General features: G+C 63.8%; 46 protein-coding genes and 1 pseudogene. 36 read left to right on the top strand and 11 right to left on the bottom strand.

Annotated elements, in window-relative coordinates; all coding sequences use genetic code 11:
- From smc to ACZO3G_RS08310, 24 genes are all read left to right on the top strand, one after another.
- Positions 1 to 2607, top strand: a 2607-nt coding sequence (gene smc / locus ACZO3G_RS08425) for a chromosome segregation protein SMC (protein WP_486847049.1), incomplete at its 5' end; no start/stop codon positions are given.
- A gap of 11 nt (positions 2608 to 2618) precedes the next feature.
- Positions 2619 to 3551: a signal recognition particle-docking protein FtsY gene (gene ftsY / locus ACZO3G_RS08420; RefSeq protein WP_101550897.1), complete on the top strand. Its 933-nt coding sequence runs from the start codon at positions 2619 to 2621 to the stop codon at positions 3549 to 3551.
- On the top strand, positions 3551 to 4141 hold the full coding sequence (gene rdgB / locus ACZO3G_RS08415) for an RdgB/HAM1 family non-canonical purine NTP pyrophosphatase (protein ID WP_101550895.1): 591 nt from the start codon (positions 3551 to 3553) through the stop codon (positions 4139 to 4141). The genes ftsY and rdgB overlap by 1 nt, the downstream gene beginning before the upstream one ends.
- An 18-nt stretch (positions 4142 to 4159) precedes the next feature.
- Positions 4160 to 4450: a YhbY family RNA-binding protein gene (locus ACZO3G_RS08410; RefSeq protein WP_101550893.1), complete on the top strand. Its 291-nt coding sequence runs from the start codon at positions 4160 to 4162 to the stop codon at positions 4448 to 4450.
- Positions 4450 to 5052 (top strand): nicotinate (nicotinamide) nucleotide adenylyltransferase, encoded by a 603-nt coding sequence (nadD, locus tag ACZO3G_RS08405; protein ID WP_242970836.1) that lies wholly within the window; start codon positions 4450 to 4452, stop codon positions 5050 to 5052. The genes ACZO3G_RS08410 and nadD overlap by 1 nt, the downstream gene beginning before the upstream one ends.
- A gap of 18 nt (positions 5053 to 5070) precedes the next feature.
- The gene (gene yqeK, locus ACZO3G_RS08400) at positions 5071 to 5637 is read left to right on the top strand and encodes a bis(5'-nucleosyl)-tetraphosphatase (symmetrical) YqeK (protein WP_101550890.1); all 567 of its coding nucleotides are present in this window, start codon (positions 5071 to 5073) and stop codon (positions 5635 to 5637) included.
- Positions 5638 to 5658: 21 nt separating this feature from the next.
- Complete coding sequence (gene rsfS / locus ACZO3G_RS08395) at positions 5659 to 6009, top strand: ribosome silencing factor (RefSeq protein WP_101550888.1); 351 nt, start codon at positions 5659 to 5661, stop codon at positions 6007 to 6009.
- Between the two features lie 59 nt (positions 6010 to 6068).
- The gene (gene leuS / locus ACZO3G_RS08390; RefSeq protein ID WP_276871427.1) at positions 6069 to 8474 is read left to right on the top strand and encodes a leucine--tRNA ligase; all 2406 of its coding nucleotides are present in this window, start codon (positions 6069 to 6071) and stop codon (positions 8472 to 8474) included.
- A 151-nt stretch (positions 8475 to 8625) separates the two neighbouring features.
- Positions 8626 to 8802, top strand: coding sequence for a 30S ribosomal protein S21 (gene rpsU / locus ACZO3G_RS08385; RefSeq protein ID WP_101550884.1), 177 nt, complete (start codon positions 8626 to 8628; stop codon positions 8800 to 8802).
- 176 nt (positions 8803 to 8978) lie between these two features.
- Entirely contained in the window at positions 8979 to 9476 is a 498-nt protein-coding gene (locus tag ACZO3G_RS08380) for a YqeG family HAD IIIA-type phosphatase (RefSeq protein ID WP_276871437.1), read from the top strand.
- On the top strand, positions 9476 to 10345 hold the full coding sequence (locus ACZO3G_RS08375; RefSeq protein WP_276871438.1) for a TIM barrel protein: 870 nt from the start codon (positions 9476 to 9478) through the stop codon (positions 10343 to 10345). Before ACZO3G_RS08380 ends, ACZO3G_RS08375 begins: the two co-directional genes overlap by 1 nt.
- Positions 10342 to 10773 (top strand): type II 3-dehydroquinate dehydratase, encoded by a 432-nt coding sequence (aroQ, locus tag ACZO3G_RS08370; RefSeq protein ID WP_276871441.1) that lies wholly within the window; start codon positions 10342 to 10344, stop codon positions 10771 to 10773. Before ACZO3G_RS08375 ends, aroQ (ACZO3G_RS08370) begins: the two co-directional genes overlap by 4 nt.
- Entirely contained in the window at positions 10770 to 11201 is a 432-nt protein-coding gene (aroQ, locus tag ACZO3G_RS08365) for a type II 3-dehydroquinate dehydratase (RefSeq protein ID WP_370867112.1), read from the top strand. The genes aroQ (ACZO3G_RS08370) and aroQ (ACZO3G_RS08365) overlap by 4 nt, the downstream gene beginning before the upstream one ends.
- Before the next feature lie 12 nt (positions 11202 to 11213).
- Complete coding sequence (locus ACZO3G_RS08360; protein ID WP_121585701.1) at positions 11214 to 12287, top strand: M24 family metallopeptidase; 1074 nt, start codon at positions 11214 to 11216, stop codon at positions 12285 to 12287.
- A 131-nt stretch (positions 12288 to 12418) separates the two neighbouring features.
- Positions 12419 to 12976 carry an elongation factor P gene (efp, locus tag ACZO3G_RS08355; protein WP_101550874.1) on the top strand — a complete coding sequence of 186 codons (558 nt, stop codon included), beginning with the start codon at positions 12419 to 12421 and terminating at the stop codon, positions 12974 to 12976.
- Between the two features lie 44 nt (positions 12977 to 13020).
- Positions 13021 to 13452, top strand: a complete 432-nt coding sequence (locus ACZO3G_RS08350; RefSeq protein ID WP_276871445.1) for a CD1247 N-terminal domain-containing protein — start codon at positions 13021 to 13023, stop codon at positions 13450 to 13452.
- A gap of 147 nt (positions 13453 to 13599) precedes the next feature.
- Positions 13600 to 14613 (top strand): FAD:protein FMN transferase, encoded by a 1014-nt coding sequence (locus tag ACZO3G_RS08345; protein WP_276871446.1) that lies wholly within the window; start codon positions 13600 to 13602, stop codon positions 14611 to 14613.
- Positions 14610 to 15116, top strand: coding sequence for a Gx transporter family protein (locus tag ACZO3G_RS08340; RefSeq protein WP_276871447.1), 507 nt, complete (start codon positions 14610 to 14612; stop codon positions 15114 to 15116). The genes ACZO3G_RS08345 and ACZO3G_RS08340 overlap by 4 nt, the downstream gene beginning before the upstream one ends.
- Before the next feature lie 76 nt (positions 15117 to 15192).
- Entirely contained in the window at positions 15193 to 16506 is a 1314-nt protein-coding gene (rsxC, locus tag ACZO3G_RS08335; RefSeq protein ID WP_276871449.1) for an electron transport complex subunit RsxC, read from the top strand.
- Positions 16507 to 16577: 71 nt separating this feature from the next.
- Positions 16578 to 17507 carry an RnfABCDGE type electron transport complex subunit D gene (locus tag ACZO3G_RS08330; protein ID WP_101553220.1) on the top strand — a complete coding sequence of 310 codons (930 nt, stop codon included), beginning with the start codon at positions 16578 to 16580 and terminating at the stop codon, positions 17505 to 17507.
- A gap of 12 nt (positions 17508 to 17519) precedes the next feature.
- On the top strand, positions 17520 to 18035 hold the full coding sequence (locus tag ACZO3G_RS08325) for an RnfABCDGE type electron transport complex subunit G (RefSeq protein ID WP_121585693.1): 516 nt from the start codon (positions 17520 to 17522) through the stop codon (positions 18033 to 18035).
- A complete protein-coding gene (gene rsxE, locus ACZO3G_RS08320) occupies positions 18036 to 18752 on the top strand; it encodes an electron transport complex subunit RsxE (protein WP_101550864.1) in 717 nt (238 codons plus the stop codon).
- A complete protein-coding gene (locus tag ACZO3G_RS08315) occupies positions 18749 to 19345 on the top strand; it encodes an electron transport complex protein RnfA (protein ID WP_101550862.1) in 597 nt (198 codons plus the stop codon). Before rsxE ends, ACZO3G_RS08315 begins: the two co-directional genes overlap by 4 nt.
- 14 nt (positions 19346 to 19359) lie before the next feature.
- Positions 19360 to 20169, top strand: coding sequence for an RnfABCDGE type electron transport complex subunit B (locus ACZO3G_RS08310; protein WP_243107387.1), 810 nt, complete (start codon positions 19360 to 19362; stop codon positions 20167 to 20169).
- Positions 20170 to 20224: 55 nt separating this feature from the next.
- Here the strand turns inward: ACZO3G_RS08310 and glpK are convergent, their stop codons facing one another.
- The 5 genes from glpK to ACZO3G_RS08285 form a co-directional block, all read right to left on the bottom strand.
- The gene (glpK, locus tag ACZO3G_RS08305) at positions 20225 to 21712 is read right to left on the bottom strand and encodes a glycerol kinase GlpK (RefSeq protein WP_276871453.1); all 1488 of its coding nucleotides are present in this window, start codon (positions 21710 to 21712) and stop codon (positions 20225 to 20227) included.
- 284 nt (positions 21713 to 21996) lie between these two features.
- Positions 21997 to 22566, bottom strand: a complete 570-nt coding sequence (locus tag ACZO3G_RS08300; RefSeq protein ID WP_242970833.1) for a glycerol-3-phosphate responsive antiterminator — start codon at positions 22564 to 22566, stop codon at positions 21997 to 21999.
- Positions 22567 to 22776: 210 nt separating this feature from the next.
- Positions 22777 to 23373 carry a nitroreductase family protein gene (locus tag ACZO3G_RS08295; RefSeq protein ID WP_277138408.1) on the bottom strand — a complete coding sequence of 199 codons (597 nt, stop codon included), beginning with the start codon at positions 23371 to 23373 and terminating at the stop codon, positions 22777 to 22779.
- 99 nt (positions 23374 to 23472) lie between these two features.
- Positions 23473 to 24519, bottom strand: coding sequence for an ROK family transcriptional regulator (locus tag ACZO3G_RS08290; RefSeq protein WP_101550853.1), 1047 nt, complete (start codon positions 24517 to 24519; stop codon positions 23473 to 23475).
- Positions 24516 to 25418, bottom strand: coding sequence for a PHP domain-containing protein (locus ACZO3G_RS08285; RefSeq protein WP_276872479.1), 903 nt, complete (start codon positions 25416 to 25418; stop codon positions 24516 to 24518). Before ACZO3G_RS08285 ends, ACZO3G_RS08290 begins: the two co-directional genes overlap by 4 nt.
- A gap of 134 nt (positions 25419 to 25552) precedes the next feature.
- Here ACZO3G_RS08285 and ACZO3G_RS08280 point away from each other — a divergent pair, with 134 nt between their 5' ends.
- Positions 25553 to 26185 carry a glycerol-3-phosphate acyltransferase gene (locus ACZO3G_RS08280; RefSeq protein WP_276872480.1) on the top strand — a complete coding sequence of 211 codons (633 nt, stop codon included), beginning with the start codon at positions 25553 to 25555 and terminating at the stop codon, positions 26183 to 26185.
- 75 nt (positions 26186 to 26260) lie between these two features.
- Positions 26261 to 26677, top strand: a complete 417-nt coding sequence (locus tag ACZO3G_RS08275; protein WP_101550849.1) for a putative ABC transporter permease — start codon at positions 26261 to 26263, stop codon at positions 26675 to 26677.
- Between the two features lie 37 nt (positions 26678 to 26714).
- On the opposite strand, the gene ACZO3G_RS08270 is transcribed toward ACZO3G_RS08275, so the two are convergent.
- The 5 genes from ACZO3G_RS08270 to ACZO3G_RS08250 form a co-directional block, all read right to left on the bottom strand.
- Positions 26715 to 27593: a glycosyltransferase family 8 protein gene (locus ACZO3G_RS08270; RefSeq protein ID WP_486847043.1), complete on the bottom strand. Its 879-nt coding sequence runs from the start codon at positions 27591 to 27593 to the stop codon at positions 26715 to 26717.
- Positions 27594 to 27680: 87 nt separating this feature from the next.
- Positions 27681 to 28859, bottom strand: a complete 1179-nt coding sequence (locus ACZO3G_RS08265) for a hypothetical protein (protein ID WP_276872481.1) — start codon at positions 28857 to 28859, stop codon at positions 27681 to 27683.
- On the bottom strand, positions 28852 to 29415 hold the full coding sequence (locus tag ACZO3G_RS08260; RefSeq protein ID WP_101550842.1) for a hypothetical protein: 564 nt from the start codon (positions 29413 to 29415) through the stop codon (positions 28852 to 28854). Before ACZO3G_RS08260 ends, ACZO3G_RS08265 begins: the two co-directional genes overlap by 8 nt.
- Entirely contained in the window at positions 29402 to 29875 is a 474-nt protein-coding gene (locus tag ACZO3G_RS08255) for an anti-sigma factor (RefSeq protein ID WP_101550840.1), read from the bottom strand. Before ACZO3G_RS08255 ends, ACZO3G_RS08260 begins: the two co-directional genes overlap by 14 nt.
- The gene (locus tag ACZO3G_RS08250) at positions 29872 to 30384 is read right to left on the bottom strand and encodes an RNA polymerase sigma factor (protein ID WP_101550838.1); all 513 of its coding nucleotides are present in this window, start codon (positions 30382 to 30384) and stop codon (positions 29872 to 29874) included. Before ACZO3G_RS08250 ends, ACZO3G_RS08255 begins: the two co-directional genes overlap by 4 nt.
- Positions 30385 to 30564: 180 nt before the next feature.
- Between ACZO3G_RS08250 and ACZO3G_RS08245 the strand changes: the two genes are divergently transcribed.
- The 9 genes from ACZO3G_RS08245 to ACZO3G_RS08205 all read left to right on the top strand — a co-directional run bounded on the left by ACZO3G_RS08245 (position 30565) and on the right by ACZO3G_RS08205 (position 38957).
- On the top strand, positions 30565 to 31344 hold the full coding sequence (locus tag ACZO3G_RS08245; RefSeq protein WP_276872482.1) for an HAD family hydrolase: 780 nt from the start codon (positions 30565 to 30567) through the stop codon (positions 31342 to 31344).
- Entirely contained in the window at positions 31341 to 32207 is an 867-nt protein-coding gene (locus ACZO3G_RS08240) for a radical SAM/SPASM domain-containing protein (protein ID WP_276872483.1), read from the top strand. The genes ACZO3G_RS08245 and ACZO3G_RS08240 overlap by 4 nt, the downstream gene beginning before the upstream one ends.
- Positions 32208 to 32221: 14 nt before the next feature.
- Positions 32222 to 33004: a biotin--[acetyl-CoA-carboxylase] ligase gene (locus ACZO3G_RS08235; protein ID WP_276872484.1), complete on the top strand. Its 783-nt coding sequence runs from the start codon at positions 32222 to 32224 to the stop codon at positions 33002 to 33004.
- Positions 33005 to 33206: 202 nt separating this feature from the next.
- Complete coding sequence (locus ACZO3G_RS08230; protein WP_276872485.1) at positions 33207 to 34100, top strand: amino acid ABC transporter substrate-binding protein; 894 nt, start codon at positions 33207 to 33209, stop codon at positions 34098 to 34100.
- A gap of 149 nt (positions 34101 to 34249) precedes the next feature.
- The gene (locus tag ACZO3G_RS08225; RefSeq protein ID WP_101550828.1) at positions 34250 to 34906 is read left to right on the top strand and encodes an amino acid ABC transporter permease; all 657 of its coding nucleotides are present in this window, start codon (positions 34250 to 34252) and stop codon (positions 34904 to 34906) included.
- Positions 34907 to 34919: 13 nt separating this feature from the next.
- Positions 34920 to 35663: an amino acid ABC transporter ATP-binding protein gene (locus tag ACZO3G_RS08220; RefSeq protein WP_101550826.1), complete on the top strand. Its 744-nt coding sequence runs from the start codon at positions 34920 to 34922 to the stop codon at positions 35661 to 35663.
- A 126-nt stretch (positions 35664 to 35789) separates the two neighbouring features.
- Positions 35790 to 36311: a DUF4358 domain-containing protein gene (locus ACZO3G_RS08215; RefSeq protein ID WP_276872487.1), complete on the top strand. Its 522-nt coding sequence runs from the start codon at positions 35790 to 35792 to the stop codon at positions 36309 to 36311.
- 90 nt (positions 36312 to 36401) lie between these two features.
- Positions 36402 to 37790 carry an MBOAT family O-acyltransferase gene (locus ACZO3G_RS08210; RefSeq protein ID WP_276872488.1) on the top strand — a complete coding sequence of 463 codons (1389 nt, stop codon included), beginning with the start codon at positions 36402 to 36404 and terminating at the stop codon, positions 37788 to 37790.
- Between the two features lie 12 nt (positions 37791 to 37802).
- The gene (locus ACZO3G_RS08205) at positions 37803 to 38957 is read left to right on the top strand and encodes a DHHW family protein (protein WP_276872489.1); all 1155 of its coding nucleotides are present in this window, start codon (positions 37803 to 37805) and stop codon (positions 38955 to 38957) included.
- A 39-nt stretch (positions 38958 to 38996) separates the two neighbouring features.
- Here ACZO3G_RS08205 and ACZO3G_RS08200 read toward each other — a convergent pair whose 3' ends face one another.
- The gene (locus tag ACZO3G_RS08200; protein ID WP_276872490.1) at positions 38997 to 40193 is read right to left on the bottom strand and encodes a prenyltransferase/squalene oxidase repeat-containing protein; all 1197 of its coding nucleotides are present in this window, start codon (positions 40191 to 40193) and stop codon (positions 38997 to 38999) included.
- A 172-nt stretch (positions 40194 to 40365) separates the two neighbouring features.
- Between ACZO3G_RS08200 and ACZO3G_RS08195 the strand changes: the two are divergent.
- Positions 40366 to 40516: pseudogene (locus ACZO3G_RS08195) on the top strand (HPr(Ser) kinase/phosphatase); the annotation flags it as partial.

Below are 40516 nucleotides of genomic sequence, written 5' to 3'. Positions count from 1 at the left end.
CGGGCGGAACTCGAGCAGTCGGACGCGTCGGACAGCGATCTCGACGAAAGGATACATACCTTTGAGGCGCAGATCGCAAAACGCCGGCAGGGCCTTGACGACCTGTGCCGCAGGCATGAGGAGGTCCAGCGGGAGCTGACGACGCTGGGAGAAGTGCAGGAGGACTGCCGCGGGAAGATCGACGCGCTCAAGGAGCGCCGCTTCGGCCTGACCCAGAGCATCAACGAGGTTAAGCTCTCCTCCGCGTCGAGCAGCTCGCTGATCGACGAGACGATCGCGCGGCTCGAATCCCTCAAGGAGGGCGCGGTCGTCAAGGACGAAAATATCGCGAAGATCCGGCGGGAGCTCTCCGACTGCGGGGAGCTGCTCGAGGGGATCGAGGAAAACCTGCTTTCGCTGCAAAATTCCCGCAGGGGCTGCCAGATGAAGCTGGAGGGCCGCCGGCAGAAGCTCGACGCGCTGCTCGAGCAGCGGCGCGCCCTCGAGGACAAGGCCCGCGCCCACACCCAGCGGGCCAAGCTGCTCTTCGACATGGAGAACAGCCTGGAGGGCTTTTCACAGAGCGTCAAATACATCATGGAGCAGGCGCGCAGGGGCGCGATCGGGGACGTTTACGGCCCCGTCTCCCGGCTCATCTCGGTGGAGGACGACTACGCGCTCGCGGTGGAGATCGCGCTCGGCGCGGCGATGCAGAACATCGTCGTCAAGGACGAGGCGGTCGCCAAGCGCGCCATCGGCATGCTCAAATCGAGCAAGTCGGGCCGGGCGACCTTCCTGCCCGTCTCCACGGTCAAGGGGAATCGGCTCAACGAAAACTGGCTGCCCGGAACGGACGGCTTTGTCGGTGTTGCCGCCGACCTGGTCCGGTGCGACGAGCGCTACCGGGGCGTGATCAACCAGCTTTTGGGCCGTATCGTGATCGTTCGGGACCTCGACTGCGCGGCCGCCGCCGCGAAAAAGGGCGGCTACCGCTTCCGCGTCGTCACCCTCGACGGGCAGGTCGTCAACGCGGGCGGCTCGATGACGGGCGGCTGGGCCGCGCGCAGCGCGGGCATCCTCAGCCGCTCGAAGGAGATCGAGGAGCTCAAGGGCAGGGCCGCGGCGTGCGAAAAGGAGATGGCGGGGCTCGACGGGCAGATCAAGTCGCTGCGCGAGGAGATCGCGGCCGTGCAGGCGTCGCTCGCGGGGATCGACGGGGAGCTCGCCACCGCGCAGGAGGATAAGATCCGCTATACCGCCGAGCAGAAGCAGCTGGCTTCCGCCCGCGACGAGGCGGTCCGTTCCCGCGAGCAGGCGGCGGAGGAATACGGCCGGCTGGCCGAACGGCTCGAGGAACTGAAGGAAAAGAACGTCACGAGCGCCGAGCTGACCGACGATTTGAACCGCCAGCTTGACGAGGTGGCGCAGCAGCTCGGCGTGCTCGCCTCCAAGCGGGACACCTGCGCGGCGCAGGCGTCGGAGGTGTCCGCGCGCCTGTCCCGGCAGGACGTGGAGATCATCTCGATCACCAAGGAGATCGACGGCCTGCGGCAGATGGCCGACCAGCTGCGCGACCAGAAGCTTCACCAGAAGGAGCATGTCGCCGGGCTCGAGCGGCAGCGGGCGGATTATCTGCGGGAGAACGCGGAAATCCGGGAGAAGATCGCGCAGGCCGAGCAGAGGCGGGAGGACTACGCGGCGCAGGCCGCCGCGCTGGGCGCGGAGATCGAGCAGAAGACGCAGGCGCGCAACGCCTGCGAGGCGAAGACCACCGCCCTGCGCGCCGACGAAAAGGAGATCACGGCGCGGCGGGAGACCGCCGGGCGGGAGCTTGCGCGGCTCGAGGAGAAGAAGGCGTCGCTCCAGGCGGAGTACGACGGCATCATCTCGCGGCTGTGGGACGAATATGAGATCACCCGCACGCAGGCCTCCGAGATCGCGCGGCCGGTGGAGGACGCCGGGAAGGCGCAGCGGCGACTCGGGGAGCTCAAGGGGAAGATCCGGGCGCTCGGCAACGTCAACGTTGGCGCGATCGAGGAATACAAAGAGGTGTCGGAGCGGTACCGCTTCCTCAAGACCCAGACGGACGACGCGGAGAAGTCCCGCGCCGAGCTCATGAAGCTGATCACCCAGCTCACGAGCGACATGCAGTCGATCTTCGCGGATAATTTCGGCAGGATCGCCGAAAATTTCTCCAGGATCTTCACCGAGCTCTTCGACGGCGGGCGGGCGGAGCTCACCCTCACCGACCCGGGCAGCGTGCTCGAATCGGGCATCGAAATCTACGTCCAGCCGCCCGGCAAGATCATCAAGAACCTCGCGGCCCTCTCGGGCGGCGAGCAGGCGTTTGTGGCGATCGCCATCTATTTCGCAATCCTCAAGGTGCGGCCGTCGCCCTTCTGCCTGCTCGACGAGATCGAGGCGGCGCTCGACGACGTGAACGTCGTCAAATACGCGCAGTATCTGCGCACGATGTGCGACAGGACCCAGTTCATCACGATCACCCACCGGCGCGGCACGATGGAGGAAGCGGACATGCTCTACGGCGTGACGATGCAGGAGGAGGGCGTGTCCAAGCTGCTTGAGCTGCACGTCAGCGAGATCGAAAGCAAACTGGGCATCAAGTAGGGGGGTACCAAATGGGATTTTTCGGAAGACTTGCGGAAGGGCTCAAAAAGACGCGGGAGTCGATGGCGCGCGCCGTCGACGAGCTGGTCAATTCCTTCACCAGGATCGACGAGGAGCTCTTTGAGGAGCTCGAGGAGACGCTCATCATGTCCGACGTGGGCGCGGTGACCGCCGCGGCCATCTGCGATGAACTGCGCGCGGAGGTCAAACGGCGGGGCGTCACCGACGCGTCGGAGGTCAAGGGCCTGCTCAAGGAGATCATCGCGGGGATGCTTGCGGGCGGGGAGGAGCTGAACCTCTCGACCAGGCCGTCGGTCATCCTCGTCATCGGCGTGAACGGGGTGGGCAAGACCACCACGATCGGCAAGCTCGCCGCCAACCTCAAGGCGGACGGCAAAAAGGTGCTGCTCGGCGCGGCGGACACCTTCCGCGCGGCGGCGATCGAACAGCTCGGCGTGTGGGCCGAACGCTCGGGGGTCGACATGATCCGGCAGTCGGAGGGCTCCGATCCGGCGGCCGTCGTCTTCGACGCGGTCACGGCGGGCAGGGCGCGCGGCGTGGACGTGGTCATCTGCGACACGGCGGGCCGCCTCCACAACAAGAAGAACCTCATGGACGAGCTGGGCAAAATCTCCCGCGTCATCCAGCGGGAAGCCCCCGGCTGCGACACCGAGGTGCTGCTCGTGCTCGACGCGACGACGGGGCAGAACGCCCTCAACCAGGCGCGCCAGTTCAAGGAGGCCGCGGGCATCACCGGCATCATCCTCACCAAGCTCGACGGCACGGCGCGCGGCGGCGTGGTCATCGGCATCAAGCAGGAATTACAGGTCCCGATCAAATATATCGGCGTGGGCGAGCAGATCGACGATCTGCGCCCCTTTAACGCGCAGGACTTTGTCGACGCCCTCTTCGGCGGGCGGGAGGAAACGGAGGAGGACGCGTGATGAAGGTGATCGCCGCGACGGGGAACATGGGCAAGCTCCGGGAATTTGCCCGCATCTTCGCGCCGCTGGGCATCGAGCCCGCCGCGCAGTCGGAGGTCTGCCCCGGCCTCTCGGTCGAGGAGACGGGGACGACCTTCGCGGAAAACGCCTTCCTCAAGGCGGACGCGGTCCATGAGCGCACCGGGCTGGCCGCCGTCGCGGACGACTCGGGGCTCTGCGTCGACGCGCTGGACGGCGCGCCGGGAGTCTACTCGGCGCGGTACGCGGGGGAGGAGACCCCCTATCCCGAAAAGATTTCCCGCCTGCTCGGGGAGCTGGAGGGGGTGCCGGAGGAGCGCCGCACGGCGCGTTTCGTGGCGCACATCTGCTACATCGGCGCGGACGGCGCCCGCATCGACGCGGAGGGGACCTGCGAAGGGAAGATCGGCTGGGAGCCGCGCGGGGACGGCGGCTTCGGGTACGACCCCATCTTCTACGTGGGGGACCGCAGCTTCGCGGAGCTCTCCGCAGAGGAGAAGGACGCGGTATCCCACCGCGGCAAGGCGCTGCGGGAATTGGCGCGCAAGCTGAACGAACATCAAAACGGATGAGATAGAGGAGAAAAGGATATGCTGACAAGCAAACAGCGGGCGAAGCTCCGCGGCATCGCGAGCACCGGGGAGACCATCCTCCAGGTGGGCAAGGGCGGCGTGGCGGAAGCGCTCGTCAAACAGGTGGACGACGCGCTGACGGCGCGCGAGCTCATCAAGCTGCGGGTGCTCGAGACGAGCCCCGCGCCGGTGCGCGAGGTCGCGCAGCAGCTCGCCGAGGCGACCGGCTCCGAGGTGGTGCAGGTCATCGGCATGAAGCTGGTGCTCTACCGCCGCAACCCTGAAAAGCCGGTCATCGACCTCGGCTGATGCGCACGGGGGTCTTCGGCGGGACCTTCAATCCCGTCCACAACGGCCACATCCACCTGGCGCGCACCTATTTTGACGCGCTCCGGCTCGACCGGATGCTGGTCATCCCCACCTGCCTGCCTCCCCACAAGCCGGGGGAGCAGCTCGCGGACGGGGCGGACCGGCTCGCGATGTGCCGCCTCGCCTTCGACGGCCTGCCCGGCTTCGAGGCGAGCGACATCGAGCTGCGGCGCGGGCAGAAAAGCTACACGGTGGACACCCTCGAGCAGCTTGCAAAGGAATACCCGGACGACGGCTTCTACCTCATCATGGGCAGCGACATGTTCCTGACGCTGACCGGGTGGCGGGAGTGGAGGCGCATCTGCGAGCTGGCGGTTATCTGCGCCGGGGCGCGGGACACCGCGCTGCGCGGCCGGCTCGCCGACTGCAAACGCTCGCTCGAGGCGCAGGGGGCGCGCTGCGAGCTGGTCGAGCTTAACCCCCTTCCGATCTCCTCGACGCTCGTGCGCGGGCGCGCGCGGGAGAAAAAACCGCTCGGCGGGCTGGTCCCGCCAAAGGTCGCCGCATACATCGACAGCCATGGGCTCTATCAGACATTATAGGAAAGCGGGGCGTTCCTGATGGAATATGATCTGAAGAAGCTGGACAAACTTGCGAAAAAGACCCTCTCGGCCAAGCGGTACTACCACACCCAGTGCGTGGTGCAGCAGGCGCAGAAGCTTGCGCGGCTCTACGGCTGCGACGAGCAGAAGGCGATGGTGGCCGGCTGGATGCACGATATCTGCAAGGAGATGCCCAGGGAGGAGCAGTTGCAATGGCTTACAAAGTGTGGTATCATTCTTGACAGCGTGCAGGAGAGCCAGCCCAAGACGTGGCACGGCATGGCGGCGTGCGGCTTCATTTCGGAGAAGCTCGGCATCACCGACCCCGGGATCCTGCACGCCATCCGTTTTCACACGACGGCGTGCGGGCATATGACCGAGCTGGACGAGGTGGTCTACCTGGCGGATTTGACGAGTGTCGACCGCGTCTATCCCGACATCCTGCCGATGCGGAAACTCGCGGAAACCGCCCTCAAGCCCGCGATGAAGGAAGCGATGCGCTACGCGGTCAACGACCTCGTGGAGCGGTCGCTCGGAATCAGCTTTGATACGTTCCAGGCATATAATGTCTATATGGCGTACTGATTTTTTACCGGAGGTGAAGCAATGACATCGATTGAAATGGCAAAGGAGGCCGCGAGGCTCCTGTCGGAAAAAAAGGGCACGGACATCACCGCGATCGAGATCCGGGATCTGACCACGATCGGGGATTATTTTGTCATCGCGTCTGGCGGGTCCAACGCGCAGGTCAAGGCGCTTTCGGACGCGGTCGAGGAGGGGCTCTCCAAGCAGGGCTTCGAGCCGCGCCGCATCGAGGGCTACCAGTCGGCTATGTGGGTCGTGCTCGATTACTACGACGTGATCGTCCATATCTTCTATGACAAAACCCGCGAGTTCTATTCGCTCGAGCGGCTGTGGGCGGACGCCCCGCGCGTCGACCTGGGGCTTGCGGAATAAAATAAAGGAAGCCAACATCATTTGCCGCGCGGGACACGGCAAACAGGGAGTGTACAGCATTGAAGTACGATTTTGCAGCAATTGAGAAAAAATGGCAGAAGAGCTGGGAGGCGCGCAACGTCTTCGCGGCGACCGACGACTACTCCAAGCCGAAGTATTACGCACTGGTCGAGTTCCCCTACCCGTCGGGGCAGGGGCTGCACGTCGGCCATCCGCGCTCCTACACCGCGCTGGACATCGTCGCGCGCAAGCGCCGCCTGGAGGGCTACAACGTTCTCTACCCGATGGGCTGGGACGCCTTCGGCCTGCCGACCGAAAACTACGCCATCAAGAACCACATCCACCCCGAAAAGGTGACCCACGACAACGTTCAGCGGTTCAAGTCCCAGCTCAAGAGCCTGGGGCTCAGCTTCGACTGGAACCGGGAGATCAACACCACCGATCCCGATTACTACCGGTGGACCCAGTGGATCTTCCTCCAGCTCTTCAAGAAGGGGCTCGCCTATAAGAAGGAGATGTCGGTCAACTGGTGCACCGGCTGCAAGGTCGTACTGGCGAACGAAGAGGTCGTCAACGGCGTCTGCGAGCGCTGCGGGAGCGAGGTGGTCCACAAGGTCAAGAGCCAGTGGATGCTCGGCATCACCCAGTACGCCCAGCGGCTGCTCGACGACCTCGACACGGTCGATTACATCGACCGCGTCAAGGTCTCCCAGCGCAATTGGATCGGCCGCTCGACCGGCGCGCAGGTGGATTTCGACACCACCGCGGGGGACAAGCTGACCGTCTTTACCACCCGCCCCGACACCCTGTTCGGCGCGACCTACATGGTCATTTCGCCCGAGCACCCCTACGTCGACCGGTGGGCGGACAAGATCTCCAACATGGACGCGGTGCGCGCCTACCAGGAGGAGTCGGCGAAGAAGTCCGACTTCGAGCGCACCGAGCTGGTCAAGGACAAGACGGGCGTCATGCTCGAGGGGGTCCGGGGGATCAACCCGGTCAACAACGCCGAGATCCCCATCTTCATCTCCGACTACGTCCTCATGTCCTACGGCACCGGCGCGATCATGGCCGTCCCGGCGCACGACACGCGCGACTGGGAATTCGCCAAGAAATTCGGCCTGCCCATCGTCGAGGTGGTCAAGGGCGGGAATGTAAATGAAGAAGCCTTTACAGACTGCGAGACGGGCGTGATGGTCAATTCCGGCATGCTCGACAGCCTCTCGGTCGAGGAGGCGAAGAAGAAGATCACCGCCTGGCTCGCCGAAAACGGAAAGGGCGAGCCGAAGGTGAACTTCAAGCTGCGCGACTGGGTCTTCTCCCGCCAGCGGTACTGGGGGGAGCCGATCCCGATCATCCACTGCGACCACTGCGGCTATATCCCGCTCGACGAGAGCGAGCTGCCGCTGCGCCTGCCCGAGGTGGACAGCTACGAGCCGACCGAAAACGGCGATTCGCCGCTCGCGGCCATGGACGACTGGGTGAACGTGCCCTGCCCCAAGTGCGGCGCGCCCGCCAGGCGGGAGACCGACACGATGCCCCAGTGGGCGGGCTCGTCCTGGTACTTTCTGCGCTACTGCGACCCGCACAACGACAAGACCCTCGCCTCCAGGGAGGCGCTCGAATACTGGATGCCGGTCGACTGGTACAACGGCGGCATGGAGCACACGACGCTCCACCTGCTCTACTCCCGCTTCTGGCACAAGTTCCTCTACGACATCGGCGTGGTCCCCACGCCCGAGCCGTACGCCAAGCGCACCAGCCACGGCATGATCCTTGGCGAAAACAACGAGAAGATGTCCAAGTCCCGCGGCAACGTCGTCAACCCCGACGACATCATCCGCGACTACGGCGCGGACACCCTGCGCCTCTATGAGATGTTCATCGGCGACTTCGAGAAGAGCGCGCCCTGGTCCCAGTCGTCGATCAAGGGCTGCAAGCGCTTTCTGGAGCGGGTGTTCGGGCTGCTGGACATCCTCGCGCCGGGCGGGGAGTATACCCCCGAGCTGGAAGGCGCCCTGCACAAGACGATCCGGAAGGTGTCCGAGGACATCGAGGCGATGAAGTACAACACCGCCATCGCTGCGATGATGAGCCTCCTCAACGACATCTGCGCGAAGGGCAGCGTCAACCACGCGGAGCTGCGGACCTTCATCCTGCTGCTCAACCCCTTCGCGCCGCACATGACCGAGGAGATGTGGGAGCGCGCCGGGTTCGGCGGGACGGTCACCGACCAGAAGTGGCCCGTCTTTGATCCCGAAAAATGCAGGGACGCGCAGGTCGAGATCGCCGCGCAGGTGTGCGGCAAGATCAAGGCGCGCGTCATGGTGGACGCGGACGCCCCGGACGCCGAGCTGCTCGCCGCCGTCAAGACCCTCCCCGAGGTCCAGGCGGCGCTGGAGGGCAAGACGATCGTCAAGGAGATCGTCGTCAAGGGCAAGCTCGTCAACATCGTCGCCCGGTAAAAGCCCGTATTCATGCGGTCCGGCGGCTTTGCGCCGAAAGGCGGGGCAAACTGCTTGACAAAACAGGCGTTTCCATAGTATAATAAATTTTGTTATCCACATCTTTGCGGGTATCAACTCCTGCCGGACGGCGTGGGGAGGGAATAGGTAAATGTCAGAAATCAGAGTCAAGGACAATGAGTCTTTGGACAGCGCGCTGCGGCGCTTCAAACGTTCTTGCGCCCGCTCCGGCGTTCTCGCCGAGGTCCGCAAGAGAGAGCACTACGAAAAGCCTTCTGTCAAGCGCAAGAAGAAATCTGAGGCGGCTCGTAAGCGTAAATTCAAATAATCATCCATAAACGGGCGGGGAATATCCCCGCCCGTTTTGCACATTTTTTTGCCGTCCGGCGGGCGCCGAGGTTGTAAATCGGGGCGCTTTGCGGTACAATATCCGGGTACGGGCGGCGTTTGCGCCCGCGCCCCGCCCCCGCGGCGGGGATTCTTCAGGAAACGGGGGGACCGGATATGGCGGTCTTTCAGCCCGACTACCGGTTCCGGCGCGCGTGGGACATCCCGCCGGAGTGGCTGCGGGACAAGGGGATCACGGTGCTGCTGCTCGACGTGGACAACACCCTGACCACCCACGACAACCCCGACGTGGCGGACGGCGTGCACGGCTGGCTCGCAAGGATGCGGGCGGCGGGCGTCCGCCTCTTCATCCTCTCCAACAACCACCCGGGCCGGGTGGAGCCGTTCGCCGAAAAGCTCGGCGTGGGCTGCATCGCGGACGCGGCCAAGCCCCTCGGGGGCGGCGTGCGCCGCGCGCGGGAACAACTCGGGGCGGGCGCGCGGGAGATCGCGATCGTCGGCGACCAGGTTTTTACCGATGTGCTCTGCGCCAACCTCGCGGGGGCGGTGTCGATTCTGGTGGAGCCGATCGAGCTGGAGCCTTTCCCGTTTTTTAAGCTGAAGCGCAGATTGGAAAAGCTCGTCCTGCGCGGCGGGCGGAAGGGAACGCACTGATGGCGAAGATCCGGTTCGGCCCGGCGGGGAACTCGCGGAGTTTCACCGAGATGGGCTATAAAAAGAATACCGACCTGCCCGAATACCTCGAAAAGATGGGGCTCGACGCGTTCGAGTACCAGTGCGGGCGGGGGGTCAAGATTTCCGAGGCAAACTGCCGCCAGCTCGGGGAGCTGTGCGCGGCGAAGGACATCCAGCTGAGCCTGCACGCGCCCTATTATATCTCGATGTCGAGCGTGGAGGAGGAAAAACGCCTTAAGAGCGTCGACTACGTCCTCCAGTCGGCCCGCGCGGTCGGCGCGATGGGCGGGGACCGCATCGTGATCCACACCGGGTCGTGCGGCAAGATCAGCCGGGAGACGGCGCTCGAGCTCGCGTGCGACACGATGAAAAAGTGCATCGCGGCGCTCGACGCGGAGGGGCTTTCCCACATCCGCATGTGCCCCGAGACGATGGGGAAGCTCAACCAGCTCGGCACCCTTACGGAGGTGCTCGCGCTCTGTAAGCTCGACGACCGCATCCTTCCCTGCATCGACTTCGGGCACCTCAACGCGCGCACCTACGGCGGCGTCGACGGCCCCGGAGCCTACGCGAAGATCTTCGACGAGATGGAAAACGCGATCGGCATCGACCGGGCGCGGCTTTTCCACTCCCACTTCAGCAAGATCGCCTACACCGTTCCCGGCGGGGAGAAGGTCCATCTGACCTTTGAGGATACCGAGTTCGGCCCGGATTTTGAGCCGCTGGCCGAACTGGTCGCAAAGAAAAACGGCACCCCCACCTTCATCTGCGAGTCCGCGGGCACGCAGGCGGAGGACGCGGGGACGATGAAACGGATGTATCTGACAGCGAAAGGCGGACAGTCATGAAAAAGATTCTGGTCATCCACGGACCGAACCTCAACCTGGTGGGCGTGCGGGAGCCGGGCGTCTACGGGACCGAGGGGATCGATGACATCAACCGGCAGATCGTGGCGCACGCCGAGGCGAAGGGCCTTGCGTGCGACGTGTTCCAGTCCAACCACGAGGGCGCCATCATCGACAGGCTCCACGCGGCGCGCGCCGAATACGACGGCGTGGTGCTCAACGCGGGCGCCTACACCCACTACAGCATCGCCATCCGGGACGCGATCGCCGCGATCCGCATCCCGGTGGTGGAGGTGCACCTCTCCAACGTGCACGCGCGCGAGGAGTTCCGGCACAAGTCGGTCATCGCGCCCGTCTGTGCGGGCGGGATCTTCGGCTTCGGCAAGCAGGGCTACCTGCTGGCGGTCGACGCGCTGGAGGCGATGCAGTGAAGCGGATGCTGGTCATGCACGGCCCCAACCTCAACCTCACAGGGGTGCGGGAGCCGGGCGTTTACGGAACCGAGACGCTGGAGGATATCAACCGGCGGATCGCGGCCCACGCCGAAAAGCGGGGGTACGCGTGCGACTTTTTCCAGTCCAACCACGAGGGGGAGCTGCTCGACAGGCTCCACGCGGCGCGCGGAGCCTATGACGGCGTTGCGTTCAACGCGGGGGACTACACCTTCACGAGCATCGCCCTGCGGGACGCGATCGCGGCGGTCGGCATTCCGGTGGTGGAGGTCCACCTCTCCAACGTCTACGCGCGCGAGGAGTTCCGGCACCATTCGGTGCTCGCGCCCGTCTGCGCGGGAGGCGTTTACGGGTTTGGCAGGCAAAGCTACCTGCTGGCGCTCGACGCGCTGGCGGCAATGAAATAGGAGGAGACATCCATGCAAAACAGAATTGAACGGCTGCTCGGGCTGCTTCCCGACGGGATCGACGCGGTGCTGGTCGCCTCGCAGGTGGGGCGGCAGTACTTCACCGGCATGCACTCGACCGCGGGCACCCTCTTCGCGGTGAAGAACGCGGGCGCGACCTTTGTGATCGATTTCCGCTACATCGAAAAGGCGCGCGCGGTCGTGCGCGGCGCCGAGGTGGTTTTACAGGATAAGCTATATGAGCAGATCGGGGAGCTGGCCAAACGCCACGGCGTCAGGCGCGTCGCGGTCGAGAGCGAATACATGACCCTGTCGGAGTTCACTGCCTGGAAGGAAAAGGTCCCGGGTGTGGAATTCGTGATGAACGGGAAGGTGAACGACGTCATCCGCCGCATGCGGATGATCAAATCGCCCGACGAGCTCGACGCGATCCGCGCGGCCCAGAAGGTAACCGACGAGGCGTTTTCCCACATCTGCGGCTACATCAGGCCGGGCCTCACCGACCGGGAGATCGCGGGCGAGCTGCTCGACTACGCCTTCCGCCACGGCTCGGAGGGCCCCTCCTTCGACTATATCGTCGTGTCGGGCAGGAACTCCTCGATGCCGCACGGCGTGCCGACCGACAAAGTGGTCGCGCGCGGCGACTTTATCACAATGGACTTCGGCTGCCTCGTGGACGGCTACTGCTCCGACATGACCCGCACCGTTGCGGTGGGGGAGGTCACCGACGAGCAGCGGATGATCTACGACACGGTGCTGCGCGCCCAGCTCGCCGCGATCGCGGCCGTCAAGCCGGGGGAAATCTGCCATGTGGTGGACGCCGCCGCGCGGGACATCATCACGGACGCGGGCTACGGCGCCTGCTTCGGCCATACGACCGGCCACTCGCTCGGGCTGGAAATCCATGAGAACCCGCGCTTCGGCAAGGGGGACGAGACGGTGTGCGAGCCGGGCATGGTCATGACGGCGGAGCCGGGCATCTACCTCGAGGGACGGTTCGGCGTGCGCATCGAAGATATGGTGCTTGTCACAAAGGACGGCTGCGAGGACCTCACACATTCCGACAAGTCGCTGATCATCCTATAATTCTCTGCGAATAGGGCTTGCAAAATGAGTGATTATAATATAGAATTAGAGTGTTAATCTGGATGGTACCGATCTGACCGTGCTTAGGACGGGAAAGAGACAGACGTATCAGAATATTTGGAGGGTAACATATGATTTCTGCCGGCGATTTTAGAAATGGCGTGACCTTTGAGATGGACGGCAACGTGGTCCAGATCATCGAGTTCCAGCACGTCAAGCCCGGAAAGGGCGCGGCGTTCGTCCGCACCAAGATCAGGAACGTGATTTCCGGTTCGGTCACTGAGAAGACCTTCAACCCGACCGATAAGTTCCCGACCGCCTACGTGGAGAGGAAGGACATGCAGTACCTCTACAGCGACGGCGACCTTTACTATTTCATGGACAACGAGACCTACGAGAACATCCCGATCTCCAAGGACGTGCTGGGCGACAACTTCAAGTTCGTCAAGGAGAACATGGACTGCAAGGTGCTCTCCTACAAGGGCAAGGTCTTCGGCGTCGAGCCGCCCTTCTTCATCGAGCTCGAAGTCACCCAGACCGATCCGGGCTTCAAGGGCGACACCGCCACCAACGCGACCAAGCCCGCGGTGCTCGAGACAGGCGCCGAGATCCGCGTCCCGCTCTTCATCAACGAGGGCGACCACATCAAGGTCGACACCCGCACCGGGGAGTATATGGAGCGCGCGTAACCTGCTGAACCACATGATTCTATGATTTTTAAGGAGGCGTTACCATGACGATTACTGAACGGGCCGCTTATATCAAAGGCCTGGCCGAGGGCCTCGGCATCGACGAGAGCACCAAGGAGGGCAAGGTCATCAAGGCCCTGATCGACGCGTTTGACGATATGGCGCTCACCGTGTCCGACCTCGAGGCGGAGCTCGACGAGCTCACCGAGCAGGTCGAGACGATCGACGAGGACCTCGGTTCTCTCGAAGAGGACTACTACGACCTCGACGACGACTGCGACGAGTGCGGCGCGGAGGACTTTGAGGACGGCGACATCTATGAGGTCTGCTGCCCGACCTGCGGCGACATCGTCTGCATCGATTCCGACATGCTGGAAGAGGGACAGACCACCTGCCCGAACTGCGGCGAGCTGCTGGAGTTCGACCTTGAGGACGACGGGGAAGAGACCGAAGACTCCGACAACGAAGACAAATAAAGGATTTCCCGAACGGATTCCGTCGGAAGACACCCCGCCTCCCGCGGGGTGTTTTCACTGTTGACGATTTTTTGTCAATCTGTGCAGGATTTTCGACCGAAAAGATACCAGCCGAAAGGATTTATGCCATTGTCGAGGGGAATGCGGATGACCGCGCTTCTCATCGGACTCCTGCTGCTCGCCGGCTGCGGCGGGCGGGAGGCTCCGGTGACGGGCACGTCGTTTCTCATGGATACCATCGTGGAATACAAGCTCTACGGGAAGAACGCCCAGGCGGCCAGGGACGCGATCGAGGCGGAACTCGCGGGGATCGAGTCGCGCATGTCGATGTACCTGCCCGATTCGGAGGTCGCGCGGCTCAACGAAAACGCGGGGAGGGGGTACGTCCCCCTCTCGGAGGACACCTACGGGCTGCTCTCCCGCTGCGCGGCGTTCGGGGAGGCGTCGGGCGGCGCGTTCGACGTGACCATCGCCCCGCTCACCGCCGAATGGGGGGTCACCTCAGGCCATCCGCAGGTGCCCTCCGACGCGCGCATCGATGAGCTGCGCACCCTCGTCGGATACCGGGACATCCTCCTTGACCCCGCGGACCGGTCGGCCATGCTGCGCCGCGAGGGGCAGGCGGTCGACGTCGGCGGCGTGGCCAAGGGTTACGCCTGCGACGCGGCGCGCAGGGTCGCGCGGGAATACGGCGTCGACTCGGGCTACATTTCCATCGGCGGCAACATCATGGCGATGGGGGCGAAGCCGGACGGGGAGCCCCTGAAATTCGGGGTGCGCGACCCGCGCGGCGGCGGGAACGACTACATCGCGGTGGTGACGCTGTCCGATACGACGATGGCGACCTCGGGCGACTACGAACGTTATTTCGAGCGGGACGGGGTGCGCTACCACCACATCCTCGACCCCGCGACCGGCCGCCCGGCCGACACCGGGCTGATGTCCGTGTCGGTCGTCTCTCCCGACGGGGTGCTTGCCGACAGTATGTCGACCTGGCTGTTCATCAAGGGCAGGGACTACGTCCTGGAGAACCTCAACGCGCTCAGCTGCGGGCTGGTCGTCATCGACCGGGAGCGCAACGTCTACGTGTCCAACGACCTTCTGGACCGGTTCACCCCCGCCGACCCGGGCGGGAGCTACCACTTCGAGGTGCCGTCATGAAACGGATGAAATACCGCGCGTCCAAGGTCGCCTTTTTGGGGCTGCTCTTCGCGCTGTCGGTCGTGCTGAGCCTCGTGGAATCGTCGCTCGCCCCGATGGTGCCGGTCCCCGGCGTCAAGCTGGGACTCAGCAACATCGTGACGATGTACTGCCTTTTCTGCCTCGGCTGGCGGGAGGCGTACTCGCTGGCGGCGCTCAAAAGCCTGTTCGTGCTGCTGACGCGCGGGCCGGTCGGCGCGGCGATGAGCTTCGCCGGGGGGCTGGTGTCGGTGACGGCGATGCTCCTGCTGCGCGCGCTGCCCAAAAAGCCGAGCGAGCTTTTCACAAGCATCTGCGGCGGACTCATGCACAACGCCGGACAGCTTGTGATGGCGGTGCTGCTGCTCAACGGCGCGGTGCTCTATTACTTTCCGGTGCTCGCGCTGGGGGGCGTCGCGATGGGCGCGCTCACGGGGCTGCTCCTGCGGCTGCTCAGGCCGCATTTCAACCGAATCTTCTTTTGACGCCCCGCCCGGAGGCGGGACGCCGGATGATGATACTGCAACTCCCACCATAAAACTCAGAGGAGGAAATGGTAACATGAGTGTTTTGCAAAAGACACTGAAGGGCGCCAAGGTGGCGCACTTCAAGAACACGGAAAATTGCGAAAGCACCCCTATGCCGCTGCCGAAAGAAGTCTGTATTTCGATGTCGCAGCATATGGGCCCGCCCTGCAATCCCCTGGTCAAGAAGGGGGACGCCGTCAAGGTCGGGACGATGATCGGGGACAGCGAGGCTTTTTTGAGCGCGCCGATCCATTCGAGCGTCTCGGGGACGGTCTCGGCGGTCGAGGAGATCGTGACGGCCACCGGCTCCCGGTGCCAGGTCGTGATCATCCAGACCGATGGGGAGCAGGCGGTCGATGAAGCTATAAAGCCTCCCGAAATCGAAAACCACCCGGAATTCGTCAAGGCGATCCGGGCCTCCGGGCTGGTGGGGCTCGGCGGCGCGGGCTTTCCGACGCACATCAAGATGAACCCCAAAAACCTCTCGGAGGTGGACACGCTGGTGGTCAACGCCGCCGAGTGCGAGCCCTACATCACCTCCGACTACCGCACGATCATCGAGCGTCCGCAGGACATCCTCGACGGCATCGCGGCGATCAAAAAATACGTCGGCATCACCCAGGTCAAGATCGCGGTGGAGAACAACAAGCCCCAGGCGATCGAGATGCTGCGCCGCCTCACCGGGGACGACCCGTCGATCGAGGTGTGCAGCCTGAAAGCGATCTACCCCAAGGGCGCGGAAAAGGTCACCGCCTATGAGACGACCGGCCGCGTCATCAAGGAGGGGATGCTCCCGGCGGACGTGGGCGTCATCGTCGAAAACGTGACGACCACCGCGTTCATCGGGCAGTACCTGCGCACCGGCATGCCGCTCGTCACCAAGACGCTGACGGTCGACGGCGGCGCGGTCGCGGAGCCGAAGAACGTCGTCGCCCCCATCGGCGCGCACTTTTCCGACGTGATCGACTTCTGCGGCGGCTATAAATGCACGCCCAAGAAGCTCATCATGGGCGGCCCGATGATGGGCACGCTCGTCTTCGACGATACATATCCCGTCCTGAAGAACAACAACGCCCTGCTCGCGTTCGACGAGAGCCAGACGGCGGTCTATGAGGAGCAGCCCTGCATCCGCTGCGGCCGGTGCATCCAGGCCTGCCCCTACCACCTGATGCCCCGTATGATCGAAAAGGCCTATGAATCGGACAACATCCCGATGCTCCAGAAGCTGAAGGTTTCGCTCTGCATGGAGTGCGGCTGCTGTTCGTTTGTCTGTCCGGCGAAGCGCAATCTGACCTTTACCAACAAAATGGCAAAGCAGAAGCTCCGGGCCGCGACGGCGAAGAAATAGGATAGGAGGGATTTGTTGTGGCTGTGAATACAGTGGAAACCCAGGCCCCGGCGGAGGAAAAGGCAAAGCTCATGATCACCCCCTCCCCGCACTTCCGGGACGATATCAATACCCGCAAGATCATGCTGACCGTCGCGACGGCGCTGCTGCCCGCGCTGGTCATGTCGATCTTTTACTTCGGGATCCGCGCGCTGCTGCTGACGGCGGTCTGCGTCGTCTCCTGCGTGGTGTTTGAATACCTCTTCGCGAAGGTCACCAAAAAGCCCGTGACGATCAGCGATTGCAGCGCGGTGGTCACCGGAATCATCCTCGCCTTCAACGTCCCCGTCACGCTGCCCTTCTGGATGGCGGTGTTCGGGTCGTTCATCGCGATCGTCGTGGTCAAATGCCTCTTCGGCGGCATCGGCTGCAACTTCGCCAACCCCGCCGCGACCGCGCGCATCTTCCTGCTCGTGTCGTTCGGCAACCAGATGACCCACTGGATCGCCCCGCACGCCGCGATCGACGCGGTCGCGACCGCGACCCCGCTCAAGCTGATTTCCGCCGGGCAGACCGACCAGCTCCCGTCGCTGTGGAACATGCTGATCGGCAACCGCGGCGGCTCCCTCGGCGAGACCTGCGCGCTCGCGCTCATCGTGGGCGGGCTCTACCTCATCTGGAACGGCGTCATCGGCTGGCAGATCCCCGTCACGCTGATCGGCAGCGTCTTCGTCTTCGCGCTGCTCTTCGGCCAGGACCCCTTCTACGCCGTGCTTTCGGGCGGCGTGATGATCGGCGCCTTCTTCATGGCGACCGACTACTCGACCAGCCCGGTCACCACCAAGGGCAAGGTGATCTTCGCAATCGGCATCGGCTTTATCACGATGGTGATCCGCGTCTTCTGCAACTATCCGGAGGGCATGTCCTTCGCCATCCTGCTGATGAACATCCTCGTCCCGCACATCGACAGCCTCACGATCACCAAACCGTTCGGCGCTGTCTTTGAGCAGAAAAAACAGTAGGGGGGCGCGAACATGAAAGAACTTTTGAAACCGGTCGTCGTACTGACCGTGATCTGCGTCGTGGCCTCCGCGCTGCTGGGGCTCACCTACGACAAGACCGCCCCGCTCATCGCGCAGGCGGAGAAAGAGGCCTCCGACGCCGCCATGCAGGCGGTGGTCCCGGGCTCCACCACCTTTACCGAGCTGGCCCTGGAGGGGATGGAAAATGTCCTCATCGCCGCGAAGGACGACAGCGGCAACGGCTACGCCTTCAAGGTTAAGGACAAGGGCTTCGGCGGCGTGTACAACGTCATGGTCGGCATCGGCAACGACGGCAGGATCACCGGCGTGAAGCTGCTCGACAACTCCGAGACGCCGGGACTCGGCTCCAAGACGGGGGCGGACGCCTTCACCGGCCAGTTCCCGGGCAAGGACAAAAGCCTTGAGGGCGTCGACGCCGTCACGGGCGCGACGATCTCCTCCAACGCATTTTTCCGGTGCGTCGACACCGCCTATCAGGCGTATGAAGCAGTAGGGGAGGGCGCTTAAATGAGCAATCCGAATAAACCCAGCAACTGGAGGGTCCTGACGAACGGCATCCTCAAGGAGAACCCGACCCTGGTTCTCATCCTCGGCACCTGCCCGACGCTCGCCGTCACGACGATGGCGGTCAACGGCATCGGCATGGGCATCGCGGCGACGGTGGTGCTCATCTGCTCCAACATCGTCATCTCGCTGCTCAAGAACATCATCCCCGACAAGGTGCGCATCCCCTGCTACATCGTGGTCATCGCGAGCTTTGTCACCCTCGTGCAGTTCATCGTCAAGGCGTACGCGCCCGATCTCGACAAGGCGCTGGGCGTCTACCTGCCGCTCATCGTCGTCAACTGCATCATCCTCGGCCGCGCCGAGATGTTCGCCAACAAGAACACCGTCCTCGCCTCCGCCTGCGACGGCATCGGCATGGGCATCGGGTTTACGCTGGCGCTCTTCGCGATGGGTTCCATCCGCGAAATCCTCGGCAACGGCACCTGGATGTCGGGCGCCGAGTGGCTCGGCATCCAGAACGGCGTCTCGCTGCACTGGGATAACCCGATCATCGTCTTCCTGCTCGCGCCGGGCGGCTTCCTGGTCTTCGGCGCGCTCATCGCGCTGGTCAACCACCTGACCCACGGCAAGGCGATCAAAAAGAAGGAGTTCGGCTGTGCCGGCTGCCCGTCCGCGGCCGCCTGCGCGGCGGTTCGGAAAGGAGGTGCTGACGAATGAAGGAATACCTGATCATTTTAGTCGGCGCCGTACTCGTCAACAACTACGTGCTCGCGAAGTTTTTGGGCATCTGCCCCTTCCTCGGCGTCAGCAAAAAGCTCGACTCCGCGTTCGGCATGAGCGTCGCGGTCATCTTCGTCATGGCGCTCGCCACGGCGGTCACCTGGCCGATCTATACCTACATCCTCGTGCCGAAGGGGCTCTCCTACCTGCAGACGATCGTCTTCATCCTGATCATCGCGGCGCTCGTGCAGTTCGTCGAGATCGCGCTTAAAAAGTATATTCCCGCGCTCCACAAGGCGCTGGGCATCTACCTGCCGCTTATCACGACCAACTGCGCCGTGCTCGGCGTGACCATCCTCAACCTCGACGAGGGGTATACCTTCGGCCAGTCGCTGGTCAACGCGGTCGGTTCCGGCCTGGGCTTCCTGCTCGCCATGGTGCTCTTCTCGGGCGTGCGTTCCCGTGTGGACGCCGCGGCCGGCAGCACGCCTAAGGCGTTCCAGGGAATCCCGATCACACTGGTCGCGGCGGCGATCTGCTCGGTGAGCTTTATGGGCTTCAGCGGCATCGTCGACGGCCTGTTTAAATAATGGGGGTGGGCTCTATGTTATTTCCGGTAATCATCGTCGGCGGGATCGGGCTGCTGTCCTCGATCATCCTCGTCGTCGCCGCAAAGGTGATGGCGCTTCCCGCGGACGAACTGTTCGATAAGGTGCGCGCCGAGCTTCCGGGCGCCAACTGCGGCGCGTGCGGCTACGCCGGCTGCGACGACTACGCCAAGGCGGTCGCGCACGACGGCGCCAAAACCAACCTCTGCGTGCCGGGCGGCGACGCGGTCGGCCACAAGCTCAGCGAGGCGATGGGCGTCGCCTTCGAGGACGTGGAGGAGCAGTACGCCGTGGTGCGCTGCTCGGGCAACTGCTACGCCACCGACAGCATCATGGACTACGAGGGCAAGCAGAGCTGCGCGGCCTGCAACTTCTTCTACCAGGGCAAGGGAAGCTGCTCCCACGGCTGCCTCGGCTACGGCGACTGCATCGCGGCCTGCCAGTACGGCGCGATCTCTATCGTGGACGGCATCGCCGTCATCGACAAGGCGGTCTGCGTGGGCTGCGGCATGTGCGCCAAGGCCTGCCCCAACCACCTGATCACAGTCATCCCGGCCACGAGCACCGTCTATGTCGGCTGCTCGTCCCACGACAAGGGCGCCTTCACCCGCAAGGTGTGCAAGAACGGCTGCATCGGGTGCAAGAAGTGCGAAAAGACCTGCGAGAACGGCGCGGTCACCGTCACCGACAATCTCGCTTCGATCGACCCGCGCAAGTGCACCAGCTGCGGCGCCTGCGTGACCGCCTGCCCGACGGGCGCGATCGTCACCTGCGCCTCCCGCTGCGAAGCGATCGTCGGCGAATAAACAGACGAAAGGCCGCCGCGTTCAATGAACGCGGCGGCCTTTTTCCGTATGATTTTCAGTTCTCCGCCCAGTCGAGGCTGCGGCCGACGGCTTTCCGCCAGCCGGAAAGCAGCCTTTGGCGGGTGGGATCGTCCATGTCGGGGTCGAAGCGGACGTCGCAGCTCCACAGCTTTTTGAGCTCGTCCAGGTCCTTCCACACGCCGGTGGCGAGCCCCGCCAGGTAGGCCGCGCCGAGCGCGGTCGTCTCGCGGATCATCGGCCGGCACACCCGCTTACCGAGGATGTCCGCCTGGAACTGCATGAGGAAGCGGTCGCGGGAGGCCCCGCCGTCGACGTTGAGCTCGGCGAGGGCGATGCCGGTGTCCCGCTCCATCGCCTTGACGAGGTCGTAGCTCTGGTAGGCGATCGACTCCTGCGCCGCGCGGATGATGTGCTCCCGCCTGGTGCCGCGGGTGAGGCCCACGATGCAGCCGCGCGCGTACATATCCCAGTGGGGCGCGCCCAGCCCGGTGAAGGCGGGGACGAGGTAGACTCCGCCGGTGTCGGGTACCTTCCGCGCGTAGTACTCGGCGTCGCGGCTCTCGTTGATGAAGCGCATCTCGTCGCGGATCCACTGGATGACCGCGCCGCCCACGAAGACGCTGCCCTCCAGCGCGTACTGCACCTTTCCGTTCAGGCCGATGGCGATCGTGGTGAGCAGGCCGTTTTCGCTGACGCAGGGGGTCCCGCCCGTGTTCATGAGCAGAAAACAGCCGGTGCCGTAGGTGTTCTTCGCCTCGCCGGGCGCGAAGCAGCACTGGCCGAAGAGCGCGGCCTGCTGGTCGCCCGCGATGCCCGCGATCGGGATCCGCACCCCCTGGACCGCGGCATAGCCGTAGATTTCGCTGCACCCGCGCACCTCGGGCAGCATGGCGCGGGGGATGTCGAGCGCGTCGAGCAGCTTTCGGTCCCAGTCGAGGGTCCTGATGTTATAGATCATCGTGCGGGAGGCGTTGGTGTAGTCGGTGACGTGCACAGCGCCCCCGGTCAGCTTCCAGATGAGCCAGCTGTCCACCGTGCCGAAGAGGATTTCCCCCCGTTCGGCGCGTTCCCGCGCACCCTCGACGTGGTCGAGGATCCATTTGATCTTGGTGCCCGAGAAATAGGCGTCGGGCACCAGCCCGGTGGCCTCCCGGATGTAGCCGGAAAGCCCGCGCGCGTCCAGGTCGTCGATGATGTCCGCCGTGCGGCGGCACTGCCAGACGATCGCATTGTAGACCGGACGGCCGGTGGATTTATCCCACAGGATGGTCGTCTCCCGCTGGTTGGTGATTCCGATGGCGGAAATTTCCCCGGCGTCCACGCCGCTCTGGGCGATGACCTCCATCATCACCGCGTACTGGGAGGAGTAGATCTCCATCGGGTCGTGCTCGACCCAGCCCTCCTTCGGATAGAACTGCGTGAACTCCTTCTGCGCCATGCCGACGATGTTCTGCTCCCGGTCGAAGAGGATCGCCCGCGAGCTCGTCGTCCCCTGGTCAAGCGCCAGCACATAGTTTCCCATTTTTGCCTCTCCTCTCACAGGCCGCGCGCGGCGATGAAGCGCGCCCGTCCCGCACACATATTCCACGGCCGCTCTGGGCGGGCGCGTGGAGGGTGACCGCGTCAAGGGGCTTCGCCGGTCTGGTCAGTTCCATTCTACCAGATTTTTCATCCCGTGGACAACCCTTACAGCCGACCCGGAAGGCGCTTGTTCCGTTCACAGCCGGCGCATGAACATAAAAGCGGGCCATAAAAGGGCCGAAGGCCCTTTTATGGCCCGCTCCCGGTCTCTCGGCAGTTGTCCGGTCACAATAACCAGACTTCGGGATTGGAGGAGGAGACCGCCACCGCCCCCGCACCCAGCGCGTTGAGCACGTCCTCCTTGTCGGAGATGAGTCCTCCCGCGATCATCGGCTTGCGGACGATCGCCGCGAGCCTGCGGATGACCTTGGGCATGGCGCCGGGCAGGATTTCCACCGCGTCCGCCGCCTCGAACGAGAGGTGCTTTTCAATGTTGACCAGCGCGATCGAATCGAGCATAAAGAACCGCTGCACCGCGAGCATCCCGCGCGCCTTTGCGCGCCGGACAAGGTTGGAGCGGGTGGAGATGATCCCGTCCGCCCGCGTGCTCTCCGCGATGAAATCCACGGCGACGTCCCGCGCGGCCAGCCCGTCGATCAGGTCGATATGCACCATCGCGAGCTTGCCCGCCTCATGCACACGGGAGACGACCTCCTTGACGCCCAGCAGGTTGCCGCTCAGCACGAAGACGATCTGGCAGTCGCTGTCCATGCTGCGGGAGAGCCCCGTCGCGTCCTTAACGGCCGCGATGACCGGGTTCTCCTGCAAAAGTTCCACAAACGCTTCATGCCTCACCCACATAGCCTCCCGTCTTCAGTAAAGCATACCTGCAAAAGGAGGTTTTGTCAATCCTCCACCCGGGGACCCGTCCCCGGGTGGAGGACATGTCCGCCCGGCGGCTTTGACCGGATTTCGGCGCAAAAAACGGCCGCGCCTCCGCCGGCAGGCGGACCGCGGCCGTTTTTTTATTCATCCGGGGCGGGGAAGGTCCCCCGGCGCATCCGATCAGGGAAAAACCTTCACGAGCGCGTCGGGGTCGGCGGACTCCTTCGGGTCGGGCGGGGCGAGCGGCTCGCCGAAGGGCATCTGCGCGACCAGCTTCCAGCTTTCGGGAAGCCGCCAGGTCCGGCGGACCTCTTCGTCGATGAGGGGGTTATAGTGCTGGAGCGAGGCGCCGAGCCCGGCCTCCTCGAGCAGCGTCCAGACGTTCAGCTGCGCCATGCCGTTTGCCTGCTGCGCCCAGACCGGGAAGTTGTCCCGGTAGGTGGAGAACCTGTCCGCGAAGTCGTCCGTGACGGCGGTGTCGTCGAAATAGAGGACGGTCCCGTGCCCGGCGGCGAAGGAGCGTATCTTTCCTTCAGTTGCGGCGAAGGCATCCGGAGGCACGATGGCGCGCAGCGATTCCAGCACGATCTTCCAGAGCTTTTCGTGTTCGGCGCCAAAGAGCAGGACCGCGCGCGTGCTCTGCATGTTGAAGGCGGAGGGGGTGACGGAAACGGCCTCCTTCACCAGCCCGGAAATCTGGCTGTCGTCGATGGGGGAGCCGCTGCCGATCCGGTAGCAGGTGCGGCGGGCTTTCAGGGCGGATAAAAATGTGTTCATATGGGTTCCTCCGATCACAGGGTTGCATGTTTGTCGAAAAATCCTCTATAACAGGATCGATTATCATTATTATAATCGCTTTTCCTCCGAAATGCAACCCTAATCGAAAGCGGCCAGCGGGAGACGGGGGACAAGGTCCTGCTGCGTCAGGTAGGTCAGCCCGTCGAGGTAGTCCTCCCGGTTGTCGCCGCGGTAGACCAAGAGCGGGCGCAGCGGGCTGGAAAGCCCCGGCTGGGCGTTCAGACGGTCAAGCGCGTACTGGAGCCACGCCGCGTCAAACAGGCTCCCGCCGACTACGACGAGTTCGGGGTTGGTGACGCAGTTGACGATGGAGACGACGCGGGAGACGATATCAAGGCAGTCCTCCCGGGAGGAGACGCTGGGAAGCAGGTCGTTCAAGGTCTGCTTATGCCCCATCGGCAGGAAGCCGAGCTCCCCGGCGAACTGCTTGGCGCCGTGGACGACCTGCCCGTTGGCAATGACGCCCGCGCCTGCGCTCTCCCGGTCAAAATGGATGTAGGCCATATTGAAGCCCGCGGGACTGCAGGAGGAGTGTTCCCGGTGGTAGCGGTTCATATAACCGAGCGCGGTCGCGTTGAGGTCGTTTTCCAGTACCAGCGGAAAGGGGAAGGCGGAACGGACCCGCGCCCCGAGGTCGTTCGGGACCAGGGTATCCAGTTCGCTGCCGATATAGGCGCGCCCGTTCTCCACGATGCCGGACACGCCGAGCCCGACCGCGCGGACGTCCCAGCGGGAACGGCAGTCCGCGATCAGGCGGAGGACCGCTTCCACCGTGTCGCCGTCCTCGATGGGGGCGAAGCTGTCCGCGGCGACGTCTCCCGTCAGGCCGGTGATCCGGTAGTCGATCCGTCCCCCGGCACAGTAGAGCGCGAGGGTCAGGTTGCGCGCCGGGTTGAGGGCGTACCGCTGGGCGCGCCGACCGCCGCTCGACCGGTCGAGCGCGCCCGCGACAATCTCGCCGCCCGCTTCGAGTTCCTCAAAGAGGTTGCGGATGGTGGTCGCGCTGAGGTTCGTCTCATTGGCCACCTCCGCCCGCGTCGCCGAGCCAAGGCGGATCAGCGTCCGGTAGAGCAGGGTGGTGTTCATCCGCTTCATCAGCTCCGGTTTCCCGGTCACCCCGGTCATCGCGCTCCCTCCAGGCTGTCAAGTTTTTTGCGCAGTTCCCCGAGCAGCGCCGCCTCCCGTCCGCCGGACTCGGCCGAACCCAGCCGGATAGCGGGCTTGATCTTCCCGTGGAAGTCGCTGCCGCAGGTGACCGCGAGGCCGAGCGCCTCCGCCTGCCGGAGATAAAAGGCGGTCTGCGCGGGGGTGTGGTAGCTGCTGTAGGCCTCGAGCCCCGCGACGCCGCAGCGCACGATGCTTTGCAGCAGGGCGGCGTCCTCGTGGATGTTGTTGCCGGGGTGGGCGAGCACCGGAAGCCCGCCCGCTTCGCGCACCAGCGTGACCGCCTCCGCGAGGGAGGGGAACCGGATGGGGATGTAGGCGGGCTTTCCCTGCGCGCAGAAGTCCCAGTAGAAGTTGACGTAGGGATTGTCGGAGCGCGCCCCGCCCGGACGGTAGGGGGAGAGGAGGGGATGTTCCGCGTTTTCCGGCATGGCGAGGGCGACCTCCGCGATCATCTCGCCCGTGACGATGCCGTCCTTGGAAAGCGCCGTCACCGCCGCCAGATCCAGCGGGATCCCACAGGCGCGCACCAGTTCGATTCGCCGCCCGGCGGCGGTTTGCTCCTGCGAGAGGACCGATTCCTCGGCCCGCGCGAAACCGGGGTGGGCGGGGTCGATCCAGTAGCCGAGCAGATGCAGGTCGACGCCCTCGTGGGTGCAGTCGAGCTCGACCGCCGGGATGACCTCGACGCCCAGCGCCCGCCCGGCCTTGAGCATCGCGGGGACGCCGCGCGTCGTGTTGTGGTCCGCCAGCGCGGCGGTTCCGATTCCCGCCCGCCAGCAGAGGAGCGCCAGTCTGGTCGGGGAAAACTCCCCGTCGTCGCTGAAGGAGGAATGGAGATGCAGGTCCAGCCAACTCATATCGTCGCCTCCAATACTTTAGACAGATACTTTTAAAAGTTTCTGATTTAACTATAGGACATCGGAGCGCAAATGTCAATAGGGGGTGTAAATTCCCGGCGGATGGTCTATAATCAAGAAAAGGAGGGGATGGCATGGAGCGTCTCTGGTGCGTGCTGGCAGGGTACCTGTTCGGGTCCTTTCTGACCGCCGACCTGATCGTCTTCTGCCGGACGGGCGCGCGGCGCGCAGAGGGGTTCGGCAACCCCGGCATGGCGAACGTCGCCTCCCGGCTGGGGGCGGGGAGCGGGCTGCTGGTACTCGCGGGGGATATCCTCAAAACGGCGGCGGCCTGCGCCCTCTGCCGGCTGTGGCTCTTCCCCGGGATGGGGCGGATGGCGGTGCTCTACGCAGGGCTCGGCGCGGTGCTCGGGCACTGCTGGCCGGTGTGGAACGGTTTTCGCGGCGGCAAGGGAGTGGCGGTCGCCGGCGCGGCGTCGATCCTTTTTTCACCCCCCGTCGGAATCGCGAGCTACCTGCTCGGCGCGGCGGCGGTGCTGGCGACGGGCTATCTCGCGGTGGGTTCCGCGGTGATCGCGGTGAGCCTTCCGCTCTTGACGGCGCTTTTCGGCCTCGGGCGGGAGGCGGCCGCGGCGGCAGGCGTGATCGGCGGCGTGATGCTGCTGCGGCACAGTGGGAACTTTGCCCGGATGCGCGCGGGAACGGAAGGCCGGGCCTCCGTCGCGTCGCGGCTGAAAGCCTATTTGAAGCGGAAATCATTTCACTGAAAAAGGAGCGCCGCGAACGGCGCTCCTTCGTATATCGGCGCGGAATCCGCGCACCCTAATGCGGGGTGAACGCGGATGGAAAAATTCAAGGAATACGCCGCCGTCTGCACGGTCGGATCGGTGGGCTACAGCGCGATCGAAGTGCTCTGGCGGGGTTTTACCCACTGGACGATGGCGCTGACCGGGGGCGTCGGCTTTTTGCTGCTCTACCTGACCGACCTGCGTATGACGGGGCGGTCGATGCTGCAAAAATGCGCGGCGGGCAGCCTGGTGCTCACGGCGGTGGAATTTGTCGCCGGGTGCATCATCAACAGGGGCTGCCGGCTCGGCGTCTGGGACTACTCCCGCCGGAAGGGGAACCTGCTCGGGCAGATCTGCCCCCTGTACAGCGCGCTCTGGTTTTTGCTCTGCATCCCGGTGCTCCCGCTGAGCCGCGCCCTGCGCGAACGGCTCTGCCAGGGCGGAAGCGGCCGGAGGATCGAGACCGCCTGACGGATAAAAGGCCGCCGTGCATCGCACGGCGGCCTTTTCAGCCTTCGCCGGGTTCGCGGGGCGCGCCGAGGCCGCGCAGCCTTTCAAGCGGCGACTTCCGCGCGGACTCTTCGGGGAACACCTTTGCGGCCGCCTCCCGGTAAAAGACGCCGAGCTCTCCGAGATAGTGCTCGTGCCACGGCTTGCTCTTGCCGCAGTAGTGGATGACGGCGGTGTTCTCCCGCACCCATTTGAGGTCGATCCTGCCGAGGGTGGCCACCTTGACGGTGTTGAAATAGCGCGCGTCGAAGTTATAGACGCGCGGGTCGAGCAGGACGGTGCGGTCGTGGTAGAGGGCGTTGAGCACGTCCTGGTCGGGAAGGATGAGCTTTTCCCGGTGGGCGCGGATGAACTCCGTCACCTCATCGCAGTCCTGTCCGGCGCGCAGCGCGTCCAGGTTCATGAGCAGCACGCCGGAATTGAAGTATTCGCTTTCCTCGGGCATGTCGAGGCGCAGCTTGTACTCCACCTGGGAGACGGGGTTGACCGACCGCGCGGCCGCGAAAAAGTGTTCCCCCAGCTCCATGCCGTAGAGCGGGGCGAGCGGGCGGTTGATCACCATGTCCGGGTCGAGGTAGAGGGCGCGCCCGAGGGTTTGGGGCAGCAGGCGCGCCGAAAAGATGCGGTAATACATCTCCTTGGGGAAATGGAAGAGCACCTTCGCGTCCGCCATGAAGTCCTCCGGAACGCGCACGTCGAAGAGGCGTAGCCTCCCGTCTGGAAGGGCGGAGCGGGCAAAGGAGAACGCCTCCGGGGAGAGGGAGGCGTGCAGGACGTAGACGTCCGCCTTCTCCCCGGGATTTGCGTCGAGCAGGCTGCGCAGCATCACGCAGAGCGGCCGCAGGTAGTTGGCGTTGAGCGAAACGACGATATTCATCGGCTGCCTCCGAAATCAAAATAGGGATGAAAATATTATAATCCCCGTATCGCGTCTTCGCAATACGGGGATTATGAACGATTTGTATCAGCCGAGGTTCTGGATGGTGAAGCCTCCGTGGAACTCGTCGGCGGTCAGCCTGACCTGGTAGGCGCCGGATACGGGAAGCGCGATGGTCTGGCTCCCGCTCGCCTCGGAGAGGTCGTAGCCCTCAAAATAGATCGTGCCGTCCGGCCCAGCGATCCGCATGTCCAGCGTACCGCCTTCGGTCGAGACGTCGACCTGCACCGTCGTGGGGTTGGAAACGGGCAGATCGAAATAGTAGCTGTGCGCGGTCATGCCGTCCGCCGAATAGACGATACGGTCGGGCCACTCGTTGCTGAAGCCGTCGTTCTCGAGGGGCTCCAGCGGCGGGAGGGCGCTCTCACCGGAAAAGCCGTCCCGGGCGGACGATTCTTCGCCCTCATGATACCAGTCCGCATCCACCCGGCGCACCAGCTCGTCCAGCTTCATGTCGAGCTGATACCGGTCATAGAGGTCGAGCCCGAAATCGACCTCCTCGCCGTCGTAGCGGAACGTCAGGTTGAGGATGTCGAGGCCCAGGGGATCGAGCTTGGAGAGGATATTCTGGATGTCCTTCGCAAAGGACTCCTTGTCGTGGTAGGGGCCGTTGAGGTTGATGTGCAGGTAGACGCGCGCGTCCCCGGCGAGCTCGTCGTAGCTCATGTCCGGCGTGTACTGCTTATAGTAGGGGAGCTCGGCGTTCACATACATCTGCCCGATCAGCTCCCGCTCGTCGATGAGGCTTTCGGAGATCCGCCCGCGGAGCTGGGTGTGGAACTCGTCCCGCACCTGCATGGCGGGCGGGCCGAAATAGTTCCAGGCGGCGGGCACGGCGGCGAGGCAGCCGCCCGCGACGATGAGCACAAAGCAGACGAAGCCGCTGAGCAGGTCGTATTTGAGCTTCTGGCCCTTGTGGGCGAAGTAGTTGTAGAGAATTTCGACGCCGAGGAGCACAAAGATGAGAGGGGAAAGCTTAAAGACGAAGACCAGGTCGAGGGAGGGCTTGAACATCGCGGCCAGCGCCACGATGCCGGTGACGATGAGCGCGAAGCCCATCGTCATGGTCCCCACCCGGCGGACCGGCTCCTCCCGCTTGCGGGAGGGAGTCGGCTCCGGCGCGGGGGATTCCGCCTTCGAGGCGCTGCTCCGCGCGGATTCCTCCTCGGGGGTTTCCAGGGACTCGATGCGTTCTTCGTTATTCATTGGAATCCCCCCTGTACTCGACGAATTCTTCCTCCGGCTGCACATGGCGCTTTTTGCCCTTCACGAGGTAGATGCCGAAGAAGATGACGGCGACCGCCACGACGACTGAAGGGATGCGGTTGAGGATGCTGCGGAGGTACCAGCTCTCATACCCCATCGTTTCCACAAAGTAGTAGATTAGCGGGGAGACGAAGCTCGAGAAGATCGCCCAGCCGCCGATGAAGATGAGCCCGCCGCCGATGAGGACGTGGCGCTTTTCCAGCAGGGGGCGCAGGCCGCTGAAGACGGAGCCGTCGACCCGCAGGGAGAAGGCGTTGTCCATCTGAAGGCGGTCCTCATAGGGGAGCTGCCTGATGTTGAAGGTCTCGAAGAAGGAATAGAACCAGATGATCGGCAGCAGCCAGTAGAGAAACTCGAACTGGAAGAACCACGCGACCGCGCAGACGCCCCAAAAGACGGACATGACTGCCAAGCCCTTTTTCATCATCCCAAGGTACATTTCACCCGCCCCGGGGATGAAGGCAAAGCAGAAGGTGAAGAAGCTATTCTTTTTCATGTTGGGAACCCCTCTCAATTTTCAGACTTTGGAGAATTTTATCCAGTGTTTCCGACAGGTTGTCGGTAAATTGCGTCGTCCGCTCGCTGAAGGTCGCCGCGCCGTTTGCCAGCGCGTCGAGGATCTTGCCGTGGTCGTTCTGGACGTCGACGTTGAAGAGGCCGATGTTCCAGAACATGATGGCGAAGCAGGCCGCGGCGGCCGCCGTCGCGTATTTGTTGACAAAGAGCTTACGGGCGCGCTCGCGGATGCGCCGGAAGACCGGAGGCGCGACCGGCTCGGGGGGAGAGAGCAGCTCGGAGCCGTCCAGGAGGGCGGCGTACCGCTCCACACAGCGGTCGCAGAAGGAAAGGTGCTCGGAAATCTCCAGACGTTCCATCTCGTCGAGCGGTTCGTCGCGCAGCAATGCGCCGAACGCGTCGTCCGTCAGATGCCCGTTTGGATCAAACAGTTCTTTCATCGTTGTACCCCCTCCTTTACGAGTAGTTCCTGTAGCTTGCTTCGCGCCCGGTAGAGCTGCGTCTGCACCGTTTTTTTCGGCCGGTGCAGGGTTTCGGCGATCTCCTCGATGGTTTTTTCCTCGAGGAAGAAGAGCACCGAAACCTTTTGGTAAGGCTCTTTGAGATTGAGGATCGCCTGCCGGATCACTCCGGTTCCCTCGTCGGTTATGTACAGCCGCTCGGGAGAATTCTCGGCGCGGATGAGGTCCATTTCGCTCATGTCCTCGGATAGGCAGACGCGCCGGTTGTAAGCGCTCTTGAGGTAGTCCTTGGCCTTGTTGGTGGCGATGCGCGCGAGCCAGGCCTTCAAATTGTCCTCCGTCACGGTGTCGATGTGGGCGTATGCGGAGACAAAGGCGTCCTGCGCGAGGTTCTGCGCCTCGTGGTAGTCGCGCACGAGCTGGTAGCAGATGGTAAAGACCAGCTTTTCGTACTGTTCCACCATTTCCTGAAATTTTTCATTTGTCATCCGGTCCTGCCTCACCACCTCAATTGCCTTACACCCATCAAACGATGCTGCGCGGCATTTGTCTTCAAACAGCATACACGTTTTTTTCATTTTTGTCGATTGGCAAATCCGCGCACCCCTTATGCCAAATTGACCCGCCGCGCCCGCTGTGGTATGATTGGCAGGACAGGGGGGATTCTCATGCGAAAGATGCTGGCGCTCGACCTGGACGGCACGACCTTCGGGGTGCGCACCCAGCTTTCCGAGGCGAACCGGCGCGCCCTGCTCGCCGCGAAGCGGGCGGGCACGGCCGTCTGCTTTGTGACGGGGCGCAAATCGGTGGAGCCGATTTCGCATCTGTGCGCGCTTGCCGATTATTTCGTGCTCAACAACGGGGGCACGGTGGTGGCGGCGCCGGACATGGAGCAGCTCTATACCACGCTCGTCGAGCGGTCGGACATGCTCCGCCTCATCGACTTCTGCCTCTCGCAGGATTCCGCCATCCTCCACCTGATCTCGGGGGACTACTGGGGCGTCAACCGCATCACGCCGGGGGTGCTCCGGCAGCGGGAGGAATTCGAGGGCACGCCGGTCGTCTACCGCGGCGCGGACGACCTGCCCTTCGAGACGCTCGACGGCTTCGTCGTGAGCGAAAACTACGGCCCGGTGCGGGAGTTCATCGAGCGGGAGGGTCTGCGGCTCACCTGCGCGGTAACCAACGCCACCTCGATGGACGTGATGCCGGAGGGGGTTAACAAGTGGCGCGGCACGGCGTACGTCGCCGCCCGCGAGGGCATCGCGCATGAAAACATTGTGGCGGCGGGCAACTACTATAACGATCTCGAGCTGATCCGGGGCGCGGGGGTGGGCATCGCGGTGCGCAACGCGCCGGAGGAGGTGCGCGCGCAGGCCGACTATGTGACCGCGCGCACCCACCTGGAGGACGCGGTTGCGGAAATCGTGGAGAAGTTCATCCTGTGAGCGGGAAAAAGAACGCGGAAAAGCCCTTTCGCCGCGCCTACATCGAGATCACAAACGCCTGCAACCTGAACTGCGCCTTCTGCCCGGGGACGCGGCGCGCCCCGCGCGTTCTGTCCCCGGAGGAGTTTGCGCTGCTCGCGCGCGCCGTCAAGCCCCATACCGATTATGTCTGCCTGCACCTGATGGGGGAGCCGCTCCTCCATCCCGCGCTCGGGCTCATCCTCGAAATCTGCGGGGAGGAGGGCCTGCGGGCCAACCTCACGACAAACGGGACGCTGCTGGAGGATGTAAAGGATATCCTCTTGTCGGCGTCTGCGCTGCGGAAGCTCTCCGTTTCGCTCCACAGCTTCGAGGCCAACGGGGACGGCCCGCCGCTCGAAGCGTATCTCTCGCGGGTGCTGCCGGTCGTGCGGCTGGCGCGGGAGGCGGGGATCATCTGCGAACTGCGCCTCTGGAACGGCGGCGGCGCGCGGCGGCTCAACGGGCGGGTCTGCCGCGCAATCGAGCGGGAGCTCTGCGTCCCGGTGGGGGATCCGCCGGACAGGGTCTGCGACCGCAAGCTCGCGGAGAACCTGCACCTTGTGACCGCGCCGGTCTTCGACTGGCCGGACATGTCCCTGCCCGCCGGGGAGGGCCGCGTCTCCTGCCTTGGGATGCGGGACCATTTCGGCATCCTCGCGGACGGGACGGTGGTGCCCTGCTGCCTCGACAGCGAGGGGACGGTCGCGCTGGGCAACGCCTTTGAGCGCCCGCTCGGGGAGATTCTCGATTCCCCCCGCGCCCGGGCGATCGCGGACGGCTTCTCCCGGCGGACCGCCACGGAAGAGCTTTGCAGGCGGTGCGGCTACGCGCGCCGCTTTTGACAGGAGGGACTGCTATGGAATTTTCAGCGGAGGCGGTCCGGCGGCATCTGTCCGCCGGCCATAAGCCGCCCGTATACTATTATGAGGAGCTCGGTTCGACGAACATCGAGGCCCGGCGGCTCGCCCGGGAGGGCGCGCCGCACGGCACGGCGGTGCTCGCCGAGCGCCAGACGGCGGGACGCGGCCGGCTGGGACGCAGCTTCTTCTCGCCGGGCGGGGCGGGGGTCTATCTCTCGATGGTGCTGCGCCCCGGGCTTTCCGCCGCCGATACGGCGCTCGTCACCCCGGCGGCGGCGGTCGCGACCGCGCGCGCCATCTCCCGCACCGCGGGGGTGGAGGTCGGCGTCAAATGGGTGAACGACCTCTATTACGCGGGGAAAAAGCTCTGCGGCATCCTTGCGGAGGCGCCGCTCGGCGCGGACGGCAGGCCGGAATTCGTCGTGATCGGCATCGGCGTCAACGTGCTGGACGCGAGCTTTCCGCCCGAGCTTTCCGGCGTGGCGACCTCGCTCGAAGCGGCGGGAGCGGGGGAGGCCGACCGGGCCGCGCTGGCGGCGGCGGTCATCGCGGAGATGCTCGCCCTCTGCGGCGGGCTCGGGGAGCGGACTTTCCTCGCGGAATACCGCGCGCGCTCCTGTGTGCTCGACCGGACGGTGACGTTGGTGCGGGGAGAGGAACGCCGGGAGGCCTACGCCGTCGGGATCGACGACGACGCGCGGCTGCTGGTCAGGATGCCCGACGGGAGCAGCGAGGCGATCGGCGCGGGGGAGATCAGCCTGCGGGGAGACTTCGCGTAACCGCGCGCGGATTGCGACGCGATCGTGAGAATGGACGAGCAATCAGGAGAAAACCGGCGACAGATCGGGAAAAATCGGTATAACAGCCTGCTACAAGGGTAGCAATTTACCTTGATAAAGTGTAAAATGTTCAAAAGCGGCCCGGATTTTGCCCTGCCGCCGCCCTTGAGGCAAAAATCAACGATGAATTGGGAGAAAGCATATGAAGAAAATTTTGACCGTCCTTCTCGCCGCGCTGCTCTGCCTGACCCTCTTCGCCGCCTGCGGCGCCCCCGCCGAGCCCGCCGCTCCGGCGTCCGAGGCCGCGCCCGCATCCGAAGCCGCGCCCGCGCCGGAAGCACCGGCCGAAGAGCCCGCTGCGGAACCCGCCGAAGCGCCTGCCGACGCGGCGCTGCCCGAAACGTTTGTCCTGGGCCTCGACGCCTCCTTCCCGCCGATGGGCTACCTCGACGAGAACAACGCGATCGTCGGCGTCGACATCGACCTTGCCAGGGCGGTGTGCGAAAAGCTGGGCATGAAGTTCGAGCCCAAGCCGATCGACTGGGACGCCAAGGACATGGAGCTCGGCACCGACAAGATCAACTGCATCTGGAACGGCCTGACCGTCACCGACGAGCGGATCGAAAACTATGAGCTGAGCGACGCCTACATGGACAACGAGCAGGTCATCGTCGTCATGCAGGACTCCCCGATCAAGTCGAAGGCCGACCTGGCGGGCAAGATCGTCGCCGCGCAGAAGGATTCCTCCGGCCTCGAGGCGCTCCAGAAGGATGAGGTTTTCCCGTCGATTAAGGACGGCGTCGCCAAGGAGTACGCCAACTATGTCGACGCGCTGACCGACCTTGAGATCGGCCGCTGCGACGCGATCGTCATGGACTCGGTCGTCGCCAACTACTACATCGCGGAGAATGCCAAGCCGATGACCATCCTGGAGGACAAAATGGCCTCCGAGCAGTACGCGATCGCCTTCAAGAAGGGGAACACGGCGCTCAAGGACGCGGTCTGGAACGCGCTGGGCGAGCTGGCCGACGAGGGCAAGATCGCCGAGATCTCCCAGAAATGGTTTGGCCGCGACGACATGATCAAGGTCAAATAAGTTCGGATCCACCGCAATACGCTGCACTCCCGACCGGGTTCCCCGGCCGGGAGTGCGGGCTGTTTTATGGAGCCAAACGCTTTTGTCGGGCAGCGTGTTAGCGTCATAAAAGAGCCCGCATCATATCACTTACATAGGAGCGTGCCTTTATGTCAATCAGCGAGATCGCAACCACCACCAGCGCGATCCTGCAGGGTCTGGGAACGGTTCTGACCCTCTTTTTCGTGGTCCTCGTCGCGTCGCTGCCGCTCGGCTTTTTGATGACGCTCGGCACCCGCAGCCGCGTCGCGCCGCTGCGCTGGATCATCAACGCCTATATCTACGTCATGCGCGGCACGCCGCTGATGCTCCAGCTCTTCTTCATCTATTACGGCCTGCCCTTTGTGAACGACTTCTTCAAGACCGCGCTCCATTCCGCGATGGTCTGCGCTCTGATCGGCTTCTCCCTCAACTACGCGGCGTATTTCGCGGAGATCTTCCGCGGGGGGCTCCTGTCGATCGACCGCGGGCAGTATGAGGCCTGTCAAGTGCTTGGGCTTAACAAGGTACAGACGACCTTCCATGTGATCCTGCCGCAGATGATCCGCGTCGCGCTGCCGAGCATCACCAACGAATCGATCACGCTGGTCAAGGACACCGCGCTCGTCTTTGCGATCTCGATCACCGAGATCCTCTATTACGCCAAGGCGGCGGTCACCCGCACGGGCAACGTCTTTCCCTATGTGATCGCGTTCGTCATCTACCTGGCGATGAACACCGTCCTCCAGTTGTTCTTCAACTGGCTGGAAAAGAAAATGGCATATTGAGGAGGACGGGGAAATGAACCTGATCGAAGTAAGCGGCCTCAAAAAGGGCTTTTCCGGACAGGATGTGCTCACCGACGTGAGCTTCACCGTAAAGCGGGGCGACGTGATCGCGGTCATCGGGCCGTCAGGCGCGGGCAAGAGCACGATGCTGCGCTGCCTGATCGATCTGGAGAAGGTCGACGGCGGGAGCATCGTCGTGGAGGGGGAGCCGTTTGTCACCGACGGGGTCTATCCGCCGGCGGCCAAGGTGCGGGCCATCACCGCGAAGATGGGAATGGTCTTCCAGTCCTTCAACCTTTTCCCGCATCTGTCGGTGCGCAAAAACCTGACGATGCCGCTCGTCAAGACGCAGGGCGTCGCCCGCGAGGAGGCGGACGCGCGCGCGATGTCCATCCTCGGCAAGGTGGGGCTCCAGGACAAGGTCGACGCAATGCCCTCAACGCTGTCGGGCGGGCAGAAGCAGCGGGTCGCGATCGCGCGCGCGCTCATGCTCAACCCCGACATCATGCTCTTCGACGAGCCGACCTCCGCGCTCGACCCGCAGCTCACCGCCGAGGTGCTCGGCGTCATGCGCAAGCTCGCGGAGGAGGGGATGACGATGGTGGTCGTCACCCACGAGATGTCCTTTGCGCGGGACGTGGCAAACAAGATCCTCTTCATGTGCGACGGGGAGATCGTCGAGTCGGGCCCGCCGGAGGAGGTCTTCGGCAATCCGAAGGACCGCCGGATGGCGGAATTTTTCGGCAACGTGTCCTGAAGACCGCCCGTTTTTTGTCCGCACAAAAAATTTTTCCAGTTTTCCTGAAGTAATCCGCGCGTTTGGGCATACTCTATGAGGGAAGAATGAAGCCCGTTGCGGGCAATGACCAAAGGAGAATGTACCATGAAAAAGATATTCGCTGTTCTGCTTTCCGCCGCGCTGTTCGCCGGGATGCTTGCCGGGTGCGGCTCGAAACCCGCGGCCTCCGGCGATTCCACCGAGATGAAGGAGGGGCAGACGATCCAGACGGTTGTCGACCAGATCATCGACGAGGTGGGGATCGCGATGCCCGCCGAGATCGACGACACCCTCATGAAGGACGTTTTCTACATCGACCCCGAAAAGGACGTGGACGAGTATTACGGCCAGTTCGCGATGGTCAATGTGAGCGCCGACAACCTGCTTGCCGTCAAGGCGAAGCCGGAACAGAAGGACGCGGTGATCGAGGCGATGGGCAAGCGCCTCAAGGATGTGCAGGCCTCCTTCTCGAACTACCTGCCCGACCAGTCGGAAAAGGCGCAAAAGGGCCGCGTGGTCGACCGTGGGAACTATGTGTTCCTGGTCATCCTCGGAGAGAGTCCGGAAACCTTTGACGACGACCTCGACCGGGCGGTCAAAATCATTGACGAGGCGTTTGCCGCTTAAATCTTGCATAAATCCGCAGGATTTGGTAAAGTGTACTGGATAGCTTCTATTCGGTACACTTTCATTTTGTGACAAAAAGGGGAGAAACCCGTGGTATTCAGCAGCCTGCTGTTCCTGTTCTGCTTTTTGCCGGTGACCTTCGCGGTCTACTATATCGCGCCGGTGCGGCTGAAAAACGCCGTCCTGCTGGTAGCGAGCCTCGTCTTCTATTCGTGGGGGGAGATCCGCTTCTTCCCGGTGATGATCGCGGTCATCCTCGTCAACTACTTCGCGGGACTGGCCATCGGCCGGTGGAAGCGGAACCGCGCGCTCAGCCGCGCCGTCCTGCTCCTGTCGCTCGTTTTCAGCATCGCGTGGCTCGTCTTCTTCAAGTACAGCAATTTCCTGATCGACAACTGGAACACGCTGACGGGGATGGCGGTGCCCTATATCGAAGCGGCCAGGACCCTCCCGCTCGGCATCAGCTTCTACACCTTCCAGATCATGACCTATACGGTCGACGTCTACGCGGGCAAGGTGGAGACCGAACGCAACATCATCAATTTCGGCACCTTCGTCGTCCTTTTCCCGCAGCTGATCGCCGGCCCGATCGTCAAGTACTCCGACATCAGCCGCGAGCTGCACAGCCGTAAGATCACCCTCGGCGCGGTGCAGGACGGCATCGGGCTCTTCATCCTCGGCCTGGGCAGCAAGGTGCTGCTCGCCAACTCGATCGGCGCGTTGTGGAACGACGTGGCGGCGGTCGGGTTCGCGAACGTCTCGACCGCTTCGGCGTGGCTCGCGCTCATCGCCTTCACGCTCCAGATCTACTTCGATTTTTCCGGCTATTCGCTCATGGCCATCGGCATGGGCAAGGCGCTCGGGTTCACCTTCCCGCAGAACTTCAACTACCCCTACATCTCCCGCAGCGTCACCGAGTTCTGGCGGCGGTGGCACATGACCCTTTCGGGGTGGTTCCGCGACTATGTCTATATCCCGCTCGGCGGCAGCCGCAGAGGCCCGGCGCGTAACGTCCTGAACCTGCTGGTCGTCTGGGCGCTCACCGGGCTGTGGCACGGCGCGAGCTGGAACTTCGTGCTGTGGGGGCTCTACTATTTCGTCCTGCTCATGATCGAACGGATGGGCCTGCGCGTGTTTCTGGACAGGCACCCGCTCATTTCTCACGCCTATTCGCTGCTGGCGGTCATGCTCGGATGGGGGCTCTTCGCCATCGAGGGGAGCTTCGGTGCGCTCGGCGTCTTCTTTGGGAAGCTGTTCTCCCTTACGGGCGGGAATGAATGGATGTTCTACCTGCGCAACTATGCGGTCGTGCTGGCGCTGGGGATCCTTTTCTCCATGCCGGTGCTGAACCGCATCCGCGACCGGCACCCGAAGGTCTGCCGCGCGCTCGCACTGCCGTTTTTGGGGCTCATACTGGTGCTTTCGGTCGCCTATCTGGTGGACTCCACCTACAATCCGTTCCTCTACTGGAACTTCTGAGGAGGGAGCATGATGCAGACCTTAAAAAAATATCCGCTCGTCTTCCTCTTCGCGGCCTTTCTGCTGATCGTCTCGGCGGCGAACCTGCTGACCCCCGACCGGGAGAAGAGCGAACTCGAGAACCGCCCGCTCGCCCAGAGGCCGAAGCTGACGGCGACGGCGCTGCTGGCGAAGGACCAGGAGAACAAGTACACCCAGCGGTTTGAAACCTACCTCAACGACCAGTTCGTCGGGCGGGACGGGTGGATTACGCTCAAATCGGTGAGCGAATCGGCGTTCGGAAAGATCGAGAACAACGGCATCGTCTACGGGTCGGACAACTACCTGTTCGACCGGTACGGGACGGTGGACGAGCGCCGGTTTTCGATGAACATCGAGCTGCTAGGGACCTATCTGGCCTCCTACCGGGACACCGCGCCGATCACTGTGGCGGTCATCCCGAACTCCTATGAGATCCTCGCGGACAAGCTCCCGAAGGGCCTGCAAAACGTCGGCCAGGCGGCGCGCGTCGCCGAAATCTACGGTGCGCTGCCCGGCGGCACGGACACGCTCGACCTCTTCCCGGTGATGCGGCTCGCCGCGTCGGAGCGGCAGGCCTACTACCGCACCGACCACCACTGGACGACCTGGGGCGCCTACAACGCCTACCGCGCGTTCGTCGAGTCCCGGGGGCTCAAGGCGGTGGAATTTTCTGCGCTGGAGCCGCTGGGAAGGGAGGCTCCCGGCTTCTACGGCACCTACTTCAGCAAGTGCAAGCTCTTTTCCGCGGTCCCGGACACGATCGAGTGGTACGACATCCCCGTCTCCTCGGTCACGGTGGGCGGGGAGGAGAAGCCCGGCCTTTACGACGCGGAGAAGTGGGGGGAGCGGGACAAGCACGCCGCCTTCCTGTGGGGCAACAGCGACCTGACCGTCGTCAAATCGGAAAACAACCTCAACCACCAGGAGGGGCGGACCTCCCGCGTCCTGCTCATCAAGGACAGCTATGGGAACCCGTTCGCGCCCTTTCTGACCTACAGCTACGACGAGGTGTGGATGGTCGACCTGCGCAACCTGACGGCGCCGATGAGCGAGGTCATGGCGCGGGCGGAATTCGACGACGTGCTCGTGATGTACAACTTCGAAAACTTTGCGCAGGACTCGAATTTCACCTTCCTCAACCGTTGACGATCAAAAAAGACAGCCGCCCGCGGGCGGCTGTCTTTTTTATTTTTTCGTCTGTTCGGGCGGGTCGCCACCGGGCAGGGCGTCGAAGTCTGGAATCTCCGCCTTCATCGGGATATTGAGCTCGAGCGTGCGGGTATCCGCGCCCGCGCCGGGCGCTTCGCTGGGATTCTCCGGTTCCGTGGGAGGAAACTTGCCCCAGCGCTTGCCGATCTTCCCGGTGAGGATCAGGACCAGATAGAGCAGCCCGAAGAGGAGCAGGAACCCGAAGAGGAACCGCAGAAACACATAGGCGTTGTCGGGCTGCGGCTCCACATAGCCGGGATACCGCTCGGGCGGCAGGTAGGGCGAGAGGCCGGACGCGTCGGTCGAAAGGGCGATCACCGCCGCCTCCGTTGCCGCGACCTCCGAAGGCCCGCCGGGGGTGGCGGCGTAGCCGCCGTCCTGCTGCCGGAAGGATTGGAGCGCGTCGTGCAGGTCCCGTCCGTTTTTGGTGAACCGCGCGTCGCCCAGGCCGATGCCGCAGGTGCGCACCGCCGTCAGGACCGCCGCGGTGCTTTCGCAGTCGGGGCGGCCGTTGCGGAGGAAGGCGCCGTCCTCATCCTGCTGGGTGCTCAGCCAGGAGAGCGCCCGGTTGACCGCGGTGTTCACGTAGGGGATGTCCCGGCTCGCCGCGAGGACGGTGACCGCCCGCGCGGTGGTCCGTACGTCCGGGTCGCGCCCGGCGGCGGAACCGAACCCGCCCGCGCGGAGCTGGGAGGATACGATATAGTCGATGACCGCGGTGGGGGAGTTGTGCGCGGAGACGGGAGACTGCGCGTCCGCCGCGCTGTAGGCGGCCAGCGCCAAAAGCGCGCCGTCCAGCCCCTCCTGGTAGATGTTTTCATGGGAGTAGAGGGCGGAAACAAGGTCGGTCTTTTCAAACGAGGCGGGATCCTGCCCGCTCTTGACCAGCCCGATGATGCCCCGTTCCAGCGCGCGGGGAGAGGAGAATCCATCCGCTACGCTGCCGCGCAGGTCCCCGGACAGCCTGGTAACGGCGTCCTCCCGGACGGCCTGTCCGCCGAGCGAATAGGCGAGAATGCTGTTTTCTCCCGGGGGATTGGCGTCGAGGTACCGCCAGGTCTGTTCGGCGACGGGGGCCGGGGCAGCGTCGCCGGGAAGGGTTTCGGCGCTGGCCGTGACGGCCGAAAACAGGAGCAGCGCGCCGGCGGCAAAGGCCGCGAACCGTCTTTGCAAGCAGCAGTTCCCCTTTCATTAAGTGGCTCATAAAAGTATAATACATTGCCGGGTGGATTTCAACTGCATTTGGAAATACATTTTTGCCCAAAATAGGGTTTGAAAGATGCGCCTCCATCATGTATAATAGCTAGAGGAATATCGACGGAAAACGAATAAAGAAGGTGCTCATGTGGCGACAAAATTTATTGTGCCCCTCCAAAAGCTGATCAGGGATTTTAACCTTGAGGTGGTCTATCTTCCCGAAGACGCCGCCGGGATCTCCATCTCCACGCCCGAGGTCAACCGGCCGGGGCTGCAGCTGTCCGGCTTTTTTGATTATT

Source organism: Anaerotruncus sp., assembly GCF_057433415.1.
The sequence above is the reverse complement of the archived record's forward strand: the minus strand, read 5'-3'. Positions and strand labels throughout refer to the sequence as shown.

What these genes read in the sequence shown, in the direction of transcription:
- glpK (WP_276871453.1), bottom strand. Translation starts at nt 21,712, where the DNA reads ATGGGAAACTATGTGCTGGCGCTTGACCAGGGGACGACGAGCTCGCGG.
- ACZO3G_RS08360 (WP_121585701.1), top strand. Translation starts at nt 11,214, where the DNA reads ATGCAAAACAGAATTGAACGGCTGCTCGGGCTGCTTCCCGACGGGATC.
- ACZO3G_RS08295 (WP_277138408.1), bottom strand. Translation starts at nt 23,373, where the DNA reads ATGAACACATTTTTATCCGCCCTGAAAGCCCGCCGCACCTGCTACCGG.
- rsfS (WP_101550888.1), top strand. Translation starts at nt 5,659, where the DNA reads ATGACATCGATTGAAATGGCAAAGGAGGCCGCGAGGCTCCTGTCGGAA.
- ACZO3G_RS08375 (WP_276871438.1), top strand. Translation starts at nt 9,476, where the DNA reads ATGGCGAAGATCCGGTTCGGCCCGGCGGGGAACTCGCGGAGTTTCACC.
- nadD (WP_242970836.1), top strand. Translation starts at nt 4,450, where the DNA reads ATGCGCACGGGGGTCTTCGGCGGGACCTTCAATCCCGTCCACAACGGC.
- ACZO3G_RS08410 (WP_101550893.1), top strand. Translation starts at nt 4,160, where the DNA reads ATGCTGACAAGCAAACAGCGGGCGAAGCTCCGCGGCATCGCGAGCACC.
- ACZO3G_RS08205 (WP_276872489.1), top strand. Translation starts at nt 37,803, where the DNA reads ATGCAGACCTTAAAAAAATATCCGCTCGTCTTCCTCTTCGCGGCCTTT.
- ACZO3G_RS08260 (WP_101550842.1), bottom strand. Translation starts at nt 29,415, where the DNA reads ATGAAAAAGAATAGCTTCTTCACCTTCTGCTTTGCCTTCATCCCCGGG.
- ACZO3G_RS08330 (WP_101553220.1), top strand. Translation starts at nt 16,578, where the DNA reads ATGATCACCCCCTCCCCGCACTTCCGGGACGATATCAATACCCGCAAG.
- ACZO3G_RS08245 (WP_276872482.1), top strand. Translation starts at nt 30,565, where the DNA reads ATGCGAAAGATGCTGGCGCTCGACCTGGACGGCACGACCTTCGGGGTG.
- rsxE (WP_101550864.1), top strand. Translation starts at nt 18,036, where the DNA reads ATGAGCAATCCGAATAAACCCAGCAACTGGAGGGTCCTGACGAACGGC.
- ACZO3G_RS08215 (WP_276872487.1), top strand. Translation starts at nt 35,790, where the DNA reads ATGAAAAAGATATTCGCTGTTCTGCTTTCCGCCGCGCTGTTCGCCGGG.
- ACZO3G_RS08235 (WP_276872484.1), top strand. Translation starts at nt 32,222, where the DNA reads ATGGAATTTTCAGCGGAGGCGGTCCGGCGGCATCTGTCCGCCGGCCAT.
- ftsY (WP_101550897.1), top strand. Translation starts at nt 2,619, where the DNA reads ATGGGATTTTTCGGAAGACTTGCGGAAGGGCTCAAAAAGACGCGGGAG.
- ACZO3G_RS08380 (WP_276871437.1), top strand. Translation starts at nt 8,979, where the DNA reads ATGGCGGTCTTTCAGCCCGACTACCGGTTCCGGCGCGCGTGGGACATC.
- ACZO3G_RS08225 (WP_101550828.1), top strand. Translation starts at nt 34,250, where the DNA reads ATGTCAATCAGCGAGATCGCAACCACCACCAGCGCGATCCTGCAGGGT.
- ACZO3G_RS08230 (WP_276872485.1), top strand. Translation starts at nt 33,207, where the DNA reads ATGAAGAAAATTTTGACCGTCCTTCTCGCCGCGCTGCTCTGCCTGACC.
- rpsU (WP_101550884.1), top strand. Translation starts at nt 8,626, where the DNA reads ATGTCAGAAATCAGAGTCAAGGACAATGAGTCTTTGGACAGCGCGCTG.
- ACZO3G_RS08220 (WP_101550826.1), top strand. Translation starts at nt 34,920, where the DNA reads ATGAACCTGATCGAAGTAAGCGGCCTCAAAAAGGGCTTTTCCGGACAG.
- yqeK (WP_101550890.1), top strand. Translation starts at nt 5,071, where the DNA reads ATGGAATATGATCTGAAGAAGCTGGACAAACTTGCGAAAAAGACCCTC.
- ACZO3G_RS08280 (WP_276872480.1), top strand. Translation starts at nt 25,553, where the DNA reads ATGGAGCGTCTCTGGTGCGTGCTGGCAGGGTACCTGTTCGGGTCCTTT.
- ACZO3G_RS08325 (WP_121585693.1), top strand. Translation starts at nt 17,520, where the DNA reads ATGAAAGAACTTTTGAAACCGGTCGTCGTACTGACCGTGATCTGCGTC.
- ACZO3G_RS08290 (WP_101550853.1), bottom strand. Translation starts at nt 24,519, where the DNA reads ATGACCGGGGTGACCGGGAAACCGGAGCTGATGAAGCGGATGAACACC.
- rsxC (WP_276871449.1), top strand. Translation starts at nt 15,193, where the DNA reads ATGAGTGTTTTGCAAAAGACACTGAAGGGCGCCAAGGTGGCGCACTTC.
- rdgB (WP_101550895.1), top strand. Translation starts at nt 3,551, where the DNA reads ATGAAGGTGATCGCCGCGACGGGGAACATGGGCAAGCTCCGGGAATTT.
- ACZO3G_RS08345 (WP_276871446.1), top strand. Translation starts at nt 13,600, where the DNA reads ATGACCGCGCTTCTCATCGGACTCCTGCTGCTCGCCGGCTGCGGCGGG.
- ACZO3G_RS08265 (WP_276872481.1), bottom strand. Translation starts at nt 28,859, where the DNA reads ATGAATAACGAAGAACGCATCGAGTCCCTGGAAACCCCCGAGGAGGAA.
- ACZO3G_RS08270 (WP_486847043.1), bottom strand. Translation starts at nt 27,593, where the DNA reads ATGAATATCGTCGTTTCGCTCAACGCCAACTACCTGCGGCCGCTCTGC.
- aroQ (WP_276871441.1), top strand. Translation starts at nt 10,342, where the DNA reads ATGAAAAAGATTCTGGTCATCCACGGACCGAACCTCAACCTGGTGGGC.
- ACZO3G_RS08255 (WP_101550840.1), bottom strand. Translation starts at nt 29,875, where the DNA reads ATGAAAGAACTGTTTGATCCAAACGGGCATCTGACGGACGACGCGTTC.
- efp (WP_101550874.1), top strand. Translation starts at nt 12,419, where the DNA reads ATGATTTCTGCCGGCGATTTTAGAAATGGCGTGACCTTTGAGATGGAC.
- ACZO3G_RS08350 (WP_276871445.1), top strand. Translation starts at nt 13,021, where the DNA reads ATGACGATTACTGAACGGGCCGCTTATATCAAAGGCCTGGCCGAGGGC.
- ACZO3G_RS08275 (WP_101550849.1), top strand. Translation starts at nt 26,261, where the DNA reads ATGGAAAAATTCAAGGAATACGCCGCCGTCTGCACGGTCGGATCGGTG.
- ACZO3G_RS08310 (WP_243107387.1), top strand. Translation starts at nt 19,360, where the DNA reads ATGTTATTTCCGGTAATCATCGTCGGCGGGATCGGGCTGCTGTCCTCG.
- ACZO3G_RS08315 (WP_101550862.1), top strand. Translation starts at nt 18,749, where the DNA reads ATGAAGGAATACCTGATCATTTTAGTCGGCGCCGTACTCGTCAACAAC.
- ACZO3G_RS08285 (WP_276872479.1), bottom strand. Translation starts at nt 25,418, where the DNA reads ATGAGTTGGCTGGACCTGCATCTCCATTCCTCCTTCAGCGACGACGGG.
- ACZO3G_RS08250 (WP_101550838.1), bottom strand. Translation starts at nt 30,384, where the DNA reads ATGACAAATGAAAAATTTCAGGAAATGGTGGAACAGTACGAAAAGCTG.
- ACZO3G_RS08340 (WP_276871447.1), top strand. Translation starts at nt 14,610, where the DNA reads ATGAAACGGATGAAATACCGCGCGTCCAAGGTCGCCTTTTTGGGGCTG.